The 57,394-nt window shown below is 72.5% G+C and carries 51 protein-coding genes, 1 CRISPR repeat array and 2 riboswitches (1 of these 54 cut by a window edge); of the genes, 37 read left to right on the top strand and 14 right to left on the bottom strand.

What is annotated here, in order from left to right; translation table 11 throughout:
* Both R6Y94_RS43485 and R6Y94_RS43480 read right to left on the bottom strand, forming a co-directional pair.
* Positions 1-268, bottom strand: partial view of a class I SAM-dependent methyltransferase gene (locus R6Y94_RS43485; protein WP_318403144.1) — the 5' portion only. It extends 362 nt beyond the left edge of the window; the window shows 268 of its 630 coding nt (coding positions 1-268); the start codon lies at positions 266-268; the stop codon falls past the left edge of the window.
* A 193-nt stretch (positions 269-461) separates the two neighbouring features.
* Positions 462-1,829 (bottom strand): hypothetical protein, encoded by a 1,368-nt coding sequence (locus tag R6Y94_RS43480; protein ID WP_318403143.1) that lies wholly within the window; start codon positions 1,827-1,829, stop codon positions 462-464.
* 539 nt (positions 1,830-2,368) lie between these two features.
* Between R6Y94_RS43480 and R6Y94_RS43475 the strand changes: the two genes are divergently transcribed.
* The 7 genes from R6Y94_RS43475 to R6Y94_RS43445 all read left to right on the top strand — a co-directional run bounded on the left by R6Y94_RS43475 (position 2,369) and on the right by R6Y94_RS43445 (position 8,057).
* Positions 2,369-3,190, top strand: coding sequence for a TerC family protein (locus tag R6Y94_RS43475; protein WP_318403141.1), 822 nt, complete (start codon positions 2,369-2,371; stop codon positions 3,188-3,190).
* Positions 3,191-3,365: 175 nt separating this feature from the next.
* A complete protein-coding gene (locus R6Y94_RS43470) occupies positions 3,366-3,755 on the top strand; it encodes a MerR family transcriptional regulator (protein ID WP_318403139.1) in 390 nt (129 codons plus the stop codon).
* 115 nt (positions 3,756-3,870) lie between these two features.
* The gene (locus tag R6Y94_RS43465; RefSeq protein WP_318403137.1) at positions 3,871-4,656 is read left to right on the top strand and encodes a class I SAM-dependent methyltransferase; all 786 of its coding nucleotides are present in this window, start codon (positions 3,871-3,873) and stop codon (positions 4,654-4,656) included.
* A gap of 223 nt (positions 4,657-4,879) precedes the next feature.
* The gene (locus R6Y94_RS43460; protein WP_318403136.1) at positions 4,880-5,602 is read left to right on the top strand and encodes an AraC family transcriptional regulator; all 723 of its coding nucleotides are present in this window, start codon (positions 4,880-4,882) and stop codon (positions 5,600-5,602) included.
* Between the two features lie 68 nt (positions 5,603-5,670).
* Positions 5,671-6,489, top strand: a complete 819-nt coding sequence (locus tag R6Y94_RS43455) for an alpha/beta hydrolase (RefSeq protein ID WP_318403134.1) — start codon at positions 5,671-5,673, stop codon at positions 6,487-6,489.
* A 22-nt stretch (positions 6,490-6,511) separates the two neighbouring features.
* On the top strand, positions 6,512-7,075 hold the full coding sequence (locus R6Y94_RS43450) for a dihydrofolate reductase family protein (RefSeq protein ID WP_318403133.1): 564 nt from the start codon (positions 6,512-6,514) through the stop codon (positions 7,073-7,075).
* 139 nt (positions 7,076-7,214) lie between these two features.
* On the top strand, positions 7,215-8,057 hold the full coding sequence (locus tag R6Y94_RS43445) for an aldo/keto reductase (protein ID WP_318403131.1): 843 nt from the start codon (positions 7,215-7,217) through the stop codon (positions 8,055-8,057).
* Positions 8,058-8,097: 40 nt separating this feature from the next.
* On the opposite strand, the gene R6Y94_RS43440 is transcribed toward R6Y94_RS43445, so the two are convergent.
* Positions 8,098-9,543, bottom strand: a complete 1,446-nt coding sequence (locus R6Y94_RS43440) for an amidohydrolase family protein (protein ID WP_318403129.1) — start codon at positions 9,541-9,543, stop codon at positions 8,098-8,100.
* 281 nt (positions 9,544-9,824) lie between these two features.
* Between R6Y94_RS43440 and R6Y94_RS43435 the strand changes: the two genes are divergently transcribed.
* The 4 genes from R6Y94_RS43435 to R6Y94_RS43420 are packed head-to-tail and all read left to right on the top strand — an operon-like array spanning position 9,825 to position 13,022.
* Positions 9,825-10,991 carry a CaiB/BaiF CoA-transferase family protein gene (locus tag R6Y94_RS43435; protein ID WP_318403127.1) on the top strand — a complete coding sequence of 389 codons (1,167 nt, stop codon included), beginning with the start codon at positions 9,825-9,827 and terminating at the stop codon, positions 10,989-10,991.
* Complete coding sequence (locus tag R6Y94_RS43430; RefSeq protein ID WP_318403125.1) at positions 10,973-11,770, top strand: citryl-CoA lyase; 798 nt, start codon at positions 10,973-10,975, stop codon at positions 11,768-11,770. Before R6Y94_RS43435 ends, R6Y94_RS43430 begins: the two co-directional genes overlap by 19 nt.
* A gap of 11 nt (positions 11,771-11,781) precedes the next feature.
* Entirely contained in the window at positions 11,782-12,663 is an 882-nt protein-coding gene (locus tag R6Y94_RS43425) for an extradiol ring-cleavage dioxygenase (protein ID WP_318403124.1), read from the top strand.
* Positions 12,660-13,022 (top strand): hypothetical protein, encoded by a 363-nt coding sequence (locus R6Y94_RS43420; RefSeq protein WP_318403122.1) that lies wholly within the window; start codon positions 12,660-12,662, stop codon positions 13,020-13,022. Before R6Y94_RS43425 ends, R6Y94_RS43420 begins: the two co-directional genes overlap by 4 nt.
* 28 nt (positions 13,023-13,050) lie before the next feature.
* Here the strand turns inward: R6Y94_RS43420 and R6Y94_RS43415 are convergent, their stop codons facing one another.
* Positions 13,051-13,884, bottom strand: a complete 834-nt coding sequence (locus R6Y94_RS43415) for an IclR family transcriptional regulator C-terminal domain-containing protein (RefSeq protein ID WP_318403120.1) — start codon at positions 13,882-13,884, stop codon at positions 13,051-13,053.
* 696 nt (positions 13,885-14,580) lie between these two features.
* Between R6Y94_RS43415 and R6Y94_RS43410 the strand changes: the two genes are divergently transcribed.
* The 7 genes from R6Y94_RS43410 (at position 14,581) to R6Y94_RS43380 (ending at position 23,805) form a co-directional block, all read left to right on the top strand.
* Positions 14,581-15,081: a DoxX family protein gene (locus R6Y94_RS43410; RefSeq protein WP_318403118.1), complete on the top strand. Its 501-nt coding sequence runs from the start codon at positions 14,581-14,583 to the stop codon at positions 15,079-15,081.
* 190 nt (positions 15,082-15,271) lie between these two features.
* Positions 15,272-16,951, top strand: a complete 1,680-nt coding sequence (locus R6Y94_RS43405) for an amidohydrolase (RefSeq protein ID WP_318403116.1) — start codon at positions 15,272-15,274, stop codon at positions 16,949-16,951.
* Positions 16,952-17,004: 53 nt separating this feature from the next.
* A complete protein-coding gene (locus tag R6Y94_RS43400; RefSeq protein ID WP_318403115.1) occupies positions 17,005-18,252 on the top strand; it encodes an amino acid ABC transporter substrate-binding protein in 1,248 nt (415 codons plus the stop codon).
* Between the two features lie 148 nt (positions 18,253-18,400).
* Positions 18,401-19,279: a branched-chain amino acid ABC transporter permease gene (locus tag R6Y94_RS43395; protein ID WP_318403114.1), complete on the top strand. Its 879-nt coding sequence runs from the start codon at positions 18,401-18,403 to the stop codon at positions 19,277-19,279.
* Positions 19,276-21,606: a branched-chain amino acid ABC transporter ATP-binding protein/permease gene (locus R6Y94_RS43390; RefSeq protein ID WP_318403112.1), complete on the top strand. Its 2,331-nt coding sequence runs from the start codon at positions 19,276-19,278 to the stop codon at positions 21,604-21,606. The genes R6Y94_RS43395 and R6Y94_RS43390 overlap by 4 nt, the downstream gene beginning before the upstream one ends.
* Positions 21,599-22,315 (top strand): ABC transporter ATP-binding protein, encoded by a 717-nt coding sequence (locus R6Y94_RS43385; RefSeq protein ID WP_318403110.1) that lies wholly within the window; start codon positions 21,599-21,601, stop codon positions 22,313-22,315. Before R6Y94_RS43390 ends, R6Y94_RS43385 begins: the two co-directional genes overlap by 8 nt.
* A 230-nt stretch (positions 22,316-22,545) precedes the next feature.
* A CRISPR array of direct repeats spans positions 22,546-22,878; the repeat unit is 28 nt; unit sequence CTGCTCCCCGCGCACGCGGGGGTGATCC.
* Between the two features lie 330 nt (positions 22,879-23,208).
* A complete protein-coding gene (locus tag R6Y94_RS43380; RefSeq protein WP_318403108.1) occupies positions 23,209-23,805 on the top strand; it encodes a phosphotransferase in 597 nt (198 codons plus the stop codon).
* A 195-nt stretch (positions 23,806-24,000) separates the two neighbouring features.
* On the opposite strand, the gene cobF is transcribed toward R6Y94_RS43380, so the two are convergent.
* Genes cobF through cbiE form a run of 3 tightly spaced genes read right to left on the bottom strand, consistent with a single transcriptional unit; the run spans position 24,001 to position 26,749 of the window.
* Positions 24,001-24,762, bottom strand: coding sequence for a precorrin-6A synthase (deacetylating) (gene cobF, locus R6Y94_RS43375; RefSeq protein WP_318403106.1), 762 nt, complete (start codon positions 24,760-24,762; stop codon positions 24,001-24,003).
* 11 nt (positions 24,763-24,773) lie between these two features.
* Positions 24,774-25,526, bottom strand: coding sequence for a precorrin-4 C(11)-methyltransferase (gene cobM, locus R6Y94_RS43370; RefSeq protein WP_318403104.1), 753 nt, complete (start codon positions 25,524-25,526; stop codon positions 24,774-24,776).
* Complete coding sequence (gene cbiE, locus R6Y94_RS43365; RefSeq protein ID WP_318403102.1) at positions 25,517-26,749, bottom strand: precorrin-6y C5,15-methyltransferase (decarboxylating) subunit CbiE; 1,233 nt, start codon at positions 26,747-26,749, stop codon at positions 25,517-25,519. The genes cobM and cbiE overlap by 10 nt, the downstream gene beginning before the upstream one ends.
* A gap of 461 nt (positions 26,750-27,210) precedes the next feature.
* Between cbiE and R6Y94_RS43360 the strand changes: the two genes are divergently transcribed.
* The 4 genes from R6Y94_RS43360 (at position 27,211) to R6Y94_RS43345 (ending at position 32,771) form a co-directional block, all read left to right on the top strand.
* Entirely contained in the window at positions 27,211-29,514 is a 2,304-nt protein-coding gene (locus tag R6Y94_RS43360; RefSeq protein ID WP_318403158.1) for a VWA domain-containing protein, read from the top strand.
* Entirely contained in the window at positions 29,514-30,128 is a 615-nt protein-coding gene (gene cobO, locus R6Y94_RS43355) for a cob(I)yrinic acid a,c-diamide adenosyltransferase (protein WP_318403100.1), read from the top strand. The genes R6Y94_RS43360 and cobO overlap by 1 nt, the downstream gene beginning before the upstream one ends.
* Positions 30,125-31,543: a cobyrinate a,c-diamide synthase gene (locus tag R6Y94_RS43350; RefSeq protein ID WP_318403098.1), complete on the top strand. Its 1,419-nt coding sequence runs from the start codon at positions 30,125-30,127 to the stop codon at positions 31,541-31,543. The genes cobO and R6Y94_RS43350 overlap by 4 nt, the downstream gene beginning before the upstream one ends.
* A gap of 685 nt (positions 31,544-32,228) precedes the next feature.
* On the top strand, positions 32,229-32,771 hold the full coding sequence (locus tag R6Y94_RS43345; protein WP_318403096.1) for a HEAT repeat domain-containing protein: 543 nt from the start codon (positions 32,229-32,231) through the stop codon (positions 32,769-32,771).
* 78 nt (positions 32,772-32,849) lie between these two features.
* Here the strand turns inward: R6Y94_RS43345 and R6Y94_RS43340 are convergent, their stop codons facing one another.
* On the bottom strand, positions 32,850-33,485 hold the full coding sequence (locus R6Y94_RS43340; RefSeq protein ID WP_318403094.1) for a response regulator transcription factor: 636 nt from the start codon (positions 33,483-33,485) through the stop codon (positions 32,850-32,852).
* Complete coding sequence (locus R6Y94_RS43335) at positions 33,437-34,672, bottom strand: sensor histidine kinase (RefSeq protein WP_318403092.1); 1,236 nt, start codon at positions 34,670-34,672, stop codon at positions 33,437-33,439. The genes R6Y94_RS43340 and R6Y94_RS43335 overlap by 49 nt, the downstream gene beginning before the upstream one ends.
* A gap of 180 nt (positions 34,673-34,852) precedes the next feature.
* Between R6Y94_RS43335 and R6Y94_RS43330 the strand changes: the two genes are divergently transcribed.
* Both R6Y94_RS43330 and R6Y94_RS43325 read left to right on the top strand, forming a co-directional pair.
* On the top strand, positions 34,853-35,884 hold the full coding sequence (locus R6Y94_RS43330; protein WP_318403090.1) for an acyl-CoA desaturase: 1,032 nt from the start codon (positions 34,853-34,855) through the stop codon (positions 35,882-35,884).
* A 187-nt stretch (positions 35,885-36,071) separates the two neighbouring features.
* Positions 36,072-36,500, top strand: a complete 429-nt coding sequence (locus R6Y94_RS43325) for an STAS domain-containing protein (RefSeq protein ID WP_318403088.1) — start codon at positions 36,072-36,074, stop codon at positions 36,498-36,500.
* Positions 36,501-36,571: 71 nt separating this feature from the next.
* Here the strand turns inward: R6Y94_RS43325 and cobN are convergent, their stop codons facing one another.
* The gene (gene cobN, locus R6Y94_RS43320) at positions 36,572-40,261 is read right to left on the bottom strand and encodes a cobaltochelatase subunit CobN (RefSeq protein WP_318396115.1); all 3,690 of its coding nucleotides are present in this window, start codon (positions 40,259-40,261) and stop codon (positions 36,572-36,574) included.
* A gap of 56 nt (positions 40,262-40,317) precedes the next feature.
* A riboswitch (cobalamin riboswitch) is annotated at positions 40,318-40,391 on the bottom strand.
* Positions 40,392-40,459: 68 nt separating this feature from the next.
* On the opposite strand from cobN, the gene R6Y94_RS43315 reads away from it, so the two are divergent.
* From R6Y94_RS43315 to R6Y94_RS43300, 4 genes are all read left to right on the top strand, one after another.
* Positions 40,460-41,785 carry a precorrin-3B synthase gene (locus R6Y94_RS43315; RefSeq protein WP_318396116.1) on the top strand — a complete coding sequence of 442 codons (1,326 nt, stop codon included), beginning with the start codon at positions 40,460-40,462 and terminating at the stop codon, positions 41,783-41,785.
* Positions 41,782-42,411, top strand: coding sequence for a precorrin-8X methylmutase (locus tag R6Y94_RS43310; RefSeq protein ID WP_318396117.1), 630 nt, complete (start codon positions 41,782-41,784; stop codon positions 42,409-42,411). Before R6Y94_RS43315 ends, R6Y94_RS43310 begins: the two co-directional genes overlap by 4 nt.
* Positions 42,408-44,165: a precorrin-2 C(20)-methyltransferase gene (locus R6Y94_RS43305; RefSeq protein ID WP_318396118.1), complete on the top strand. Its 1,758-nt coding sequence runs from the start codon at positions 42,408-42,410 to the stop codon at positions 44,163-44,165. Before R6Y94_RS43310 ends, R6Y94_RS43305 begins: the two co-directional genes overlap by 4 nt.
* Positions 44,166-44,293: 128 nt before the next feature.
* Positions 44,294-44,599, top strand: coding sequence for a hypothetical protein (locus tag R6Y94_RS43300; protein WP_318396119.1), 306 nt, complete (start codon positions 44,294-44,296; stop codon positions 44,597-44,599).
* Here R6Y94_RS43300 and R6Y94_RS43295 read toward each other — a convergent pair.
* Positions 44,590-45,384: a cobalt-precorrin-6A reductase gene (locus R6Y94_RS43295; RefSeq protein ID WP_318396120.1), complete on the bottom strand. Its 795-nt coding sequence runs from the start codon at positions 45,382-45,384 to the stop codon at positions 44,590-44,592. The two genes, R6Y94_RS43300 and R6Y94_RS43295, sit on opposite strands and share 10 nt — an antisense overlap.
* Before the next feature lie 331 nt (positions 45,385-45,715).
* Positions 45,716-45,794: riboswitch (cobalamin riboswitch) on the top strand.
* 56 nt (positions 45,795-45,850) lie between these two features.
* Between R6Y94_RS43295 and R6Y94_RS43290 the strand changes: the two genes are divergently transcribed.
* The 4 genes from R6Y94_RS43290 (at position 45,851) to R6Y94_RS43275 (ending at position 48,304) form a co-directional block, all read left to right on the top strand.
* Positions 45,851-46,054 (top strand): CbtB domain-containing protein, encoded by a 204-nt coding sequence (locus R6Y94_RS43290; RefSeq protein WP_318396121.1) that lies wholly within the window; start codon positions 45,851-45,853, stop codon positions 46,052-46,054.
* Between the two features lie 13 nt (positions 46,055-46,067).
* Positions 46,068-46,865 carry a CbtA family protein gene (locus R6Y94_RS43285; RefSeq protein WP_318396122.1) on the top strand — a complete coding sequence of 266 codons (798 nt, stop codon included), beginning with the start codon at positions 46,068-46,070 and terminating at the stop codon, positions 46,863-46,865.
* Positions 46,862-47,485, top strand: coding sequence for a histidine phosphatase family protein (locus R6Y94_RS43280; protein ID WP_318396123.1), 624 nt, complete (start codon positions 46,862-46,864; stop codon positions 47,483-47,485). Before R6Y94_RS43285 ends, R6Y94_RS43280 begins: the two co-directional genes overlap by 4 nt.
* A 168-nt stretch (positions 47,486-47,653) precedes the next feature.
* Positions 47,654-48,304: an NADPH-dependent F420 reductase gene (locus tag R6Y94_RS43275; protein ID WP_318396124.1), complete on the top strand. Its 651-nt coding sequence runs from the start codon at positions 47,654-47,656 to the stop codon at positions 48,302-48,304.
* A gap of 26 nt (positions 48,305-48,330) precedes the next feature.
* Here R6Y94_RS43275 and R6Y94_RS43270 read toward each other — a convergent pair whose 3' ends face one another.
* A complete protein-coding gene (locus R6Y94_RS43270) occupies positions 48,331-49,245 on the bottom strand; it encodes a sigma-70 family RNA polymerase sigma factor (protein WP_318396125.1) in 915 nt (304 codons plus the stop codon).
* 143 nt (positions 49,246-49,388) lie between these two features.
* Here R6Y94_RS43270 and R6Y94_RS43265 point away from each other — a divergent pair, with 143 nt between their 5' ends.
* From R6Y94_RS43265 to R6Y94_RS43255, 3 genes are all read left to right on the top strand, one after another.
* Entirely contained in the window at positions 49,389-49,745 is a 357-nt protein-coding gene (locus R6Y94_RS43265; protein ID WP_318396126.1) for a DoxX family protein, read from the top strand.
* A 136-nt stretch (positions 49,746-49,881) separates the two neighbouring features.
* The gene (locus R6Y94_RS43260) at positions 49,882-52,206 is read left to right on the top strand and encodes a rhamnogalacturonan lyase (protein WP_318396127.1); all 2,325 of its coding nucleotides are present in this window, start codon (positions 49,882-49,884) and stop codon (positions 52,204-52,206) included.
* A gap of 150 nt (positions 52,207-52,356) precedes the next feature.
* Complete coding sequence (locus R6Y94_RS43255; protein WP_318396128.1) at positions 52,357-53,070, top strand: hypothetical protein; 714 nt, start codon at positions 52,357-52,359, stop codon at positions 53,068-53,070.
* A gap of 256 nt (positions 53,071-53,326) precedes the next feature.
* On the opposite strand, the gene R6Y94_RS43250 is transcribed toward R6Y94_RS43255, so the two are convergent.
* Together R6Y94_RS43250 and R6Y94_RS43245 are read right to left on the bottom strand one after the other, a co-directional pair.
* Positions 53,327-54,337 carry a DUF5954 family protein gene (locus R6Y94_RS43250; protein ID WP_318396129.1) on the bottom strand — a complete coding sequence of 337 codons (1,011 nt, stop codon included), beginning with the start codon at positions 54,335-54,337 and terminating at the stop codon, positions 53,327-53,329.
* A gap of 294 nt (positions 54,338-54,631) precedes the next feature.
* Positions 54,632-55,108: an ABC transporter permease gene (locus R6Y94_RS43245; protein WP_318396130.1), complete on the bottom strand. Its 477-nt coding sequence runs from the start codon at positions 55,106-55,108 to the stop codon at positions 54,632-54,634.
* Positions 55,109-55,236: 128 nt separating this feature from the next.
* Between R6Y94_RS43245 and R6Y94_RS43240 the strand changes: the two genes are divergently transcribed.
* Positions 55,237-55,503, top strand: coding sequence for a hypothetical protein (locus R6Y94_RS43240; protein ID WP_318396131.1), 267 nt, complete (start codon positions 55,237-55,239; stop codon positions 55,501-55,503).
* Positions 55,504-55,764: 261 nt separating this feature from the next.
* Positions 55,765-56,949, top strand: coding sequence for a serine hydrolase domain-containing protein (locus R6Y94_RS43235; protein WP_318396132.1), 1,185 nt, complete (start codon positions 55,765-55,767; stop codon positions 56,947-56,949).
* Positions 56,950-57,394: the final 445 nt, after the last annotated feature.

The raw sequence follows: 57,394 nt of genomic DNA, 5'->3' as shown, positions 1-57,394 counted from the left end.
CGCCCTGGGTCTTCAACCTCGCCGAGATCATGTCGTGCCACACGTCGTCGTGCTCCACGCTGGTCAGGTGCCGCACCCGTTGCGACAGCCAGAGGGTGCTGCGGCCAGAACCGAACTCCACGCCTCGGTCGCCCGGGCGTAGCAGGGTGGACAGGATCTGCGTGGCCTGCGGAGTGAGCCAGGGCGCATCGGGATGGCTGCGACTGTAGAGCATCTCGCGCGTGCGGTCGAGGAGGTAGCGGGGGGTCCAGTGGGCAAAGCTGCGCATCTGTTCTCCAATCACCAGTACTCAAGCAGGACGGCGGACATGTCCCGCAAACTGACGCCCGACACCTCCGTGTCCCGGAGAACGCCGTGGCGGTCCGGACGGGCGACTGATAGCCGTACGCCGCGAGGAGGGCCGGACGGTCCGCGTACACCGCCTTCGACGCCGCCGTTCAGTGGAGCGCGGCCCACGGTTGTCAGCGTCTGCGGGCCGATCCGCCCGCGGAGCGGGAAGTGGGCCGGTCGAGCGATGTTGCCGAACTGCCGGCCACGGTTGGCCGGATGCGTCCAGGCGTAGGTGAGCGCCTGCCGGATGTGTCGAGCGGCAGTGTCGGGCCGGGCCATCCAATTCTCCTGTCGGTAATCAGGAACCACACGACTACGAGCACCGCGAGCCGCATGCCGGCACGTACGGTGAAGGTGAAGGTGCCCCAGGCCAGGTCGGGTAGGCCCGCGGCGACGATGACGGCGGCGGCGTACGCCAGAAGCGCGTGCCGGCCCATGAGCGGACGGGCTGAGGCCCGGGCCAGGAAGAGGTCGGCGGCCCGCACGGCGAAGCCCACGATGGGCACCATGAGCACCAGGCCGATGAGTCCGAAGTTGTAGAGCCACTCGCCCTGGAACAGTGCCGCGTCGGAGTGGCCGCTGTTCACGAGTTCGGGGTGCAGGATAGGCACCAACTCCGCACCGAAGCCCGGCGGCTTGGTCGGCCAGACGGCGCGCGGGATGAGCGAGACCACCGCTGCCCAGAAGGTGTGGCCCCAGGCGTGGGCAAGGAGACCAGCATCATTGTGATCTAGCAGAGTGCCGAAGACCTCCAACGGACTCGCCACGGACTCGAGCCCGGTGCCGGTGACCTGTACACCTGGATGGTTCGCCCGTACCGCGTCCATACGCATGTTGGCCATCATCAGCAGGATCGGTACCGAGGCGGGGATGACCAGGGCTTTCACCAGTCGGGTTCGCATTCGCCGGGCTATCACGATCAGCAGGGCGAAGCCCAGCGAACCGAGCATCAGCCGACCGTAGCTGTTGGAGGTGACCACCGAGAGCGCGAATCCTCCCGCTGCCAGCAGACAGCCGAGCAGCGGCGGCCGGCGCTCGTCGTCCAGGAGGCCGATCACGACCAGCAGGGCGCCGACGAATCCGGCGGCCTGGCTCAGGTGGCGCAGCGACCCAACAAGCTCAAGCGAGGTGACGGCGCCACCGCAGGTGACGAGGACCCCGATCCAGGTGAGCCGGCGAAGGAACGCCGGATCGACGGGACGTGGCCCGGGCGGCTCCGGCGGCGGGTCCTTCGTCCAGAACAGCAGCCAGGTGGTCACGTGGCCGAAGTAGCACAACACCAGCGCCCGCAGCAGGGATTCCCCATCGGCCTCGCCGGCGAGCAGGTACAGCCCGGCGAAGCCGACGAAGAGAGCGAACGCGAAGTTGTAGACGCCGACCGCGCTGACGGCGGTTCCACCGTGGCGCCAATAGACCCACAGCCCGAAAAGCAGGGCGGCACAGGAGAGTGCGAAAATCGCGCGGGTTTGGCCGACCGTCGGTACGTCCGAGTCGAGCAACAGGCCGAGAAGCCCGAACAGGTACCATCCGGCTCCCGCTGCCGCGACTCGGAATACCGTGCGCCTCCGGCCCGGGCTCTCGGGTGAGGGGGGTGGGCCGGCCGCCGCGATGGCGAGGGCAGGCTGCGCCCCGGGGTGGCGGAGCCCGATGTGGACGGTCACCCGGCCAGTTCTCCGTATCGGACGACCGGCAGCGCACCGTCGGTGTGTGCCGCGACCACGACGGCGTCGGTGACCGTCGGCGCCGGCGCCGTGGCCTTGATGATCACGTCGAGCATGCTGGGCATCCCTCCAACCCGGATAACGAACCAGCGAAGCACCGAGTCAGCATAGAGCGAGCTTTCCGAACGATAAGGAGAGATACGAAAAACCGCCTGAGAGTGCCTGTATTCGGAACTAGGCCGACAAAGCACCTGGTGAAGAACGGAGCGGATGCCCGCCGGATCCGTGACCGTCTCACCTTCACCGCAACGTGACGCTGTATGGTTTGCGATCTGGCTGGCGATCCAATGCTGGCGTGCCGAGATGTCGAGGGTGGTATGGAGTTCTTGGGCAGTCCCGAGCTGTGGGTCGCGTTCGCGACGCTGCTGCTGCTGGAGGTCGTGCTGGGCATCGACAACGTGGTGTTCATCTCGATCCTGGCCGGTCGGCTGCCCGAGCACCAGCAGGCGCGCGCCCGCACCATCGGCCTGTCGCTGGCCCTGGTGACCCGGCTGCTGCTGCTGGCGTCACTGTCCTGGGTGATCGGGCTGACCGCACCGCTGTTCACGGTCTTCGGGCAGGAAATCTCCGGTCGTGACCTGATCCTGTTGCTGGGCGGGTTGTTCCTGCTCGGCAAGGCCACCTATGAAATACACGAGCATCTCGAGGGTGCCGAACACGGCCGCTCAGCCCGGGCCACGTCGTCGTTCGCGGCGGTGATCGTCCAGATCCTCATCCTCGACATCGTCTTCTCCCTCGACTCCGTGATCACCGCAGTCGGCATGGTGGACCAGTTGTTCATCATGGTGGCGGCCGTCGTGGTCGCAATGGTGATCATGTTGGTGTCGGCCGGCACCGTCAGCCGGTTCGTCAACACGCATCCGACGGTCAAGATGCTGGCTCTGTCGTTCCTGCTGCTCATCGGCGCCAGCCTGATCGCCGAGGGCTTCGACCAGCACATCCCCAAGGGATACGTGTACGGCCCGATCGCGTTCTCCATCTTCGTCGAGTTCCTCAACCTGCGGGTACGGGCCCGTCAGCAGCGGAGCGCGGCGCAGCCCGTGCACCTGCACCCCACCTACGTCAAGTCACCGGAGACCGAGAACTCGACCGCCTCGGCGACTGAGGCTGGTCCCCGTAGTCGCCCGCCGACGAGCTGACCGGCGGTGGCCCCCGACCGGGGCAGGGACAGCCGTGGACGCGTCGCCTGGTCGGCGGGGCCTGGGACCGGCGTCGGATCGGCCGCGCGGATGTCGTAGGGCCGTAACACCTGCCGCTGTACAGTTTCCGCAGGATCCGGACGAGGCAGGGAGGTGGACCGTCGACGCGACCTTGTTGCGGATCGGGGAGGTCGCCGCTCAAGCCGGCGTCTCGCCGCGCACCGTCGACTTCTACACCAGTCTCGACCTCATCGCCCCCGCCGCCCGTTCCGGCGGCAACTACCGGCTCTACGACCCCGAGGTGATCGAGCGGATCACCACGATCCGTGCTCTGGAGGCGCACGGTGTGCCGTTGCAGGAGATCGCGGCGGCGTTGCGTCAACCGGTGGCCGACGACCTCGACGCCAGGCTCGACCAACTCGACAACGCCCTGCATGCCCTGCAGGCCGCCGCGCGACACAGTGACGAACACGCCCACGGCCTGCTCACCGCGATCACGACCCGCGCTCACGCCCTCATCGCGACCGCCCTCGACCTCACCGCCGGGCTACCTCCGCCCGCCTGAGTCCCGTCCACCGCACGGCGGAGCTGTCGGCAATTCGTCGGGCCGACGGGCGAGGATCCACCACACCCACCGTAAACCCGGTGAACCCCAGTGGACGGCGCACTAGCGTGGGGCGATGAACCTTGATCCGGTGATGCACAACCGGGCCGCCTGGGACCGGCAGGTCGACAAGGGCAACGAATGGTCGCGGCCGGTCTCCGCGGAGACGATCGCCAGGGCACGGGCCGGCGACTGGTCGGTCGTACTCATCGGCTATCAGCCCGTCGACCGCGCCTGGTTTCCGGCCGACCTCACCGGCGCGGACGTGCTGTGCCTGGCGTCCGGTGGCGGGCAGCAGGGTCCGACACTCGCCGCCGCCGGTGCCCGGGTCACCGTCTTCGACAACTCGCCGCGTCAGCTCGAACAGGACGACATGGTGGCCCACCGGGACGGCCTGGAGCTGCGGACCGTCCTCGGCGACATGCGTGACCTGTCGGTCTTCGCCGACTCCGCCTTCGATCTCGTCTTCAACCCCGTCTCCAACCTGTTCGTGCCCGAACTCGCCCCGGTGTGGCGGGAGTGCTTTCGGGTGTTGCGCCCGGGCGGTGCGCTGCTCTGCGGTTTCGTCAACCCCGACGTTTTCCTCTTCGACCACGAGGCGTTGGACGAGCGCGGCGAACTGGTGGTTCGCCACCGGCTCCCGTACAGCGACCTCACACACGTCCCGGCCGAGGAACGCGCGCGGTTGTGGGGTGCGGACGCACCGCTGGAGTACAGCCACACGCTGGCCGAGCAGATCGGAGGTCAGCTCGCCGCCGGCTTTGTCGTCGCTGGGTTCGCGGAGGCGCCGCACCACTCCGACGCCACCGCCGGCTGGCTGCCCGGCTACTTCGCGACCCGGGCGGTCAAGCCACCCCGATAGTTCCCCCTCCGAGGAGCAACCCTTGCCACCGGCCACCGCGCCCGGCTCGGCCGTTCGATCGTCGGCCACTGTCGGTAGCTGGACCCCGATATTGGCCATGGCCGAGCCGACGGCGAGGGCGAGGCTGATCCGGACCCTCCTGCGGCGGGCGTCGCGTGCCCGGCGCTGGCCGGGTGACTTCGAGGCGTGCGAGACTGGCGGCGCAGGCCACCGGGGGGATCGGATGCCGCTGGAGAACGAGGACCGGCCGTCGGACTCGCCGTACGTCCATCGCGTGTGGCGCAGCCAGGCATCCGGGGTCGCGCGGATGACCTCGATCGCCACCTCGAACTGGGAGCTGGTGTTCTGGGAGCGGCTCGGCAGTGTCCACGCCGCCGTACGCGGTCCGGAGACCACGGTTTCGAGCGTCGAGGTGCCGGACGGGTCGGCGTCGGTTGGGATCACGTTCGCGCACGGCACCTCGATGCCGCACCTGCCCGCGGCGCGGCTGGTCGACTCCGCTCTGGAGAGCCCGCACGCGACCGCGACCACGTTCACGCTGCGCGGCGAGGAGTGGCTCATCCCCGACTTCGAGAGTGCGGAGCAGTTCGTCGCCCGGCTGGTGCGGCAGGGCGTGGTCGTGCGGGATCCGCTCGTCGACGAGGTCGTGACCGGCGGGATGCCGGAGCTCGGCACGAGGTCGGTGCAGCGCCGCGTCGCGGCGGCGACCGGGCTCACCCAGGGCGGCATCCGGCAGATCGAGCGGGCCCGGCAGGCCGCGGTCCTGCTCGGTGAGGGCGTCGTACCGCTCGAGGTCGTCAACCGGCTCGGCTACTACGACCAGCCGCACCTCGCCCGCTCGCTCCAGCGCTTCATCGGCCGTACCGCGACCGAACTGCGCCGGCCGGACGCGGCCGCGCAGCCCCTGTCGCTTCTGTACAAGATCGGCGACCCCGCCGGTTCCTAGCCTGGATGCGAGGCGGTACCGCGCCGCCGCGGGGGCATCCCCGCACCGCTACCAGGAAGGCAATCCAGATGACCGAGAACGCCCGCGCGGCCGTGGTGTCCGCCGACGGCACCGTGATCGCGTTCAGCGCGTGGGGCAGGGGCGAGCCGCTGATCATCATCGACGGCGCGACCGCCTACCCCGCGATCAACCCGCTCGACGAGGAGATCGGCCGGCTGCTCGGCGACGAGTTCCGGACCTACGCCTACGACCGGCGCGGCCGGGGCGAGAGCACGGACACGGCGCCGTACGCGGTGTCGCGCGAGATCGAGGACCTCGCCGCGCTCATCACGGTCGCGGGGGCGCCGGCGACCGTGTTCGGCTGGTCGTCCGGCGCGGTCCTCGCGCTCGACGCGGCGGCAGCCGGACTGCCGATCAGCCGGCTCGTGCTCTTCGAGCCGCCGTTCGTGGTCGACGGCAGCCGCCCGCCGCTGCCGGCGGACTATGTGCGGCGCCTCGACGCCGCCGTCGCCGACGGTCGGCCCGGCGACGCCGCCGAGCTGTTCCTGACCGCTGCGGCAGGGCTGCCCGCCGAGGCCGTCGAGGGAATCCGGCAGAGCGACTTCTGGCCGGTCATGGAGGCGGTGGCGCCGACTATCGCCTACGACGGCCGGATCATCGGAACCACCATGTCGAGGGCGCCGCTGCCCCGCGACCGCTGGGCTGCCGTCAGCGCGCCCACGCTCGTGCTGCACGGCACCGGGACGTTCCCGTTCATCGTCACCGCCGCCCACGCGCTCACCGAACTGCTGCCGACCGCGACCCTGCGGGCCGTCGAGGGCGAGCAGCACAGCGCGCCCGCCGATGTGCTCGCCGCCGCGCTGCGCGACTTCGCGTACACCCGCTGACCGGCCGAGGAGAGGACCAGAGATGGGAAGGATCGTGGTCACCGAGTTCATCTCGCTCGACGGCGTCGTGGAGGCGCCCGGCGGGGAGGACTTCAAGTACCCGAACTGGAGCTTCGAGTTCGACCGTGGCGAGGAGGGCGAGCGGTTCAAGGTCGACGAGGCGCTCGGCGCCCAGGCGCTGCTGCTCGGCCGCCGTACCTACCAGGGGTTCGCCTCGGCCTGGCCGCAGTACGAGGGCGAACTCGCCGACAAGTACAACGGGATGCCGAAGTACCTCGTCTCGCGCACGCTCACCGACCCCACCTGGAACAACACCCGGGTCCTCTCCGGCGGGCTGGTCGACGAGGTGACCCGGCTCAAGGACGAGGTCACCGGCGACATCTCGGTCGCCGGCAGCATCCAGCTCGTCCAGGGGCTGCTCGAACACGACCTCGTCGACGCACTCCACCTGATGATGTTCCCGGTCCTGCTCGGCACCGGGCGGCGACTGTTCGGGGAGACCTCGGACAGGTCGACGTGGAAGCTGACGGACTCGATCACGGTCGGCGAGGGCGTACTCATCACGACCCTCCAGCGGGCTCGGTGACCGTCCGGCGCGCTCGCTCGTTTCGTCATCACGGGGTGGTCACCGCGTTTGGCCGGTCCCGCAGCGGGTAGCCCGGCGGCGCCGCGTGGCGATCCCGCTATCGTCAGCACGCGTTCCCCACGCTGCCGGGAGGTTCGAGATGACCGTCGCGATGCCCGCGATCACGTTGCCGTCGGGCCGGACGATGCCGGTGCTCGGTCAGGGGACGTGGTATCTGGGGGAGAGTCCGGGGAAGCGGCAGGACGAGATCGCGGCGCTGCGTACCGGGCTGGATCTCGGGATGACGATGATCGACACCGCCGAGATGTACGGCAGCGGCTCCTCGGAGGAACTGGTCGGTGCGGCGATCGCCGGGCGCCGCGACGAGATCTTCCTGGTCGACAAGGTGCTGCCGGCGAACGCGACCCGGCAGGGCACGGTGCAGGCGTGCCGCCGCAGCCTGCGCCGGCTCGGTACCGACCACATCGACCTCTACCTGCTGCACTGGCGCGGCAGCCATCCGCTGGCCGAGACGGTCGAGGCGTTCGCCGAGCTGGTGAAGGCGGGCGACATCGGGCAGTGGGGAGTGAGCAACTTCGACCTGTCGGACATGATCGACCTGATGGACGCCGGCGGTGACTCCTGCGCGGCCAACCAGATCCTCTACAACCTGACCCGGCGTGGCCCGGAGTACGACCTGCTGCCGTGGCTGCGCGAGCACGGGATTCCGGTGATGGCGTACTCGCCGATCGAGCAGGGCCGGTTGCTGGGTGATGCCCAGCTCTCCGAGGTCGCGGCCCGGCACCAGGTCACGCCGGCGCAGGTGGCGCTGGCCTGGGTGTTGCGGCGGGACTCGGTGGCGGCGATTCCCCGCTCGTCGGATTCCGGGCACACCCGGGAGAACGCCGGGGCACTGGAGCTGCGCCTCGGCGAGGAGGACCTGGCCGTACTCGACACGGTCTTCCCACCGCCGGGCGGCCCGCAGCCGCTGGAGATGCTCTAGTTTCCCCGGCGCGGTCCGGACCGGGGCGGAGCCGTCGTGCTCAGTGCTTCCACTGGGCCGAGCCGGCGTCCCAATCGGTGTACGTGTAGGGGTTGTCCCGCACCTTCGTCTCCGGGACGTCCGGGTTCATGCCCTTCGCCCAGGCGTCCTGACCCATCGACTCGACCAGGTACTCGACGGTCCGCTCCACCTCGCGCCGCGCCCGGCCGAGGTCGACGCCGACCAGCCGGTGCTGGTGCTTGACGAGCCGGCCGTCGACCAGGACGGTGTGCACGTCGCCGCGCTGCGCCTGGAAGGCCACGTGGCCGTACGGGTTGAGGATCGGGAACATCACCGGGGAGTCGTCGTTCTTGATCAGTACGATGTCCGCCTTCTTGCCCGGTGCCAGGCTGCCCACCTTGTCGTCCAGGCCGAGGGCGCGGCTGCCGCCCCGGGTGGCCCACTCGACGACCTGCTCGGCGCGCAGGTGGCAGTGCGTGACGGTGTCCTGCCGGCCGTGTGCCTCAAGGTGTTCCCGGGAGCGGTCCGCGCCCAGTGTGGTGCGCATGGCGGTGAACAGGTCGCCGCTCCACCAGACGCTGGTGTCCATGGAGAGCGAGACCGGGATGTCGTGGTGGCGCAGTTGCCAGGTGGGCGGGTAGCCCTGGCCGGCGCTCTGCTCGCTCTCCGTGGAGACCGAGACCGATCCGCCGGTGGCGGCGATCCGGTTGTACGAGTCCCGGTTCAGCGTGGCCGCGTGCACGTAGACGGTGGCCGGGGTCATGAAGCCGTTCTCGTGCATCAGCCGGATGCCGTCGTCGTTGGTGGCACCCCAGACCCCGGCGTGGGTGGTGACCGGTACACCGAGTTCGCGGGCGACCTCGAAGGCGGCCCGCTCCGGGAAGGCGGGGTCGCCGGTGACGTCGAAGGCCATCTGGAAGCCGAGCATGTCGCCCTTGCCAGCGATGCGCCGCTCGACGAAGTCGCGGAACCCCGGGCTGGTCGCCCACTCCCACGGCCCCTGCTGGATGTTCCCGTAGGCCAGGACGAAGCGGCCGGGCACCGCCTCCAGGGCGTCGACCGCGGCGTCCGCGTGCTGCGGGGTCTGCAACCCGTGCGACCAGTCGACGGTGGTGGTGACCCCGGCGTCGATCGCCTCGATGGCGGCGAGCAGGTTGCCGGCGTAGATGTCCTCGGGCCGGAAGAGTTTGCCGGATTCCAGGTAGTACCAGACGAAGTACTGGGTCAACGTCCAGTCGGCGCCGTAGCCGCGCATCGCGGTCTGCCACATGTGCCGGTGGGTGTCGATCATCCCGGGCATCACGATGCCGCCGCTGGCGTCGATCTCCAGCGCACCCTCGGGGGCGGTCAGCCCGACACCCACCTCGGCGATGCGGTCGCCGACCACCAGCACGTCGCCGCCGGCCAGCACGGTGTGCGCGTCGTCCATGGTCAGCACCAGCCCGTTGCGCAGCAGCACCGGGCGGTCGGACTCGGTCGTGGCCATCGCCAACTCCTATCGGCGGAGTGATCTACGCGGACGATCGTCCGTATAGCGGGCGCAAACAAGTGGCGCAATTATTGTCCCGGTGTTTCGCGCCTGTCAACGAGCAGTATTCCGGCTTCGTCCGGACGGGCTGAGCGGCACTGACGCTCTGGCCGGCGTAGGGTCGGAACGCCGGGCCGGTTGCCCTGTCCGGCCGCCCGGCGGCCAGTTGACAGCGATGGCGGGCGCGAACAGACTGTCTGCGACGGACAAACGTCCGCGAGACGGACGGAGGCAGGAGCATGGCGGATCAGCCGGGTACCGGTGACACGCCGGGACCGCTGGCCGGACTGGTGGTGGCGGACTTCTCCCGAATCCTCGCCGGGCCGTACGCCACGATGCTGTTGGCGGACCTCGGCGCCGACGTGATCAAGGTGGAGGGGCCGGCCGGGGACGACACCCGGACCTGGATGCCACCGGTCCGGGACGGGGTGGCCACCTACTATCTCGGGATCAACCGGAACAAGCGGTCGATCGCGCTCGACCTGCGGTCACCGGAGGACCTCGCCGTGGCCCACGCCCTCGCCGCCCGCGCCGACGTGTTGATCGAGAACTTCAAGCCCGGTGGCATGCGGCGGTTCGGTCTCGACTACGAGTCGGTGGCGGCGGAGAATCCCGGCATCGTCTACGCCTCCATCAGCGGCTTCGGCACCGGCGCCGGCGCCGCGCTGCCCGGCTACGACCTGATGGTGCAGGCGATCTCGGGGCTGATGAGCCTCACCGGCGACCCGGACGGCTCGCCGTACCGGGCCGGCATCTCGGTCTTCGACGTGATGGCCGGGATGCACGCCAACATCGGCATCCTGGCCGCGCTGCACCACCGGGCGGCCAGCGGCCGGGGCCAGCACGTCGAGGTCAACCTGCTCTCCTCGGCCCTGTCCGGGCTGGTCAACCACAGCAGCGGCTACGTCGCCGGTGGGGTGGTGCCGTACCGGATGGGCAACGCGCACCCGAGCCTCTTCCCGTACGAGCCACTGCCCACCGCCGACGGCGAGCTGATCGTCATCGCCGGCAACGACGGGCAGTTCCACAAGCTCTGCGAGGTGCTCGGCCTGCCGGAGCTGGTCGACGACCCCCGGTTCGGGCGGAACCAGGACCGCACCGCCAACCGCGAGGAACTGCGTCCGCTGCTGGTCGAGCGGCTGCGTACCCGGACCCGGGACGAGTGGTTCGCCGACCTGATCGCCGCCGGGGTGGCGTGCGCGCCGATCAACACCATCGACCGGGGTGTCGCGTTCGCCGAACAGCTCGGGCTCGACCCGGTGGTGACGGTGGGGGAGGGCGCCGACGCGGTGCCGATGGTCCGCAATCCGATCACCTTCTCCGCCACCCGTCCCCGGTACGACCTGCCCCCACCGGGGCTCGACGAGCACGGCGAGGAGATCCGCGCGTGGCTGACCAAGAACTGAGCTTCCCCACCTCGATCGGCACCTCCGACGCCGACACCATCCGGCTGCTCGGCCACGACCTGGCCACCGAGCTGATCGGTAAGGTCGGCTTCGGCGAACTCGCCTTCTGGCTGGTCGCCGGGCGCCGCCCCACCCCGGCCCAGGTACGCGTCTTCGAGGCGGTACTCGTCTCGCTCGCCGACCACGGCTTCACCCCGACCGCGATCGCTGCCCGGGTCACGTACCAGAGCGCACCCGAGGCGTTGCAGGGGGCGCTCGCCGCCGGCCTGCTCGGCGGCGGCTCCCGGTTTCTCGGGGTCACCGAGGACAGCGGCCGGTTCCTCGCCGATACCCTGGCCGAGTTGACCGAGGTGCCGACCGACGACGCCGGCTGGGACGACCTCGCCCTGGCCGCCGTCACCCGGGCCCGGGCCGAGCGCCGGCTGGTGCCCGGACTGGGACACCCGGTGCACAAGGTGCGGGACCCGCGTACCCCGGTGCTGATCGCACTCGCCGAGCGGGAGGGGCTGCGCGGCCCGCACCTGCGGCTGTTCGAGGCGATCGGCCGGGTCCATCCGCGGGTGCTCGGCCGTACCCTGCCGTTGAACGGTGCCGGGGTCTGCGGCGCCGCCCTGGCCGACCTCGGGCTGCCGCCGGAGCTGCTGCGCGGCTTCGCGCTGCTGGCCCGGGCCGCCGGGCTCCTGGGCCACCTGGCCGAGGAGCGCCGCACCAACATCGGGATGGAGATCTACCGCACCGTCGACCGCAACGCCCGCTACATACCCCCCGACCCCGCCTGAGAGGAGCCGCGATGGCCACCATCGCCGCGGTGATCGCCTCCACCCACCATCCGTTCTACTACCGGGCCAGCACCGCACAGGGCGAGGACCGGCCGCCGTTCGCGGACGAGTGGGTACGCAAGATCCTGGCCTTCCGGGAGACGCTCACCCGGGCCAACCCCGACGTGCTGGTGATGGTCGGCTCCGACCACTTCCACCAGCTCTGGCTGGACAACATGCCGCAGTTCCTGGTCGGCAAGGCCCCGTTCTACGACGCGAACTGGTACAACGAGGAACGCGAGTTCGGCCTGCCCCGGATGCTGCTGCGGGGCCAGGAGGAGTTGTCGGCACACCTGCTGCGGGAGGGCCTGGACGCCGGCTTCGACCTGGCGTTCAGCAACGAACTGCGGATCGACCACAGCATCACCTGCCCGATCATCACGCTGCGCCCCGAGGCGGACCTGCCGATCGTGCCGATCTACACCAACATCTTCGCGCCGCCGCTGCCGCAGCCGAAGCGGTTCGTGCAGCTCGGCCAGACCATCCGGGAACTGGTCGAGTCGTGGCCGAGCCACCTTCGGGTGGCCGTGATCGGCACCGGCCACCTGTCGCTGGAACTCGGCGGCCCCCGCCAGTTCGGCCCGCACGGCCCCGATCCCGAGTTCGACCGGAAGGCGGTGGAGTGGATCGCCACCGGCGACCTGGAGCGCTGCCTCGCCGAGGTGACCCTGGAGAGCCTGCACTCGCCGGGCAACGCCACCCACGGCTTCATGGACTTCATGCTGATGATGGGGGTGGCCGGGGCGGGTGCCAAGGCGGACCACGTCGACACCCTCGACCTGTTCCACACCATGGAGGCGTACTTCACCTGGTATCCGAACGGCGTACCGGGCGGAAGCGGGGTGCCGGCGTGAGCAAGTACCTGCTGAACAAGTTCCTCTACACCGTGGACCGGGATCCCGAGCTGGTCGAGCGGTACCGCGACGACCCGCGCGGCATGGTCGCCTGGTGGGAGGCCGAACGCGCCAACGCGGTGCTGAACTGCCACACCGGCGAGGCGAGCACCTGGCTGCGCTTCGACGATGCCGAGCGGGAGGCGTTGGCCAGCCACGACTACGTCAAACTCTTCGAGCTGGGCGCGCACCCGTTCCTGACCCTGACCCTGTTCATCGCGATGTTCGAGCGGGACCACGCCGAACCGCTCGGCTTCCAGAAGCAGTACGCGGTCCGGCTGGCGCACTTCGCGCTGCCGTACCCGGACATCGCCACCTGAGCCGCGGCCGCCACCGCCGGCGGTCGGGTCAGTGCCGGCCGGCGGTGGCGGCGTCGGCCGTCCCGGCCACCTCGACCTGCGGCCGGGACTGCCAGCGCGCCCAGTCCGCACTGATCGCGCTGGCCGCCCTGATCAGTTGGGGCAGGTGCTGCTCGACCAGGGCCTTGACGCTGGTCTCGGCCGAGTTGACGGTGACGTTCATCGCGGCCCGCACCGTGCCCTGGCCGTCCCGGATCGGCACGGCCACCGACCGGATGCCCGGGGCGAGTTCGTCGTCGGCGAGTGCCCAGCCCCGGGCCCGGACCTCCCGCAGCATCGCGTCCAGCGCGGTACGGCTGTGTCGGATCTTCGGCTGGACCCCGGAACGGCTGGGTTGGGCCAGTGCCGTGCCGAGCGCCTCCGGGTCGAGCGCCGCGAGCAGCACCTTGCCCTGCGAGGTCACGCTCGCCGGAAACCGGGTGCCGATCTGCACCCGCAGCGCGATGATCTTCGGCACCGCGACCCGGGCCATGTAGACGATGTCCGATCCGTCGAGCTGGGCCATCGAGCTGGACTCCCCGGTGGCGGCGACCAGGTCCTGCATGTGCGGGCGGGCGATGTCCCACAGCGAGAGCGCCCCGACGTACGCCATGCCGAGCTCCAGCACCCGTGGCGTGAGTTCGTAGCTGCCGGTGTCGGCGCGGACGTAGCCGAGTTCCTCCAGGGTGAGCAGGAAGCGTCGGGCGGTGGGTCGGGCCAGCCCGGCAGCGGCGGCGACCTCGCTGAGGGACAGTCGGGGATGGTCGGCATGGAAGACGGTGATCACCTTGAGCCCTCGGGCCAGGGCCTCGATGAAGTCCGGTCCTTCGCCACGCTGTGCCATCGTCCGCCTCTATCCGTCGTCGCCGTCTCGGTCCCGCCGCCCGGGTCACCGTGCTGGTCGGCGGGCGAGCGCCCACCAGTTCACCATGTGCCGAACGGGGTCGCCGGAAGGTGTCCCCGGCCGCGTCCGGGTCCGGGCGCCGTCGGGACCGTCCGGGTGCCGTCGGGGTCCGGGCCACCAGTCGATTCCGGACCTCTGCGTGGCCGGCCTGGTGCGACCCCTGGGTGGTGTGGCGGCCGGGCTCGTCCACTCAGACGACCGTCGGTGGCTGGCTGTCCGCACCATCTGACCGTCAAGCGAACACCAGTCCGGGCCCATGCGCAAATGTTTCCGGCTTGAGTCTTGACATCTCCCAGGCACGGGCGGAGATTGTGATGTGCGCCGCGTCCGTGTAGCGGACGGTCGTCCGCAAAACTGGATGCTAAGGGCTCAGTCCTCGGAGGAGAGAGTTATGGCGCCGTCGGCCGCAGCTACAGATCCCGCTTCCACCGGTCCCGCCCCGATCCGGCGGCCCGCCGGCCGTGCCGCCCGGTCGGCTCCCGCCGCCCGGACCGTCCGGCCGCCCTTCGTTGTCCGGACCGTCCGGCCGCCCTTCGTCGTCCGGACCGTCCGGCCGCCCTTCGTCGTCCGGACCGTTCGGCCGCCCTTCGTCGTCCGGACCGTCCGGCCGCTCGGGCCGGGTTCGGCAGGTGCGGCGTGAACCTCGGACTGCTACTGCTTCGCCTGCTCCTCGCGGCGCTGCTCTTCGGCCACGCCAGCCAGAAGCTCTTCGGCTGGTTCCGTGGTCAGGGCCCCACCGGCACCGGTGCCACCTTCCACACCTGGGGCTTCCGGCCCGGCCGACAGATGGCCCTGCTCGCCGGCCTGGCCGAGTTGGCCGGCGCGGCGCTGATCGCGCTGGGCCTGGCCACCCCGCTCGGCGCGGCGATCGTGCTCGGCACGATGGTGGTGGCCGCCTCGGTCAACCTGCCGAACGGGCTCTGGGCGCACCTCGGCGGCTACGAGGTGGCCGCCGTCTACGGCGCGCTGGCCGTCGTGCTGGCGTACACCGGGCCGGGTGCCTGGTCCCTCGACCACCTGGTCGGGCTGGACGGGTTCGCCGGCTACGGCTGGGGCACCCTCGCCCTGGCCGTCGGGCTGCTCGGCAGCGTACCGCCGTTGCTGCGGCGGCGACGGGCCCTCGCCGCCGGCGACTGACCCGCCGCCCGCGAACGTCGGCCCGCACCACCGACGCAGGCGGCACTCGCGGGCCCACCGACCTCCGCATCCTCCACCGGACCGCCGGTCCCCCCACCGGCCCGTCCGCCCGACACCGATACCGCCGCCGTGCCGGTGGCCGCCCCGACCGTGGGTAACCGGCGCCGCATCCGAGAGGTGACCCCCGCTGATGAGCAACGAGGAACGACGAGGAGTGTCCCGGCGGTCGGTGCTGCGGGGCGGCACCGCCACGGCGGTCGGCGCCGGCATGGCGGCGGGCCCGGCCGGTGCCACCGGACCCGACCGGGACCAGACGATCCGGGCCGACCTGGTGCTGCACAACGGCCGCATCCACACCATGGACCGGCGCAACCGGGTGGTCAGCGTGCTGGCCATCCGGGACGGCCGGATCGTCTACGCCGGCAACGACGCCCGGGCCGCCCGGCACGGCTTCGAGGGCCGGCCCCGCACCATCGACCTGCGCGGCCGTACGGCGGTGCCCGGCCTGATCGACTGCCACAACCACATCGTGCTGATGGGCAACCGGCCGGGTCACCACACGCCGCTGGAGAACGCCTACTCCATCGCGGACGTGCGGTCCAGTTACCGGGCCCGGGCCCGGCGGGTGCCGCGCGGCGAGTTCGTCACCACCATCGGCGGCTTCCATCCCCACCAGTTCACCGAGGTACGGCTGCCGACCCTGGCCGAACTGGACGAAGCGCTGCCGCACCACCCGGCGTACCTGTCGGTCGGCTTCGCCGGACCCTCGGTGACCAACAGCCTCGGCCGGCGGTTCTTCGAGGCGGCCGAGATCCCGGTGACGGTCGGGGCGGACGGCGCGATCGCCGGCGGTACCGAGACCGGCAAGGCGACCCTGGCGCTGCGGCGTACCCTCACCGCCGCGCAGCGTGAGCGCGGGGTGCGCGACGCGATGGCGTACGCGGCCAGCCTCGGCGTCACCACCCACCTCGACCAGGGCGCGTTCCAGGCCACCGGCACCCCGTCCGACGGTGCGGCGCACGAGGACAACCACTCGATGCACCTGCCGTTCCTCGACGTCTACGCCCAGGGCCGGGGCATCGTCCGGCTGCGCATCAACTACCTGCACCAGGACACCGACCCCGCCGTACCGGAGTTGACGGCGCGGCTGCGCCACACGTACCCGTTCTTCGGCGACGACATGGTCCGGACCGGCGCCATCGGCGAGTTCATCGCGGCCAGCTACTCCGGTGGCCCGGTCTTCCTGGAGGCCGCCCGGCGTAGCGCCCGGGCCGGCTGGCGGATCGAGGTGCACTCGCTGACCGGTACCGACTTCCAGACCCAGATCCAGGCGTTCGAGACGGTGCACGCCGAGACCCCGATCTCCGACCTGCGCTGGGTCGTTGCGCACGTCCCCCGGATCACCCCGGACTACCTCCAGCGGCTGCGGGCGATCGGCGGCGGGGTCAACCTGACCGGCTGGCAGTACCTGGCCGGCACCGGCCCGGCGGCCGGCCCGCCGTTCCGGACGATCCTCGACAGCGGCATCCCGGCCGGGATGAGTTCGGACGGCATGCAGATCGCGCCGATGAACCCGTGGATCCACGCCTACTACGCGGTGACCGGGAAGAACGCCCGCGGGCAGGTGATCAACGCGGGGCAGCAGATCAGCCGGCAGGAACTGCTCACCCTCTACACCCGGGCCAACCAGTGGTTCCTCGGCGGGCCGGACGAACACCTGCTCGGCTCGCTGGAGGTGGGCCGGCTCGGTGACGTCGTGGTGCTCGACGACGACTACTTCACCGTCCCGGTCGAGCGACTGCGGCGGCTGCGCGCGGATCTCACCGTCGTCGGGGGCGCGGTGGTGCACGACGCCGACGACCCGCACTGACCCGCAGCGCGCGCCCCGAAGACCTATCCGACAGCGACGAAAGGTACCCGACAATGCGCAGGCGCTCCCTCGCCGCCGTCGCCACCGTCCTGGCGCTCGGCGTGACGGCCACCGGATGCGGCAACGGCTCCGGCTCCGGCTCCGCCGACGACCCGATCGTGGTCGGCTCCACCCTCTCCCTGACCGGCGCGTTCGCCGCGACCGGGCAGATCCACAAGATCGCCGGTGAGGCGTACGTCGCGCGGCTGAACGCCGCCGGTGGACTGCTCGGCCGCCAGGTCGAGTGGAAGGTGGTCGACGACCAGTCCGACCAGTCCAAGGTCAGCCAGCTCTACGAGCGGCTGATCAGCCAGGACCGGGTCGACCTGATCATCGGCCCGTACGCCACCCCGAACATCCTCTCCGCGATGGCGGTCGCCCAGCGGCACGGGTACGTGATGCCGCAGCACACCGCCGTGCTCGCGCCCCAGCTCACGTACGAGTGCCAGTTCCCGGCCTGGTCGATCGGCCCCACCCCGAACCGGTTCATCCCGACCCAGCTCTTCGACGCGCTGGCCGGTCAACCCGGGCCGCCGAAGACCGTCGCCGTGCTGACCAGCCAGAGCGGATCGGCCGCCTTCGTCTCCGACGGCTACGGCGCGGACAAGTCCGGCGCGCTGAGCATCGCCCGGGAGCGTGGCCTGGACGTGGTGGTCGACGTGCACTACCCGCCGACGACCACCGACTGGGCGCCGATCGCCACCCAGGTCCGGGACGCCGACCCCGACCTGGTGATCAACAACGGGCTCGGCGTGGACGCGGTGAACATCCTCCAGGCGATGGCGCAGCTCAACTACCGGCCGAAGCGGATGTTCAGCCTCTTCCCGGCGCCCGGACCCCTGCTCGACCTCGGCGAGGTCTCCGAGGGGGTGCTGTCGGTGTCGATGTTCGAGCCGAACAAGCCGACCCTGGACCGGCTCGGCCCGGCGGCCACCGAGATCGTGAACGACTTCACCGCGCGGGCCAAGGCGGCCGGGCTGCCGTACACGGTCTTCGAGACCCAGGCCGCCGCCTCGTGGAACGCCTGGGAGATCCTGGCCGCCGCGGTCAGGGACACCGGCGGGACCGACCACAAGAAGATGTGCGACTCGCTGCACGGCAAGGGTGCCGACACCACGTTCAGCGGGCACCTCGCCTTCGACCCGAAGGCGCAGAACTTCTGGCCGACCACCCAGGCCATCAAGCAGATCCAGCAGGGTGACTGGGTCACGGTGTGGCCGGCCGACCGGGCCGCCGCGCCGCTCGCCCCCGCCCGCCGCTGACCGCGCGTCCGGGCCCCGGCGCCCCCGTCCGGGCCCGGACGCGCCCCATCCGTCACGCGCCCATTCCTGACCGCCGATCCCTGACCGCCCGTCGCGCCGCTCGGCCCCGCCGCCCGGTGGCCCCGCCGACCCGACCAGACCCGAGGCGATGCCCCGTATGAACGTCCTCCAGGCCGCCCTCACCGGAGCGCTGATCGGTGGCCTCTACGCCCTGATGGCCACCGGCCTCTCCGTCACCTGGGGGGTGCTGCGCGTCATCAACCTGGCCCACTTCGGCCTGATCCTGATCGGCGCGTACCTCACCTTCCAGATCGCCACCTCGTGGCGGCTCGACCCGATCCTGACGCTGGTGGTGACGGTGCCGCTGATGTTCGTGGCCGGCGCCGCGATCCAGTGGCTCTTCGACCGGCTCCGGCTGAGCGAGTTCAACTCGCTGCTGGTCAGCTTCGGGCTGCTGAACATCACCATCCAGGTGGTCAGCAACGTCTGGAGCGCCGACTTCCAGCGGATGCCGGCCGAGGTCAACCCGTACGCCACCGGCTCGGTCACCCTCGGCCGGCTGGTCTTCCCGGTCACCACCCTGCTGGCGTTCGGCCTCGCCCTGGCGGTGGTGGTCGGCGCGCACCTGGTGCTGCGGCGTACCTTCGCCGGCCGGGCCATGCGGGCGATCGCCCAGGACCGGGCGGTCGCCGGCGCCTTCGGAGTCGACCACCGACGGCTCAGCGTCCTGCTCGGCGGCGTGGTCGGCGCCACGGCGGCGCTGGCCGGCATGGTCTTCGCACTCTCCAACGCGCTCACCCCGGAGACCGCGTACGAGTGGTTCGGCACCGTCTTCGCGGTGGTGATCCTCGGCGGGATCGGCGAGGTGGTCGGCACCTTCGCCTCCGGCATCCTCGTCGGGGTGCTCTCCGGCGTCGTCTCCGCGGTCTGGTCCCCGGCCGCCGCGCCGTTCGTACTCTTCTCGGCGATCATCCTGGCTCTGCTGCTGCGCCCGCAGGGACTCTTCGCGGCCGGAGGTGTCCGGTGATCCGCCGGGGTGGGGTCGGGCTGCTGGTGGCGTTCCTGGTGCTGGCCGCCCTCGGCGCCTCCGCCGACCAACTCGGGATCGGGTCGTTCTACCTGGTGCTGCTCGGCTCGATCTGCTTCTGGATCGCCCAGGCGACCAGTTGGAACCTGCTCAGTGGATACAGCGGCTACTTCAGTTTCGGCCAGGCCGCGTACGTCGGGGTCGGCGCCTACACCACCGCCGTGCTCAGCGGGCGGCACAACGTCGACTTCTTTCTCACCCTGCCGCTCGCGGCGGTGTTTTCCGGACTGCTCGCCCTCGGGGTCGGCGCGGTGGCGTTCCGGCTGGGCTCGCTGCGGGGGGAGATCTTCGCGCTGCTGACCCTCGCCGTGCCGTTCATCCTGGCCGCATTCGCCCGGATCAACCGGTCGATCGACGGGGGACAGGGGACGAGCGTCCCGGTTCCCGAGCTGCCGGGGCCGGTCAGCTCCTTCCAGCAGTTCCAGTTCCTGCTGGCACTGCTGATCGCGACCATCGCGGTGGCGGTGGCCTATCTGGTCCAGCACACCCGGTCGGGTTCCGCGCTCGCGGCGATCCGGGACGCCGAGGACGTCGCCGAGGTGACCGGGGTGGCGACGTTCCGCTACAAGATGCTGGCGATGCTGCTCAGCGGGGTGATCGGCGGGGTTGCGGGCAGCGTCTACGCGCTGCAGATCGGGTTCGTGACCGTGGAGAGCGTCTTCGGGCTGACCATCCCGCTCTTCGTGATCGTGATGGGGGTGCTGGGCGGCCGGAGTCACTGGCTCGGTCCGGTGATCGGCGCGGTGCTGATCGTCACCCTCCAGGACCGGCTCTCCTCGTACGGCCTGGACGCGTACAACATGATCATTCTCGGTGGCATCCTCGCCCTGCTGGTCGCGCTCGCCCCCGACGGCCTGTACGCGCGGCTGCGAGCCCGGCCGCTGGTCGCGCTCGGCACCCTGGTCGGGGTGAGCGGCGCCCTGGCGGTGCTCCGCGTCTGGGGCGAACTGCTGGACTGGCTGGTCGTCGGGATGCTCGCCGCCAGCCTGGTCGCCATCGTGCTCGGCTCGCCCCGGCTCTCCGCCCGACTGGGCCTGCGCCCACCCGGCCACCGGTCCCGGACGGCGACCCCGACCGCTCCGACCGATGCCGCTGCGGCCGACACTGCTCCGGACGATGTGGCTGTGCCCGGTGGGGCTGCGGCGGGCGCCGCTCCGGCCGACGCGACCACGGCCGAGATTGCGGCCGAGACTGCGCCGATCGACGACGCGGCGCCGGACAGGGCACGGATCGACGACGTCTTGACGGAGCAGGCACGGATCGACGCCGCCGCGCCGGACGGGGTTCGGATCGACGACGTCTCGACGGAGGGGGCTGGGACCGACGGCGTCTCGACGGACGCCGGCGTGACCTCGGCGGGTGCCGGCGCGGCCTCGGCGGGTGCCGGCGCGGCCTCGGCGGGTGCCGGCGCGGCCTCGGCGGGTGCCGGCGCGACGGAGACCGCGCCGGTCCAGGCCGCCGCGACCCACCTTCCCACCGTCCTGGAGACCCGTACGGTCCCGATCCAGGACACCGGTTCGCGAGGGGGCGGGTCCGGTGCGGTGCTGGTCGAATGCCGTGGGGTGGCCAGGTACTTCGGCGGGGTGCACGCGCTGGAGGAGGTGACCCTGGACATCCGGGAGGGCGAACTGGTCGGTCTCGTCGGGCCCAACGGCTCCGGCAAGACCACGCTGGTCAACGTGCTCTCCGGCACGATCCGGCCGACCCGGGGCACGATCCGGATCGGCGGGCAGGACATCACCCGGCTGGCGCCGCACCGGATCGCCCACGTCGGGATGGCCCGGACCTACCAGATCCCCCGCCCGTTCGACTCGATGACCGTCCGGGACAACGTGGCGATGGCCATCATGTTCGGGCGTACGCCGATGTCACTGCGCCGGGCCCGGCCGATCGCCGAGCGGCATCTCGGCACGGTCGCGCTGGCGCATCTGGCCGACGCGTACCCGAGCAGCCTCAACCTGCACCAGCGGCAACTGCTGGAGATGGCCCGGGCGGTCGCCGCCAATCCCCGGGTGCTGCTGCTGGACGAGGCGCTGGCCGGACTGAACCCGGCCGAGGTGGACAACGCGGTACGGGTGGTCCGGCGCATTCACGACAGCGGGATCACGATCGTGATCGTCGAGCACCTGCTGCGGGTACTCAACCAGCTCGCGACCCGGCTCGTGGTGCTCGACCGGGGTAGCTGCCTGGCCGACGGCGATCCGCAGACCGTGCTGAACGATCCGGCCGTGGTCCGCGCCTACCTGGGGAGGCAAGCCCATGTCTGAGCCGCTGCTGCGAGTCCGCGACCTCGAGGTGCGGTACGGCGACGCGCAGGCGCTCTGGGACGTCGCGCTCGACGTGCGGCAGGGCGAGACGGTCTGCGTCGTCGGTCCCAACGGCGCCGGGAAGTCCACTCTGGTCAACGCGGTCGCCGGGATCCATCCGGCGCACCGGGGGGAGATCAGCGTCGGGGGTACCGACATCACGCGGCTGCGTGGCCACCGGGTCTGCGCGCACGGGGTGGCGGTCGTCCCGGAGGGGCGGCGGATCTTTCCCCGGATGTCGGTGCTGGACAACCTCATGCTCGGCGCGTACCGGCGGGGTGCCCGCCGGGAGTACCGGGTCACCCTGGCCGAGGTCTACGAGATCTTTCCCCGGCTCGCCGAACGGGCGGGTCAGGTTGCTGGCAGTCTGAGTGGGGGAGAGCAGCAGATGCTGGCGATCGGTCGGGCGCTGATGGCCCGGCCGCGTCTGCTGCTGCTCGACGAGCCGTCGCTGGGGCTCGCGCCGGTCCGGGTCGACGAGGTGTACGACGCCATCGTGCGGATCAACGCGGGCGGGGTGAGCGTGCTCGTGGTGGAGCAGGACGTGCAGCGGGCCCTCGACGTGGCCAGCCGGGCGTACCTGCTCGGCGAGGGGCGGGTGGTGTTGAGCGGCCCGGCCGACGAGTTGCGGGACAGCGCCGAGGTGCGGCGCAGCGTACTCGGTTTGTGAGTGGGGTGGACTGTGGCGCTTGGATGGGATCGTGTGGGCGGGTGACGGCAGGGGCGGTGTTGGCGAGGGACGTTTTGCCATCGAGCTACACCATGCTTGCTGTGTACGCTGCTTGCAGCCCTTGAATCAGCCCGGTATCACCCCTGATCCATAATGGCGGAGGCATGATCTTGCGAACAGAAGTGAAGAAAATCAGTGTACTTGATCTCTAGCGCCGCAGGTCAAGAAGTCTGCTCCCCGCGCACGCGGGGGTGATCCCGGCACGACGGACTATGGCCTGTGGCAAATCAACTGCTCCCCGCGCACGCGGGGGTGATCCCGGCTCGATAGCCATCCGGCCGGGCGGCCGGATCTGCTCCCCGCGCACGCGGGGGTGATCCTCAACGGGTTGTCATCGTCCGGCGCTTCCGCCCCTGCTCCCCGCGCACGCGGGGGTGATCCCATCCTGCTACCCGCGTGGACGGGAGCGCTCCCCTGCTCCCCGCGCACGCGGGGGTGATCCCGCCCACGGCGGATCGGCGACGATCAGGTCGATCTGCTCCCCGCGTACGCGGGGCTGACCCCGAGACGCACCACTGGGTGACCGGCAACAAGGGCTGCTCCCCGCGCGCAAGCGGGGATGATCCCCGGCCGAACTCGCCCAGACCGGGCTCGCCCGGCTCGGAGTGCCGGAAACCCGGTACCGGAACCGGTCGGAGTCCGGTACACACGGAGGATGACCGAGGTGGCGCTGCCCGGCGGTCACACCACGGATGCCGTACTGATCGGTGACGTCGTATACAAGCCGGCCTCGCCTTGGACGCCGACGGTGCACGCCTTGTTGCGCTACCTGGAGGATGCCGGTTTCGACGGCGCTCCACGGGCGCTCGGCTTCGACGCGCAGGGCCCGCGAGATGCTCAGCTACCTGCGCGGCGACACCGTCGGCGACAGCACGCCGTGGCCCGACTGGGTGTTCGCGGACTCGACCCTGGTCCAGGTCGGCCAATGGCTGCGACGGCTTCACGACGTCACGGTGGGTTTCGGTCCACCGGCGGACCAGAGGTGGTTCATCGGCGACGCGGTGCGGCCGGGGCTGGTGGTGGGGCATCAGGATGCGGCGCCGTACAACGCGGTGGTGGACGGCGGCCGTCTGGTCGGTTTCTGCGACTGGGGTGCGGCCGGTCCGTCGACGCGGGAGTTCGACATGGCGCTGTCGGCGCTCTGGTGGGTGCCGTTCTGCCCGCCGGACGCGGTCGCGCTGTTGGGCTTCGATGCCTCCGAGGACCGGTCCCGCCGCCTCCACCTCCTACTCGACGCCTACGGCTACGACGCGGACCGGCGGGAGTTCGGCGCCGTGGTCGTGCACCGCGCCCGGCGGCAGGCTGCCGCCATCCGCCGGATGGCCGACGGCGGGGATCCGGCCGCGACCCGGTTGCTGTTCGTCGCGGACTACTTCGAGTCGGCCGCCGCCGACGTCGAGGCGCTGCCGAACGAGTTCTGGGCGCACTGACCCAAAGCGGCATCCGCCGTGCCGAGCCTTACACACCAACCGGGTCTCCCCAACGATGGTGTTCGTGCGGCCTCTCCGTCGACTGGCGGTGCACCCTTTCATCCACCCGCCGTCCTGCCCGGTCATCGTGCTTTCGGCCGCGGCTTCGCGACCACGTCCCGGGACCGTCGACGCCAGGCGCAGGCCGTGGCGTGGTCAGCGCGTCCGGCGGCGCAGCAGGTACGTGTCCATGATCCAGCCCTTGCGCTCCCGCGCGGCCCGGCGTACCTCGACGATCCGTGGCCCGGCCTCGGCGAGCGGGCCGGCGACCAGGATCTCGTCGGCGGTACCGAGGTAGGCACCCCAGTAGATTTCCACGTCCGGCTCGGTGACCCGGGTGAACGTGCAGTGCGCGTCGAGCATCACCACCAGGTCGTCCACTCCGGGCGGCCAGCCCTGGGCCAGCAACCGGCCGGTGGTGACCTGGAACGGCCGGCCGACCCGGTTCAGCCCGATCCGGTGCCGGGCGGCCAGTGTGGAAACGCTGCTCACCCCGGGAATCACCGTGTAGTCGAACTCGACCGTCCCGTCGGCCAGCATCTCCTCGATGACGCCGAGCGTGCTGTCGTAGAGTGCCGGATCGCCCCAGACCAGGAAGGCGGCGCAGCCGTCGGCCGGTACCTCGTCCCGGACCAGCACCCGCAGCAGTTCGGCCCGGCGGCGGCGCCACTCGTCCACCGCGTCCACGTAGGCCGGCGCGGTCCGGTCCCGGTCCGGGTCCCGCAGCTCCACCACCCGGTGGCCGGGCTTCGTCGGGTGCCGGCGCAGGATTTCCTGGCGCAGCCCGAGCAGGTCCTGCTTCGCGGCACCCTTGTCCAGGACGAAGAAGACGTCGACCTCGGCGATCGCCCGGACCGCCTCCAGGGTCAACTGGTCGGGGTCACCCGCCCCGATGCCGATGACGAGGATCTTCCGCACGATCGGCCGTCCTAGCGTTTCGCCGACCGCTCACGGCCGGCGGAGTAGAGGTATGAGTCCGGGAAGCCTTCGGCGGCCAGCACCCGGCCGACGATGATCACGGCGGTCCGGCGTACCCGGGCCTGTTCGACCTGGTCGGCGATGTCGGCCAGGGTGCCGCGCAGCACCAGCTCGTCGGGGCGGCTGGCCCGAGCGACCACCGCGACCGGGCAGTCGGCGCCGTAGTGCGGAACGAGCTGCTCGACCAGCTCCGGGGTCCGGCCGACGGCCAGGTGCAGCACCAGGGTTGCCCGGCTGGCGCCGAGTACCGCCAGGTCCTCACTGTCCGGCATCGCCGTCGACCGGGCGCGGGCCCGGGTCAGGATGACCGTCTGCCCGACCGTCGGCACGGTCAGCTCCCGGCCCAGCGTCGCGGCGGCGGCCGCGAAGGCCGGCACGCCGGGCACGATCTCGTACGGCACGCCTGCCTCGTCGAGCCGGCGCAACTGCTCGGCCACCGCACTGTAGATCGACGGGTCGCCGGAGCAGAGCCGGGCCACCTCCCGGCCGGCCCGGTGCGCGTCGACCATCCGGGCCACGATCTCGTCCAGGGTGAGGTCGGCGGTGTCCACCAGTTCCGTGTCCGGTGCACACGACTCGAGCAGCTCCGCCGGGACCAGGCTGCCGGCGTAGAGGCAGAGCTGGGCGCGGGCCAGCACTCGCTGCCCGCGTAACGTGATCAGGTCGGCGGCGCCCGGTCCGGCACCGATGAAGGTCACCGGCACGGCTTGACCACCGCCCACTGCACCAGGGCCCGGGCCGGCTTCCACGCCGTGAAGCCGCCGAGCGGCGCGGCCCGCTCCACGCCGAGCCGGGTCAGGTCGCCGCCGAGTCGCTCGGCACGAATGGTCAACTCGCGTTCCCCCTCGATCGTCACCGCGTGCGCGACCAGCCGGCCGCCCGGGGCGAGCGCCGCCCAGCACGCGTCCAAGACACCCTCGGCGGCCAGCCCGCCGCCGACGAAGACGGCGTCCGGGGTCGGCAGCCCGGCCAGCACCGCCGGTGCCCGGCCGACCACCACCTCCAGCTCCGGCACTCCGAGCATCGACGCGTTGCCGGCGATCCGCTCGGCCCGGTCCGCCCTGGCCTCGACCGCCACCGCCCGGCAGGTCGGCTCGGCCCGCAGCCACTCGATGCCGATGCTGCCCGAGCCCGCGCCGACGTCCCAGAGCAGTTCGTCGGGAGCCGGGGCGAGCCGGGCCAGCGCCAGCGCCCTCGCCTCCCGTTTCGTCAACGCCCCGTCGTGGGCGTACGCCTCGTCCGGCAGGCCCGGCATCGTCGAGCGGAGTATGGCGTCCGGCCCGGCCGTGGCGTGCACCGCGACGACGTTCAACGGATCGCCCGACGGATGCGGCCAGCCCTGGGCGGTCCCGTCGAGCCGCTGCTCGTGCCCGGTCCCCAGCGATGCCAGCACGGTCAGCGGGCTTGCCCCGTAGCCGGCCTCGGTGAGCAGGCCGGCCAGCGCCGACGGTGCCGACGCGTCCGCGCTGAGCAGCAGGATCCGCCGGCCGGGGGCGAGCACCCGGCGTACCCGGGCCAGGTCGCGGCCGACCGCGCTGACCACGCTGACCCGCTCGACGGGCCAGCCGAGCCGGGCACAGGCCAGGCTGATCGAGGACGGGTGCGGGAGTATCTGCACCCGGTCGGGGCCGACCAGTTCGACGATCCGCGCCCCGATCCCGAACCACATCGGATCGCCGCTGGCCAGCACGGCGAGCCGGCGGTCGGCGTACGCGTCGAGCAGGCCGGGCAGCGCCGGCAGCAGCGGGCTCGGCCAGCTCACCCGGTGCGCCGGCAGTTCCGCAGGGAGCAGGTCGAGCTGCCGTCCGCCGCCGAGCACGACCTCGGCCGTCCGTAACGCCCGCCGGCCGGCCTCGCCGAGCCCGGCCCAACCCTCCGCGCCGATGCCGACCACGGTCAGCCCAGGTCTGGCACTCGTCGCGGTCACGAGCCGGAACGTTAGCCGACCCGCCGGCGCCGATGCCCCGCCGGGTGAGCCGCGTCATCGCAGGGCGACCAGGTCGGTGCCGATGGCCACGATCCGGGGTCGATCCGGGGTCGAGGCGGTCGGCGTGCCCTGCGCCCCGCTGCCGCCGATGCGCGTTCGGGCGGGCCACGTCGTCCTGGACCTGCCTGCGCACCGCACCGCCGCCGATGCCCGGTCGGGCCGGCTGTGTCATCATCGGCGGCGACGGTGCGGCGAGGAACGCCGGTGGGTCGGTCCAGCAGGGCCGGCGACTCCGGGGCGGTCCCGCCACTGTGACCGGCCGACGGCCGGGAGCCAGACACTCGCCCCCGTCCCGGGTCGACCCTCCGGGCGGCCCGGTACCGGACCGGTCGCGGGCGTGGACACCCGCGAGGCAGGAGGTTGGCCCCGTGCGGTCGTACCCGTTCTCCGCCGTCGTCGGAATGGACGACATGGCACTCGCGCTCACCCTCAGCGCCGTCTCGCCGGCCATCGGCGGAGTGCTGATCCGGGGCGAGAAGGGGACCGCGAAGTCCACCGTCGTCCGGGCGCTGACCGCACTGCTGCCACCGGTGACCGTCGTTACCGGCTGCCGGTTCTCCTGCGACCCGGCCACACCCGACCCGGACTGCCCGGACGGGCCGCACGATCCGGACGGGCCGCACGATCCGGACGGGCCGCACGATCCGGTGGCGCCGTCGGCGACCCGGCCGGCCCGGCTCGTCGAGCTGCCGGTCGGCGCGACCGAGGACCGGGTACTCGGCGCCCTGCACCTGGAACGGGCACTCCGCGACGGCGTCACCGCGTACGAGCCGGGGCTGCTCGCCTCGGCACACCGTGGACTGCTCTACGTCGACGAGGTCAACCTGCTGCACGACCACCTGGTCGACGTGCTGCTGGACGCGGCGGCGATGGGTCGGGCCACCGTGGAACGGGAGGGCGTCTCGATCGCGCACGCCGCCCGGTTCGTCCTGGTCGGCACGATGAACCCGGAGGAGGGCGAACTCCGCCCGCAACTGCTGGACCGGTTCGGCCTGACCGTCGAGGTGGCGGCCAGCCGCGACCCGGCGGTACGTGCCGAGGTGACCCGCCGGCGGCTCGGCTACGAGGCCGACCCGGACGGGTTCGCCGGCCGGTACGCGGCGGCGGACGCCGAGCGCGCCGCCCGGATCGCGCAGGCCCGTCGACTGCTCCCCGAGGTACGGCTCGACGACGACACCCTGCACCGGATCGCCATGGTCTGCGCCTCGTTCGAGGTCGACGGAATGCGTGCCGACCTGGTGACCGCGCGGACCGCGATGGCGCATGCGGCCTGGTGCGGGCGTACCACGGTCGCCGGGGTGGACGTGCGGGTCGCCGCCCGGCTGGCGCTCCCGCACCGCCGTCGGCGCGACCCGTTCGACCCGCCCGGCATCGAACAGGAGCGGCTCGACCAGGCGCTCGCCGGGGCCGGCCTCGACCAGCCCGCCGAGCCGCCTCCGGACGGTGGCCCGCCGCCACAGGGGCCCGGCCCGGACGAGCCCGACCCGGGTGGCCCGGGCGGTGCGCCGCCACCCGACGACACCGGCCCGGCACCGGGGACTCCACCGGCCACCGGTCCCGCCGCCGAAACCGACGCCCCGCCGGACGGTGCAGGCAACGGCAACGGCGACGGCGGCAACGGTGACGGCGGCGGACCGGAGCGGCCGGACCGGGTCAGGGTGCCGGCCGCGCCGCACGGCTCGGCGGAACCGGACGGGTCGGGTACCGGGGCGACCGGCGGGAGCCGGACGCTGGCCGCCGAGCGGCCGTACCGGGCCCGGCTGCTGGTCGTACCGGGCGTCGGGGCGGGCGTCGCCGGGCGCCGGTCACCGGCGGTCACCACCGTCGGGCAGACGATCCGAACCACGCCGTCCAGGGTGTACGCGGGCAACCGGCCGCATCTGGTCGCCACGCTCCGGGCGGCCGCACCGCACCAGCGGGCGCGCGGCCGGCGCGGCATCGAGCTGGAGTTGCGGCCGCAGGACGTCCGGGTGCCGATCCGGCAGGGTCGGGAGGGGAACCTGATCCTGTTCTGTGTCGACGCCTCCGGCTCGATGGCGGCGCGGCAGCGGATGCGGGAGGTGAAGACCGCCGTACTGTCGCTGCTGCTCGACGCCTATCAGCGGCGGGACAAGGTTGGCCTGGTCACCTTCCGGGGCGGCGGTGCCGAACTCGCGCTGCCGCCGACGTCCAGTGTGGACGTCGCCGCCACCCGGCTCGCCGAGCTGCCGACCGGAGGCCGTACTCCGCTGGCCGAGGGGCTGCTGCGGGCCGGTGCCGTGCTGCGGGTGGAGCGGATCCGGGACCCGCGCCGCCGCCCGCTGCTGGTGGTGCTGACCGACGGGCGGGCCACCGCCGGCCCGGACGCGGTACCCCGCTCCCGGTACGCCGCCCGGCTGCTCGCCGGCAGCGGCGTCCGCTCGGTGGTGGTCGACTGCGAGGCGGGACGGATCCGGCTCGGGCTGGCCGCCGAACTGGCCGGGGCACTCGGTGCCGAACACCTGCCGCTGGAACAGGTCGCCGCCGGCACCCTGACCGGCGCGGTGCGCAGCCGCACAGACATCCGTACCCGTAGCGGAGCCGGCGCCGAATTCGCGCCCGGCGGGACCGGCCGGAGCGGCTCCGGGCCGCGCGCCGGATCGGCCCGGGAAAGCTCCGGATCGGCCCGGGAAGGCTCCGGATCGGCCCGGGAAAGCTCCGGAGCCGGCCGGGGGAGGGCCGCCTGATGCCGCAGGGACAGCCGGAGTCGGTACCCGCCGACGGGCTGACCACCCGGCAGCGCCGCAACCGGCCGCTGCTGATGGTGCACACCGGCGCGATGAAGGGCAAGTCCACGGCGGCGTTCGGGCTGGCCATGCGGGGCTGGCACCAGGGCTGGTCGATCGCGGTCTTCCAGTTCGTCAAGTCGGCCCGCTGGCGGGTCGGCGAGGAGTCCGCGCTGCTCGCGCTCGGCCGGCTGCACGAGCAGACCGGCGAGGGCGGCCCGGTCGAGTGGCACAAGATGGGCGCCGGCTGGAGCTGGAGCCGCCGGTCCGGCACCGAGGCCGACCACGCCGCCGATGCCCTGGAAGGCTGGCACGAGATCCGGCGCCGGATCGCCGAGCAGCGGCACCGGCTCTACGTGCTCGACGAGTTCACGTACCCGATGAAGTGGGGCTGGGTGGACGTCGACGAGGTGGTCGACACCCTGCGGAACCGGCCCGGCCACCAGCACGTGGTCATCACCGGCCGGGACGCCGACGCCCGGCTGGTCGAGGCCGCCGACCTGGTGGTCGAGATGACCAAGGTGAAGCACCCGATGGACACCGGCCAGAAGGGGCAGCGGGGGATCGAGTGGTGACCCGGCTGCCCCGGGTGGTGATCGCGGCGCCCGCCTCCGGGCAGGGCAAGACCACGGTGGCGACCGGGCTGATGGCGGCGCTGCGCGAGCGGGGCCTGGCGGTCAGCGGCCACAAGGTCGGCCCCGACTACATCGACCCCGGCTACCACGCGGTGGCGACCGGCCGGCCGGGTCGCAACCTCGACCCGCATCTGCAGGGCGAGGAGCGGATCGTCCCGCTGCTACGCCACGGCGCGGCGGTGCCGGTGCCGGCCGACGTCGCGGTGCTCGAAGGCGTGATGGGGCTGCACGACGGCGCCATCGGGCGGGAGGGGTTCGCCTCCACCGCGCACGTCGCCCGGCTGACCCGCAGCCCGGTGCTGCTGGTGGTCGACGTCTCCGGCGCCTCCCGCAGCATCGGCGCGCTGGTGCACGGTTTCGCCTCCTACGATCCGGAGCTGACCATCGCCGGCGTGATCCTGAACAAGGTCGGCTCACCGACCCACGAGGCGGAGGTGCGGCAGGCGGTCGCCCGGACCGGGGTACCGGTGCTCGGGGCGCTGCGCCGGGACGCGTCCCTGGACACCCCGAGCCGGCATCTCGGACTCGTGCCGGCCACCGAACGCGGGGCCGCGGCCCGGCGTACCGTCGACGCGCTCGCCGGGCAGCTCGCCCGGGCGGTGGACCTGGACGCGGTGCTCGCCGTCGCCCGCCAGGCACCGGAGCTGCCCGCCGGGTGCTGGCGACCGGACGAGGAGGTGCCCCGGCTGGCCCCGGTGACGGTCGCGGTCGCCGGTGGCTCGGCGTTCACCTTCCGGTACGCCGAGACCGACGAACTCCTCGCGGCTGCCGGCGTCCGGGTCGTACCCGTCGATCCGCTGCGCGACGAGGCGTTGCCGCCGGACTGCGCGGGCCTCTACCTCGGCGGCGGCTTCCCCGAGGTCTATGCGGCCGAACTCTCCGCCAACGCCCGACTGCGCGGCGCGGTCGCCCGGGCGGCCCGGGCCGGGATGCCGGTGGTCGCCGAGTGCGCCGGGCTGCTCTACCTGTGCCGGGACCTCGACGAGCACCCGATGACCGGGGTGCTGGACGCTTCGGCCCGGATGACCGGCCGGCTCACCCTCGGCTACCGGGAGGCGGTCGCGACCGGCACCAGCCTGCTGACCGACCCGGGAACGGCGGTGACCGGGCACGAGTTCCACCGTACTCAGGTGGAGTACGGTGCCGGTCGGGTGCCGGCGTGGCGGTTCCGGCCCCGGCCGTCCCGCCCGCACGGGCTCGACGCGGCCGTCGAGGAGGGCGTGGTCGACCGCAACCTGCACGCCTCCTACCTGCACGTCCACTGGGCCGGGCATCCGACGCTGGCCGCCCGGTTCGGCACGGCGGCGGCCCGGTACGCCGGAGCACCGGTGCCGGTGTGGCCGGCGGCCCGGTAGGCCCGGAACACGCCCCGACCCACCCCTGGCTGATCTGCTCAGAAGGATTGTTGATCAGCGCGGCGCCCCGGCTGACAACGCCTATCGTTCGTGCCCTTTCCGAATGCCATCCTGTGGGGTGCGACAGAAGGCTGGCGATGAATTCCAGCGGGAATTTCCCTCGGCTATTGACCGATTCGGCGGACGGCTCGACGTGGCGGCCGCCTGACGGTGGCACGCGACCCATCGCTGACGCGGAGTATGGTCGTAGATGTGGCGAAGTCGGGTGGTTGGTGGTTGTCCATGAGGCGGCGCCCGATCCGAAACCTCGTCTGGGCGGTCTCCCGGTTCGGCCAGCGTCCTGAACACCCGGCCCAGCGGTCTGCGCGGGCACTCCTGGCGGACCAGGGTGACATGACTCCAACCCAGACCGCTCGTCATTTGCGCGAGGTGGCGCAGTGGATGGAGCAGGCGGCCGAGAAGACGGCCGCCAGGGCACGCGCCATCGAGGCCAAGTACGGCGAGGTGTTCCGGACCGCCTACACGATCTCCGGCGAGTACTACCAGCCGTACCTGGACTACCGGGCAGCGCCCGAGGAGATCGCCACCGCCCTCCGGCTGCGCAGCCGGGCCCTTGCCCTGGCTCGTACCTACGACCGCCGGGCCAGGAGGCAGGCGCGGTTGGGAGACCGGGCCGACCTGGCCGGTGCTGCACGAGCGCGGCGACACCGCCGGCTTGCTGAAGGCGCTGGGCCACCGCAACCAGGACACCCGGCTGCGCGCCCTCTGGTTTCTCGCCGACCTGCGACATCCCGATGCCGTGCAGCCGTTGATCGGCCTGCTCGGCGATCCCGCGCTGACCGAGCAGGCGGCCAGGGCGCTCGGCCACATCGGCGACCCACGTGCCGTGGAACCGCTGATGCCCCTTGCCCAGCAGACACGCGGTGCCGGCGATACCGCCGTCATCGCGCTCGGGAACATCGGTGATCTGCGAGCGACCGACGTCCTGCTCAAGCGCCTGGCCAACCCCGCCGACCTCACCCTCGACACGGTCGCCGGAGCGCTTGGAAGGCTCGGCGACCCGCGGGCGGTGGAACCCATGCGCGCCATCCTGAGCCGCCTCCGAGTCACCACGCCGGAGAACGACGTAGGCAGACGCCTCCAGGCACTCTTCTGCAAATCCATCGAGGACGCGATCGATGAGATCGTCCGCGCGAACGGCCCCCGAGTCGGTGACGATCCTTCCTGAGAAGATCCCTACCGGAGCCTGCCGCGATGCCTGCCGGGCCGGAGTCGTGCCGGGTGCCCGGTGTCCGCTTCCCTGAGTTCAGGCATTGAGGTATGTGAGGACGGCGAGGACTCGGCGGTTGTCGTCGTCGGAGGGCGGCATATCTAGTTTGGTGAGGATGTTGTTGATGTGCTTGCTCACGGCTTTCTCGGTGATGCGGAGCTTGGCCGCGATCGCGGCGTTGGAGCGGCCTTCGGCCATCACGCCGAGCACCTCGCGTTCTCGGGCGGTGAGTACCGCGAGTGGCTCCCGGCGGGCGAGCAGTTGCGAGATCACTTCAGGATCCATGGCGGTGCCGCCGTCGGCGACCCGGCGGACGGCGGCGACGAACTCGCCGACGTCCGACACGCGATCCTTGAGCAGGTAGCCGACACCGCCGTGCGGGGTGCTGAGCAGTTCGCGGGCGTAGAGGGGCTCGACGTGCTGGGAGAGCATGAGGACCGACAGGCCGGGGATCTGGGCGCGGGCCGCGATCGCGGCTTGCAGACCTTCGTCGGTGAATGTCGGGGGAAGGCGGACGTCGATGACCGCCACCTGTGGCTTGTGTGTGATCAGGGCGGGCAGCAGCGCCGGGCCGCTGTCGACCGCTGCGACGACGTCGAAGTCGAAGGCCTGCAGGAGGCGGGTCAGTCCGTCACGGAGGAGGGCATGGTCCTCGGCGATGACAATGCGCACGGCAGCTCCATGGTGATGACGGTGGGTCCCCCGGGCGGGCTCGACAGCGTGATCGTGCCATCGAACGCGGCGAGGCGGCGTTCGATGCCGCGCAGACCGGTGCCGGAGGCGGGGTCTGCACCTCCTGTGCCGTCGTCCGTGACGACCATCGTCAGTACTCCGTCGGTATGCCGTAACGACACCGATCCGGTGCGCGCGCGGCTGTGCCGGATCATATTGGTCAGCGTCTCGGCGACGGCGAAATACGCCGCGGACTCCACGGGTGTGTCGGGCCGGCCAGGAAGGGCGGCGTCGACCGTGATCGGTATCGGCAGGCTGAGCACCAACGCCCGGACCGCGCCGTCGAGGCCGCGTTCGGCGAGCACCGGCGGGTGAATGCCGCGGACCAGGTGCCGCAGCTCGACGAGCGCCGTGCCGCTGGACTCACGTGCTTCGGCGAGCAGTTCGTGCGCCGCCACCGGATTCCGGTCGATCAATTCGTCGGCCAGACCGATCATCATGCCCAGCGAGACGAGGCGGGCCTGGACGCCGTCGTGCAGGTCGCGTTCGATGCGGCGCAGCTCCGCCGCCTGGGCATCCACGGTGTCCGCCCGGGTCACCGTCAGCTGGGTGACGCGCAGCCGGAGTTCGGCAGCCCTGGTCGGCGCGAGGAAGAGCCGGGCGAAGTACGCGTCGACGCGGCCCAGCCACGGCGCGGCCCACAGGCCGCCGGCGAGGATGACGGCGCCTTGCGGCAGGCAGAGCAGCCCGTCGCTGAACGTGTCGATGGACCAGATGGCGCCGTAGCCGTACCAGCCGGTGCCGAGCCAGATCCACAGCGGCGTCAGCGTCAGGCCCGCGAGCCCGTACAGCGGCACGACCGCACGGATCGTCCCGAGCGTGAACCCGACGATCGCGCCGGGCGCGAGCCAGGCAAGATCGCGCCAGGTGGCCGGGTCCGTCACGATCCACCGGAAGCGCTGCCAGCCACCGGCCACGGCCCCGTCCGGAGGCGGGTGGTACGGGCGTGTCACCAGGACACCGGTCCGTGAGGCACGTCTGCGCTCAAGATCGGCACGCATCCGGACCAGCGTCATCGTCCAGGGCACCAGCGCCAGACCGAGGAACGGCACCGGCGTCAGGGCCAGCACGACAACGGACACGGCGAGCAGCGGTACGTTGGTGAACGCCAGACCGATCCCGGCCATGCCGGACAGCACGGAGCGGGCACCGCTCCGGGCCCACCGGCCCAACCCTTCGCCAGTCCCGGCCGCGTTCACAGGTCATATTGTGCCCGCGGACCCACGGCTCAATCGTGGTGCTAGCACCTCCGCGTTGGAGGACGTAGCGCTCCTGACGACGCGGCATCGAGCGGGTTTGATAGAAACATGACGATCACCATGACGCCGTCGCGGGCAACGACCGGCAGCGACTTCGCCGTCCTGTCCCGGCGGATCAGCGGCGAAGGGCTGATGCAGCGCCGACCCGCCTACTACGTTGTCCGACTGACTGTCGTCACGCTCATGTTCCTCGGCGGTTGGACCGCGTTCTTCGTCATCGGCTCATCCTGGTGGCAGTTGGTGACGGCCGCGTTCCTCGCCGTCACGTTCACCCAGGTTGCGCTCGTGGCGCATGATCTGGCACATCGCCAGGTGTTCCGTACCAAACGCCCCGGGGAATTCGCCGGACGGCTGGCCGGAAACCTCGGGGTCGGGATGAGCTACGGCTGGTGGATGGAGAAGCACACCCGTCACCACAACAATCCGAACCATGACGACCTCGACCCGGACGTCGCGCCCGAGGTGCTCATCTGGGCCACGAAGTCGGCCCTCGGCCGGCGCGGGCTGAAGGGCTTCATCACCCGGCATCAGGCTGCGCTGTTCTTCCCGCTCCTCACCCTGCTCGCCGCCGACCTGAAGGTGTCCAGCATCAAGGCGTTGCGCAGCGGCACCGTGAAGCGCCCCGGCCTGGAAACCACGCTGCTGATCCTGCACGCCGTCGGCTACCTCTCGGCACTGCTGATCGTTCTCTCGCCGCTGCAGGCCCTCGCCTTCCTGCTGGTACACCAAGCGCTGTTCGGCGTCTACCTCGGCATGACGTTCGCACCCAACCACAAGGGCATGCCGCACCCGACCGGTGACGAGGACTACCTGCGTAAGCAGGTGCTGACCTCCCGCAACGTCCGCGGCGGCTGGCTGACCGACGCGGCGCTGGGCGGCTTGAACTACCAGATCGAGCACCACCTCTTCCCCGGCATGCCGACCCCCAACCTGCGCAAGGCCCAGCCGATCGTGCAGGCGTACTGCGCCGAGATCGGCGTCGCCTACGAACAGACCAGCCTCATCACCTCCTACCGGCAAGCCCTGCAATACCTGCACCAGGTGGGCGCACCGGCCCGCGCCGAACACGCGGCACGCTGAGTCAGGATTGCGTGTAGCCTTCGGGGTAGCCGCGCCGCACGGACGTGCGCAGCTTGTCGAGCCTGCAACGGCCACAGTACGACTGGGGCGTTGCTTCCCGGCCTAGGGTCCAGCCCTCGCCCGCCCGTCAAGCGATTCATGTCTGCAGTTGAGCTGGAGGAGCACGATGGCTCCCAATCTTTCGCCTGTGACCGCGCTCGCGCCCCTACCCATCGACACAAGTCATCCGCAGCCAGCGACGGCCCGGCTCGGCGTGACCGGAGAGATCGACCTGGCAACCGCGCCGGCGCTCCGCGACAAGCTGCTCACCCTGTTGCGGGATCAGACTCCCGCAGTCCTCGTCGTGGACCTCGCCGGGGTTGCGTTCCTGGACTGCGCCGGCATCGGCGCGCTCGTCGGCGTGCGCAACGCCGCTGGCGAGGCCGGATGCGAGCTGCGAGTCACCGATCCGCAACCCTTCGTTCGCCGCGTCTTGGAGGTGACCGGGCTGCTCGGCATCTTCACCGCCCCCATCGAGCAACCGCAGCGCCTTCGCCCAAGATCGACATATCCGTCCGGGACGAGGCCCACCCCTGCGATCCCGGCGGAGCCACCCAGCGTGGTGGTTGCCGCCTGACCGCAACCCGCTACCTGGGCATCCGATTCCGTCCCGCCAGCGCAAGCGCAAGGTGAAGAACGGTCAAGGACTCACCCGGAGCCCTCCAGGTCGCCCTCGACGCGGAGGTACGTCTCCCGCAGCGCCGCCATCGTCGCCGGGTCCGGTTTCGCCCACAGCCCCCGGTCGGCCGCCTCGGAGAGCCGTTCGATGATGTTCCGCAGCGCCCACGGGTTGGACCGGCGCAGGAACTCCTGGTTCTCGGCGTCGAGGGCGTACGTCCGCGCCAGGTCCTCGTACATCCAGTCGGCGACGACCCCGGCGGTGGCGTCGTACCCGAAGAGGTAGTCGACGGTGGCGGCCAGCTCGAACGCGCCCTTGTAGCCGTGCCGGCGCATCGCCGCCAGCCAGCGCGGATTCACCACCCGGGCCCGGAACACCCGGGCGGTCTCCTCGGTCAGCGACCGGGTCCGCACCGCGTCCGGAGTCGTGCTGTCCCCGATGTACGCCCGGGGCGCCTGCCCGGTCAGAGCCCGCACCGTGGCGATCATCCCGCCGTGGTACTGGAAGTAGTCGTCGGAGTCGGCGATGTCGTGTTCCCGGGTGTCGGTGTTCTTCGCCGCCACCGCGATCCGCCGGTACGCGTCCTCCATCTCCTCCCGGGCCGGCCGCCCGTCCAGCCCGCGCCCGTAGGCGAAGCCGCCCCAGACCGTGTAGACCTCGGCCAGGTCGGCGTCGTCCCGCCAGTTTCCGCTGTCGATCAGCGGCAGCAGTCCGGCGCCGTACGCGCCCGGCTTGGAGCCGAAGATCCGGCTCGTCGCGCGCCGCTCGTCGCCGTGCCGGGCGGCGTCGGCCCGGACGTGTGCGCGCAGGAAGTTCTGCTCGTCCGGCTCGTCGAGCGCGGCCACCGCCCGGATCGCGTCGTCGAGCAGCAGCAGCACGTGCGGGAACGCGTCCCGGAAGAAGCCGCTGATCCGCACGGTCACGTCGATGCGCGGCCGGCCCAGCTCGGCCAGCGGCACGATCTCGAAGCCGTTGACCCGGCGGGACGCCTCGTCCCAGGTCGGTGTCACGCCGATCAGGGCCAGTACCTCGGCCACGTCGTCCCCGGCGGTCCGCATCGCCGAGGTACCCCAGGCGGAGAGCCCGACCGAGCGCGGCCACTCGCCGGTGTCCCGCCGGTACCGCTCCACCAGTGAGGTCGCCATCGCCTGCCCGGTGGCGTACGCCAACCGGCTCGGGATCGCCTTCGGGTCCACCGTGTAGAAGTTCCGGCCGGTCGGCAGCACGTTGACCAGTCCGCGCAGCGGAGACCCGCTCGGCCCGGCCGGCACGTACCCGCCGTCGAGGGCGTGCAGCAGGTGGGTCAGTTCGTCCGTGGTCCGGGCCAGCCGGGGTACCACCTCGGTGGCGGCGAACTCCAGCACCGGGCGTACCGCCGAGGCGCGCGGATCGTCGTCGCCCAGCACGTCGTGCAGCACGGCCGGTACCGCGTCGACCGCCCAGTTCCGCGCCTCCATCGCCTCGAGCAGGGCCCGGGCCACCGCCTCGACCCGGTCGACCTCGGCGGTGCCCTGCTGGTCGCCGCCTTCGGTCAGGCCGAGCGCGGCCCGGAGCCCGTCCACGGCGCCGGCCTGCCCGCCCCAGACCTGCCGGGCGCGCAGGATCGCCAGCACCAGGTTGACCCGGGCCTCGCCGGTCGGCGGCTCGCCGAGCACGTGCAGGCCGTCCCGGATCTGCGCGTCCTTCACCTCGCAGAGCCAGCCGTCCACGTGCAGCAGGAACTCGTCGAACTCGGCGTCGTGCGGGCGCTGCTCCAGACCCAGGTCGTGGTCGAGCCGGGCGGCCTGGATCAGCGTCCAGATCTGTCCCCGGATCGCCGGCAGCTTGGCCGGGTCCATCGCGGCGATGTTGGCGTACTCGTCGAGGAGCTGCTCCAGTCGGGCGATGTCGCCGTAGCTCTCCGCCCGGGCCATCGGCGGCACCAGGTGGTCGACGATCACCGCGTGCGCCCGCCGCTTGGCCTGCGCTCCCTCGCCGGGATCGTTGACCAGGAACGGATAGACCAGCGGCAGTGAGCCGAGTACCGCGTCCGGGCCGCAGGAGGCGGAGAGCCCGACGGTCTTGCCGGGCAGCCACTCCAGCGAGCCGTGCTTGCCCAGGTGCACCACGGCGTCCGCGCCGAACTCCTCGTCCAGCCACCGGTACGCGGTCAGGTAGTGGTGCGTCGGCGGCAGGTCGGGGTCGTGGTAGATGGCGACCGGGTTCTCGCCGAAGCCACGCGGCGGCTGGATCATCAGCACCACGTTGCCGGCCCGCAGGCAGGCGAGCACGATCTCGCCGTCCGGGTCCCGGGAGGTGTCGACGTAGAGCTGCCCGGGCGGCGGCCCCCAGTGCGTGACCATCGCCTCGCGCAGCTCCGCCGGCAGTGCGTCGAACCAGCGACGGTAGCGGGCCAGCGGGATCCGTACCGGGTTGGTGGCGAGCTGCTCCTCGGTCAGGAACTCCTGGTCCTGGCCACCGGCCGCGATCAACGCGTGGATCAGCCGGTCACCGTCGGGCAGCCCGGTGTCGGGGGAGCCGGCGTCGGATCCGGTCTCGCCGGCGGTCGCCGGGACGAGTCCGGGTAGCGCGTCCGGGCCGTCGACCGGGCCGACGTCGTAGCCGAGGTCCCGCATCGTCCGGAGCAGGCGTACCGCGCTGGCCGGGGTGTCCAGCCCGACCGCGTTGCCGACCCGGGCGTGCTTGGTCGGATAGGCCGACAGCACCAGGGCGATCCGGCGCTGTTCGGCGGAGGCGTGCCGGAGTCGGGCCAGCCGGACGGCGGTGCCGGCGACCCGGGCGGCCCGCTCCGGGTCCGCCACGTAGCGCGGCAGCCCGTCGGTGTCGGTCTCCTTGAACGAGAACGGCACGGTGATCAGCCGCCCGTCGAACTCCGGCACCGCGACCTGGGTCGCCGCGTCCAGCGGGGAGAGGCCGTCGTCACTGTCCGACCAGGACGCCCGGGTGGAGGTGAGGCAGAGCGCCTGGAGGATCGGCACGTCCAGCGCGGCCAGCGCGCCGACGTCCCAGGCCTCTTCGATGCCGCCGGCGGCGGCGTCCGCCGGGCGGGTGCCACCGGCCGCCAGCACCGTGACCAGCAGCGCGTCGGCCGCACCGAGCGTCGCCAGCAGCTCCGGTTCCGGGGTACGCAGGCTGGCGCAGAAGACCGGCAGCGCCCGGCCGCCCGCCTCCTCGACGGCCTCGGCCAGCGCGTCGACGAAGCCGGTGTTCCCGCTGAGCTGGTGCGCCCGGTAGTAGAGGATGCCGACCACCGGCCCGGTCGCCTCGCGGGCCGGGCGGGACCGGACGCCCCAGTTCGGCTGCGCGACCGGCGGGGCGAAGCCGTGCCCGGTCAGCAGTACCGTGTCGGAGAGGAAGGCGTGCAGTTCGCGCAGGTTCTCCGGCCCGCCCTGGGCCAGGTAGGCGTGCGCCTGCGCGGCGGTGCCGGCCGGCACCGTGGACCGGGCCATCAGGTCGGCGTCCGGGGTCTGCTCGCCGCCGAGCGCCACCACCGGCCGGGTGCCGGCGCGCAGTGTGGCCAGCCCGTCGGCCCAGATCCGGGCGCCGCCGAGAATCCGCACCACCACCAGGTCGACGCCGTCGACCAGGTCGGTCAGCTCGGCGAGGTCGATCCGGGCCGGGTTCGCCAGCCGGTACGCCGCGCCGCTGGCGCGAGCGGAGAGCAGGTCGGTGTCCGAAGTGGACAAGAGCAGGATGGTGGCAGCGTCCGCCGCAGGCATGGGTGGCTCCTCCCCGGGTCCGCGCCCGTGGTCGTGGTCCGTGTCACGGTGGTCCGGAGTGTCTGGCTCCCGACCCGTACGCAGGTCGGTGACAGTGGCGGGACCGCCCCGGACTCGCACCGGGTTCCTCCGGGTCCACCGCGTGATGCATTTCTCGCCGCCGGCCGGCGCCGAGGACCACGACTCTACGATGAGCCCGTGTCCGCCCTCGCCACCCCGTCCCCCCGGCCGCCGGAGGACCGCTGTCCCGGTGCGCTGCGGGCCCACCAGGCCGCCGACGGGCTGCTGGTGCGGGTACGGCTGCCCGGCGGTCAACTGCGCCCCGCCCAACTGCGCGTCCTCGCCGACCTCGCCCGGGACGAGTCCGACGGCGCGCTGGAACTGACCTCCCGGGGCAACCTCCAACTCCGCCGCCTCGCCGACGACGCCGCGGTACGCCGGGTCGCCGATCGGATCGCCGAGGTGGGGCTGCTGCCCACCGCCACCCACGAGCGGGTGCGCAACCTGCTGGCCTCCCCGCTGAGCGGGCGGGACCGGGCCGGGCGGCTCGACGTACGCCCGCTGGTGCGGGACCTGGACGCAGCGCTGCGCGGCGCCGCCGACCTGGCGTCGCTCAGCGGCCGGTTCCTGTTCGCCCTCGACGACGGCCGGCACGACGTCGCCGCCCTCGGCGCCGACCTGTGCTGGACCGGCGGCTCGCAGACCCTCTGGCTGGCCGGCACCGACACCGGGCTGCGGGCCGGCCCGGACGAGGTCGTCGAGTTGCTGGTCGCCGCCGCCCGTGCCTTCCTGCGGGTCCGGGGTGAGCGCCGGGACCTGTGGCGGCTGGCGGACCTGCCGGCTGGGCCGGCCCGGGTCACCGCCGCGCTCGGCCGTCCCACCTCCCCGGTCACGGCCCCGCCCGGGGCGTCCGGTGCCGCTCCGGCACCGCTGGCCTCTGCGGTCGCGTTCCCGTCCGGGGCGTCCGGTGGCACTTCTGCCGCGCTGGCCTCTGCGGGCGCAGCCCCGCCCAGGACGTCCGGTGCCGCGCCGGCACCAGTGGTGGGCGCCCGTCCGGACGGTGTGGTGGTGGCCGGGGTCCGGCTCGGCCGGTTGACCGCCGACCAGGCGCACCTGCTGGCCGACCTCGCCGGCAGGGACGAGATCATCGTCACCCCGTGGCGCAGCCTGGTGCTCGACACCGGTGGACCCGATATCGTCGGCCGGCTGGCCACGGCCGGGCTGCTGGTCGACCCGGCCTCGCCCTGGCTCGGCGTGACGGCCTGCACCGGCCGGCCCGGCTGCGCCAGTGCCCTCGCCGATGTGCGGGGGGACGTCACCGAGGCGCTGGCCGACGCCGGTCCGGCGGGCGGGACGGCGCTTCCGGTGCACGTGGTCGGCTGCGAGCGCCGCTGCGGCCGACCCGCCGGACCGGCCGTACTGGCGGTCGCCACCGGCACCGGATACCGGATCGAGGCGGGCGGTACCAGCCGACCGGGCACCCCGGCGGCCGCCCTGGCCGTACGGGCAGAAAGGCAGAAGTGAGCTACGAGTACATCCGCGACGGCGCGGAGATCTACCGTCGGTCGTTCGCGACCATCCGGGCCGAGGCCGACCTCTCCGCGCTGCCGCCGGAGATCGCGCCGATGGTGGTCCGGATGATCCACGCCAGCGGCAGCGTCGACCTGGTCGACGACGTCGAGGTCGCACCCGACCTGGTCCGCGCCGGTCGGGCCGCGCTGCGGGCCGGTGCGCCGATTCTCTGCGACGCGGTGATGGTCGCCGCCGGCATCACCCGGGCCCGGCTGCCCCGCGACAACGAGGTGCTCTGCACGCTGCGCGACCCCGAGGTGCCCGAGCTGGCCCGCCGGCTCGGCACCACCCGCAGCGCGGCCGCCCTCGAACTGTGGCGGGACCGGCTCGACGGCGCTGTGGTGGCGATCGGCAACGCCCCCACCGCGCTGTTCCGGCTGCTGGAGATGATCGACGAGGGGGCCGCCCGGCCGGCGGCGATCGTCGGCGTACCGGTGGGGTTCATCGGGGCGGCCGAGTCGAAGCAGGCGCTGGCCGCGCACGACGCCGGCATTCCGTACCTGGTGGTGCACGGTCGGCGCGGCGGCAGTGCCATCACCGCCGCCGCCGTCAACGCGATCGCGAGCGAGGTCGAATGAGCGCGACCGAGCCTGGCGGTGGATCGGCGGGGCCGGCGCGGGTCGGCGCTGGTGGCGAGCGGGCGGCCGGCGAGGTCGGCGGGGGTGGGTCGGCTGCGGCTGGCGAGGTCGGTGACGGTGGATCGGCTGCGGTCGGTGGCGGTGGATCCGCTGCGGTCGGCAAGGCCGGCGGTGGATCGGCAGGGGACGGTGGCCGGCGGCCGGGCACGCTGCGTGGCGTCGGCGTCGGGCCGGGCGATCCCGAACTGGTGACGGTGAAGGCGGCCCGGCTGATCGGCGCCGCCGACGTGGTCGCCTACTACTCGGCCCGGCACGGCCGCAGCATCGCCCGGTCCATTGCCGAGCCCTACTTCCGGGACGGCCAACTGACCGAGCCGCTGGTCTATCCGGTCACCACCGAGACCACCGACCATCCGGGCGGCTACGAGGCGGCGATCACCGAGTTCTACGACGCCAGCGCCGAGCGGCTGGCAGCGCACCTGTCGGCCGGTCGGGACGTGGTGGTGATCTGCGCGGGCGACCCGATGTTCTACGGCTCCTACATGTACCTGCACGAACGGCTGGCGCACCGGTTTCCCGCCGAGGTCGTACCCGGGGTGACCTCGATCAGCGCCGCCACCGCCGTACTGGGCAGGCCGCTGGTCGAGCGGGACGAGGTGCTCACCGTGCTGCCCGGTACGCTGCCGGCCGACGAGTTGACCCGCCGGCTGGCCGACACGGACGCTGCCGCGGTACTCAAACTGGGACGGACGTTTCCGCAGGTACGGGCGGCGTTTGCCGATGCCGGACGGCTGGCCGACGCCTGGTACGTCGAACGGGCCACCACCGCCACCGGCCGGGAACTGCCGCTGGTCGAGGTCGACCCGGACGGGGTGCCGTACTTCTCCCTCGCCGTGCTGACCAGTCCCACCGGGGACGCGGTCGCGGCCGGCGTCGGCGTGGCGGCGTCGACCGCCCCGACGGCGGCGACCGAGGGCGGGGCGGCTGCCGAGGGCGGGGTGACGGCCGGCGGGGTGACGGTGGTCGGCCTCGGCCCCGCCGGCAGCGGCTGGCTCACCCCGGAGACCGGCCAGGCGCTGCGCGAGGCGGAACACCTGGTCGGCTACGGCCCGTACGTCGACCGGGTGCCGCACCGTCCCGGACAGCACCGGCACACCTCCGGCAACCAGGTCGAGATCGACCGGGCCCGGCACGCCCTGGAACTCGCCCTGGCCGGCGCCCGGGTGACGGTGGTCTCCTCCGGCGACCCGGGGATCTTCGCGATGGCCACGGCGGTGCTGGAGGTCGCCACCACCGACGGGCGGTTCGGCGCCGTGCCGGTACGGGTGCTGCCCGGGCTGACCGCGGCGCAGGCGGCGGCGAGCCGGATCGGCGCCCCGCTCGGCCACGACTTCGCGGTGCTCTCCCTCTCGGACCGGTTGAAGCCCTGGACCGTGATCGAGCAGCGGTTGGCCGGCGCGGCCGCCGCCGACCTGGTGCTGGCGCTCTACAACCCGGCCTCGGCCAGCCGCCGGTGGCAGGTCGAGGCGGCCCAGAAGGTGCTGCTCCGGCACCGGAGCGCGGACACGCCGGTGGTGATCGCCCGGGACGTGGGCCGGCCGGGGGAGCGGATCACCGTGGTCCCGCTGGCCGAACTCGATCCATCCGATGTGGACATGCGCTGCCTGCTGATCGTCGGCTCGTCCACCACCCGGACCGACCGGCGGGCGGACGGTTCGACCGTGGTCTGGACGCCCCGCACCTATCCCGGCTGACGCCGTCGGCGGACCGCCCAGGCGCACGCCGGTTCGGCCCGGCCGCCGAGCTGAAGCCGGCGTGAAGCCGCGCTGTCCGAACATTCAGTGGACCGCCCGAGGCGGGCGGTGCTGAGACAGGGGGACAGATGAGGATGTTCTGGAGGGCCGCGATGACCCTCGCGGCCACCGGCGCGCTGCTCGCCGGTGGACTCGGGTCCGGCGGAGCGGCCGTGGCCGCCGAGCGGACCGGCGTGGCCGGGCCGGTGGTCTCGGCGACCGCCGACGAGTGGGAGGGGCCGATTGACCAATGGACGACCTTCCCGTTCGAGGAGGGCTGGGAGATCTGCAACCGGACGGGACAGATCGGCGTGGCCTTCGGGGCGTACAAGGCGTACCAGTGTCGGGACAACGGCTGGTGGACGAGCTACCTGTACGTCCAGTACTACCCGTGAGCCGCTGACGATGCGCCGGGCGGTCCGCCGATCGCCCGGCGCGGCAGCGCCGTCTCCAGCCAGGCCAGCGCCGCGGGCACCTCGGTGACCGTCGCCGGCAGGGCGATCGGCGCCGGCCGCTCCACCAGCACCACGGGCAGCCCCAGCTCGCGGGCGGCGGCCAGCTTCGCCATCGTGTACGTCCCGCCGCTGTCCTTGCTGACCAGCACCTCGATCCGGTGCGCCGTCAGCAGTTCGCGCTCCGACGCCACCTGGTAAGGGCCCCGGTCGCGCAGCAGGGTGACGTTGTCCGGCAACGGGACCGTCGGCTCGTCGACCACCCGGACCAGCAGCCAGGTGCCGGTCAGGTGCAGGAAGGCGCCCAGTCCCTGCCGGCCGGTGGTGACGAAGGCCCGCCGGCCCAGCCGGGGCAGCAGCTCGGCGGCGGCGGCGAGATCGGGCACCCGGTGCCACCGGTCCCCGGGACCCGCCGTCCAGCCAGGACGCTCCAACCGCAGGTACGGCACCCCGGTCGTCTCGGCCGCCCGGACGGCCGACGACCTGATCCGCGCCGCGTACGGGTGTGTGGCGTCGACGAGTACGTCGACCCGGTGCTCGGCCAGCCAGCGGGCGAGGCCGGCCGGTCCACCGAACCCGCCGATCCGTACCTCGCCGTCCGGCAGCCGGGGATCGGCGACCCGGCCGGCCAGCGAGGAGACCACCACGGTGTCGGGGCGCCCGACCAGTGCGGCGGCCAGCTCCCGCGCCTCGGCGGTGCCGCCGAGCAGCAGCACCCGGGTCGTCACGGCGCGACGGTAACGGCCGGCTCCGGCCGGGACAACCGGGCGGTCGCCGGGTGGTGACCTCCGACACCCGAGCGGCCGGTCGCCGGCCTGCCGATCGCCGGCACCGGCCTGCCGCCTGCCGGTCGCTGGCCTGCCGCCTGCCGCCCGCCGGTTGAGACTCCGTGCCGGTCGTCGGAGCAGGCTCCGTGCCGGTCGCCGGAGCGGGTCCCCCGGTCGGCGGATCCGGCGGTGCGGCGTACGGCCGGGTCCGGCCCCGCTGCCCGGCCGGTGTCCCGGTTGACCGGCGGGTACCGCCCGGCTACGGTCGACTGGCCATCTGCGGCGGTACGAGGGAAGCCGGTGAGAGTCCGGCGCGGTCGCGCCACTGTGAGCGGTCCCGACCCCGGTCGGGGGCCCGCGAGCCAGGACGCTCGGTCGTCGCAGCCTGTCGACGGGGACGCGTCATCCCCGAGGAGGTCTCACACGCATGTCCAGCCCTGTCCCGGCCCGTCCGCTCAGTCACCCGGTGGTCTCCGCCCGGCTACTGTGGACGGCCCTCGCCGTCGTGGCCGTGCTCGCCCTGCTGACCTACCTGGTCGCGTTCGACCAGGGGGCCGTCTCGCGCAGCGGCATGTACCTGCACGAGCTGATGCACGACGGCCGGCACCTGCTCGGCGTCCCCTGCCACTGATCGACTTCCCGCCGTGCCGACGTTCCTGTCCGTACTGCTGCGTGGCCTGCTCGCAGGCCTGGTCGCCGGTCTGATCGCCGGGACCTTCGCCTACCTCGTCGGCGAGCCGCGGATCGATGCCGCGATCGCGATCGAGGAACGGGCGACCCACTCCGCACCCGAGGTCGGGGCCGACCACCACGCCGAGGAGTTGGTCGGGCGCGACGGTCAGCGCGCCGGACTGTTCCTGGCCACCGGGCTGTTCGGCGCCGCGATGGGCGGCCTGCTCGCCACCGGGTACGTCCTGCTGCGCCGTCGACTCCGCAGTTCCGACGACGGCCGGGCGGCGCTGCTGCTGGCCGGCGCGGCGCTGCTCGGCGCGGTCGTCGTACCGTTCGGCAAGTATCCGGCGAACCCGCCGGCGGTCGGCAACCCGGACACCATCGACCAGCGGACCGGCAGTTACCTGCTGCTGGTGCTGCTCGGCCTGGTGGCCGTCTGGGCCGCGGCCCTGGCGCACCGCTCGATATCCCCGCACGCCTCGGACGCGCTGCGGGCCGCTGCGGCGGTCGGCGCGTTCCTGCTGGTCACGGCGGTCGCCTACACCGTGCTGCCGTCGTTCGCGGAGGTGCCGGGCGACTTCCCGGCGACCCTGCTGTGGGAGTTCCGGCTCGCCTCCCTGGGCACCCAGGTGGTGCTCTGGACCGGGATCGGCCTGCTCTTCGCCGTGCTGCTCGGCTGGCGGGGCCGGGACCGGCCGCCGTCCGTCGACAGTGGACCAGAGCGGTCCGCCGGTCCGCCGGCCGGTGCCGAGGCCCCGGCCGGACGGTGAGCCCGACCAGGCTGCACCTGGTCGCGCACGCCCACACCGCCGCGCTGCGGCGGGCGGTGTTCGGCGGTGGCGACGACAGCCTGGACCCCGCCGGCCTGGCGGCGGCCCGCGCGCTGGCCCGCACCGGGCCGGGTCGGCGCGGGCCGTTCGGCCAGATCGACGCCTGCCTCAGTACTCCCGCCGAGGCGGGCCGGCAGACCGCGTACGCGCTCGGCCTGCGGCCCACCGCCGTGTCCGCGCTGGCCGACTGCGACTACGGCCGGTGGACCGGACTGCCGCTGGCCGAGGTCGGCGCCCGGGAGCCCGACGCTTTGCGGGACTGGCTCGGCGCGCCGGACGCCGCCCCGCACGGCGGCGAGTCCGTCGAGGCGCTGCTCGACCGGGTTGACCGATGGCTGACCGGGCAGCGTGACCGGGGTGGGCGGATCGTCGCCGTCACCCATCCGGTGGTGATCCGGGCCGCGCTGGTCCGGGCGCTGCGACTGCCGGCTGCCACCTTCTGGCGGCTGGATGTGGCGCCGCTGGCGGTGGTCCGGCTGACCGGGCGCGGACCGGGCTGGCAGCTCCGGCTCGGCGCTCCGCCCCACGGCGCCGAGGCTGACGGCGCCGACCCGGAATAGCCGGCAGGCCGACCTGGTTCCCCAGGTATACTTGACGCGTCAACGAGATGGGGGGACGGTCGTGCGGGCACAGCGGTGCGGCCTGACCCGTCGGCGCGCCCCCGCCGTGCTGCTGCTACTGCGGCAGCGCCCCCGTCCGGTGCCCGTCGGCGCGGGGGCTCCGCGATCATGAGCGGATCGTCGCTGCCCCGGATCGCCGTGCTCGGCGCCGGACACGTCGGCCCGGTGATCGCCCGGGTCGGGCTCGCCGCCGGCCATCGGGTCACGATCGCCGCCTCCGGCGACCCGGAGAAGATCGCGCTGATCACCCAGATCCTGGTGCCGGGCGCCGAGCCCCGCTGGGCCGCCGACGCCGTACGGGACGCCGACCTCGTGGTGCTGGCGATCCCGCTGCACCGGTTTCCGGCCTTCGACCCGGGAATGGTCGCCGGCAAGCTCGTCGTCGACACGATGAACTACTGGCCGCCGACCGACGGCGTGCAGGAGATGTTCGAAGATCCCCGGTACGGCAGCAGCGAGATCGTGGCCCGTCGGCTCGACCGGTCGACGGTGGTGAAGACCTTCAACCACGCCGGCTACCACCAGATCGAGGAGGAACGCCGGCCGGCGGGTGACCCGGACCGGCGTGCGCTCGGCGTGGCCGGCGACGACAAGGCGGCGACGGGTCTGGTGGCCGAGGTCGTCGAGCGCATCGGTTACGACGCCGTACCGCTGGACAGCCTCGCCGCCGGGCGCCTGCTCGAACCCGGCGGCCCCGTTTTCGGTGCCTCGCTGCGCCGCCCCGAGTTCGAAACGGCCGTCCGCGGCGTACTCCGATAGCGCGACCCGCAACGGCCCGGTCGGGACTACCAGGTGTGTTCCCGCGCCCGGCCGGCACCGCCGGCCACCGCGATGCTGAGTGCGTCGAGCCGGTCCCGGTCGCCGATCACCTCGATGGTGCGGATCCGCCCCGTTTCGACGGTGAGCCGCAGCGCGGCCATCAGCCGACCGCGCGGGGCGATCACGATCCCCGGGGTGCCGTCGACCCAGGCGGTGCCGCCCATCCGGGCCCGGGCGGCGAAGTGCCGGGTCTCCTCGGCCACCGCCCGCGCCCCGCGCAGTTCGGTCGGCATTCCGGCGGGCAGCAGCGCCGGATCGGCCCGGCGTACGACGTCGGGTGCCAGCAGGTCGAGCAGGGTCTCCAGGTCACCGCCCCGGGACGCGGCGAGGAAGGCCGCCACGAGCGGAAGATGCCGGGCGGCGAGCCGCCGTTGTCGCGGGGCGGGGGCGTGCACCCGCTCCCGGGCCCGACTCGCGAGCTTCTTCGCCGCCACCGGTGAGCGGTCCAGCACCCGACCCACCTCCTCGAACGGTACCGAGAAGAGGTCGTGCAGCACGAAGGCGATCCGCTGCGCCGGCGAGAGCCGGTCCAGCACGACCAGCAGGGCCAGCCCGACCGACTCGGCGAGCAGCACCTCCTGCTCCGCCGTCCGGGCCGGGGAGGCCGCCGGGATCGCGTCCGGCAACTCCGGGTCGGGGAGGGCGACCTCGGCCCGGCGGCGCCGAGCCCGCAGCATGTCCAGGCACTCCCGGGCGGTGACCGTGGTCAGCCAGCCGGTCAGGTTGCGCACCTCACGCAGGTCGGCCTGACTGGCCTTCAGCCACGCCTGCTGCACGGCGTCCTCCGCGTCGGGCAGCGAACCGAGCAGGCGGTAGGCGACCGCCCGCAGGTGCTCCCGGTCGCGGGCGAACCGGTCGGCGAGGGATTGGTCGGCGCTCACGGGTCACCTTCTCCAGGCGTCAGACGTCATGGGGGTGACCAGCCCGAGACGACCGTACCCGTGCGAGCCGAGGAGACCGACCCTGTGAGAGTACCGATGATGCCCCGTGTCATCCGCCCCGGCCGCCCGGCCGGAGGTGCGCGGTGCTGACCGCGTACGTCGTGGTGGCCGTCCTGACCATTGTGGTCTGCGTCTGGAGCGCCGCCGCCGACCTGGCCCGGACCGAGTTCGTGCTCGCCAACTCCGCCGAGGTGGGCGTACCGCCGTCCTGGCTGCCGCCGCTCGCCGCACTCAAGGCCGCCGGAGCGGCCGGCCTGCTCCTCGGCCTGCTCGGGGTGCCGGTGGTCGGGCTCGCCGCCGCGATCGGCCTGGTGCTCTTCTTCGTCGGAGCGGTCACCGTGCACCTGCGGGCCCGGGTCTTCCGCACGCTGGGCTACGCCGGCGGCTTCCTGGCGCTCGCCGTCGCCTGCCTGGTGCTGGAGGTCGCCGTCGCGCGCTGACCGTGCCGCCGCCCGGGACGGGCGACCACCTTGACAAGCCTGCCAGGCATCCAGAATTCTCAGTGGATTGTATCGTTTCAGCCCGGTCGCAGATCGTCCCACCCGGTGGATCGGGCCGTACCCACATTGGAGACCCATGAGATTTCGAACCAGGCGAGGCCGGGCGTTCGCCGTACTGTCGCGGGCACTCGTCGCCGGCCTCTCGGTGACCGCGTTGCTGGTCGGCAGTCCGACGGCGGTCTCCGCCCAGCCAGGCGGCGGCGCCGGAAAGCACGGACCCCGCCTCGAACGCCTCGACCGCGGGCTCGTCGCGGTCGCCACCGCCGACGGGGTGTTCCTGAGCTGGCGGCTGCTCGGCGCCGAGGCGACCGGACGGGGACGCACCGGCCTGACCGGCGCCGACTTCGCCGTCTACCGGGACGGGCGACGGATCGGCGCCGTCACCGACAGCACCAACTATCTCGACCGGGCCGGCACCGCCACCGCCGCCTACCAGGTCGCGGCGGTGGTCCGGGGCCGGACCGGCGCCCGGGGCGCACCGGTGACGGCGTGGGCCGACGGCCACCGCGACCTGCCGCTGCGCAAGCCGGCCGACGGGGTGACCCCGACCGGTGAGGCGTACACCTACTCGGCGTCCGACCTGAGCGTCGGCGACGTCGACGGCGACGGGCGGTACGAGTACGTCGTCAAGTGGGACCCGTCGAACTCCAAGGACGTCTCCCAGGTCGGCTACACCGGCGAGGTCTACCTCGACACCTACGAACTCGACGGCACCCTGCTGCACCGGGTCTCGCTCGGCGTCAACATCCGGGCCGGGGCGCACTACACGCAGTTCCTGGTCTACGACTTCGACGGCGACAACCGCGCCGAGATGATGCTCAAGACCGCCCCCGGCACCAAGGTCACCCGGTACGACCGGCACGGCGGGATCGTCTCCGAGCGGTACGTCACGATGCCCCGCGAGGACGTCCGGGCCGGCTACGCGCACACCGACGACTACCGGCTGAGCCCGGAGAAGTACCGGCAGAAGCTCGTCGACCTCTTCCTCGGCTGGCACCGGCACCCGGAGGTGCGGGCCGGAAACTGGCCGGCAACCCTGGAACAGGCCTTCGGCATCGCCCCGACGTACGCCTACCCGCTGTCCCGGGCCGACGCCGAGGCGCTGGTCGAGCACTTCGTCGACGTCTACGCACCGGCCCGGAGCACCCGCAACGCGCTGCGGGCGTTCCAGGGCTTCATCGTGGACGGGCCGGAATACCTGACCGTCTTCGACGGGGCGACCGGCCGCGAGTTGCAGACCGTCCACTACAAGCCCGGCCGGCACGACGACGGGCTGATGTGGGGCGACTACGCAATGAGCCGGATCGAGCCGGGCAACCGGGTCGACCGGTTCCTCGCCGGGGTCGCCTACCTGGACGGCCGGCACCCGTCGGCGATCTTCGCCCGGGGCTACTACACCCGCGCCACGTTGGTCGCCTACCGCTGGGACGGCCGGCGACTGCGCGAGGACTGGTACGTGGACAGCGGCTGGGTGCCGATGGCCAACCCGTTCAACGACGGCCCGCACGGCCGGGAGGGCACCGACCCGGAATACGGCACCCTGACCACCCAGGGTGCGCACTCGCTGTCCGTCGCCGACGTGGACGCCGACGGAAAGCAGGAGGTCGTCTACGGCGGCGCCACCATCGACCACGACGGCAGCCTGCTCTACAGCTCCTACGGCGTCCTGCCCCCGGGCAGCGCCAACCCGGGTGCGCGGGCGAAGGTCGGGCACGGCGACGCGATGCACGTCACCGACATCGATCCGGCCCGCCCCGGACTGGAGATCTTCATGGTGCACGAGGGTGCGACCGGTGCGCCGTACGGCTACGCGCTGCGGGACGCCCGCACCGGCGAGGTGATCTACGGCGGCTACACCGGTGTGGACACCGGACGTGGCATGGTCGGCGACGTCGTCCCCGCCGAGCCGGGCCTGGAGACCTGGGCGACGGTCGTCGGCGGCCAGCCGGACGGGCCGGGGCTGCGTACCGCCGACGGGGACCTGCTCGGCACCGTGATCCCCGGCACCAACCAGAGCATCCGGTGGGCGGCGGACATGACCACCCAGATCGTCAACGGCGCGGGGGAGGTGACCCCGAGCATCGACGACTGGCAGCGGGGCCGGCTGCTCACCGCCGAGGGCACCCGGACCAACAACGGGACGAAGGGCAACCCGGGACTGGTCGCCGACGTCCTCGGCGACTGGCGCGAGGAGTTGCTGACCCGCACCGTGGACAGTTCGGCGATCCGGATCTACCTGAGTACCGAGCTGACCGACCGCAAGCTCTACACGCTGATGCACGATCCGCAGTACCGGGTCGAGGTGGCCCGGCAGCAGACGACCTACAACCAGCCGTCGTACCCGAGCTTCTATCTCGGCTCGGACATCAACTGGTCCCGGGTGCCGCTGCCCGGACGCTGAGCGGCGGCCGTTCACCGGCCGGCCCGGGGACGGGACCCGGCGCTCCACCCGGAGCGCCGGGTCCCGTCGTTTCCGACAAACCCGGACCACCGACGGGGCCGGGAACCAGGTGGCGGGGGCGCGGCTCGTCCCCGGTGGAGGTGGTCAACGATGCGTACCCGTCGCCTGCTCGCCGCCGTCGCCGCGACCCTGGTCGGGCTGGCCGGCACCCTGCTGCTCGTCCCGACACCCGCCCGGGCCGGCAACTGGGCGGTCACCGTGCTGGACCCGCTGCCGGACCGGCTGGAACCGGGCCGGGGCTACACCGTCGGGCTCTGGGTGCTCCAGCACGGTTTCCACCCCTACGAGGGTGATCTCGGCCGGGTGGCGCTGCGGCTGGTGGACGGGAAGGGCACGTCGGTGTCGTTCGCAGCGTCGGCGCTGCCGGAGCCGGCGCACTACGCCGCGGCCGTCGCGGTACCGCACGCCGGTGCCTGGACGGTGACCGCCGTACAGGGCCGGTTCGCGGACTACCGGATCGGTACCCTCACCGTGCCCGGCGGGATGGCGGTGCTCGGCGTGCCAGCGCCGCTGCAACCGGGCCAGACCGAGAAGTACTGGCCCGGCGCGATCCGGCCGCCGACGGTTCCGGTCGACCCCGACCGGGACCCGTTCGCGGCGGTCGCCGCCCCGGCACCGGCCGACGACCGCAGTGCCGCCGCCGGGCCGGCCGGGTCCCGGCCCGCCCCGGAACCGGCGACGAGCACGCCCCGGCGTGCGCTGCTGGTCGCCGGCACGCTGCTGGTCGCGGCGGCCGTCGGGCTCGGGCTCGTCGTCGGGTACCGGCGGCGGCCCCGGCGCGCCGACCGACCCAGCACCGTCTGAGGGGGATCGGCGGCTTCGGGCTGCCCCTGGTCCCGTCGCTGCCGTCCGGCCTCTTCCTCGGCGTAGAGCCGCGTCGCGCAGGTGTGGCCCGACCGTGACAGCGTGCGGAGTGCCGGAGCTGGCCTTCGGCGGAATCCGCCAGGCCGTGCCGGCCGGCGGCAGGTCGATCGCGGTGATCCGCGACCAGCACGGCCCGACTGGCCGCGTCCGCCGGCCGCCGACACGGTGGCCCCGATCCACACCTTCCCGCGGCTGCTCACTCCGGGTCGGGTAGCAGCCCCTGCTCACGTAGTTGCTGGCAGTGCAGCTCCGGCGGCGGTTCCGGATCCCAGTCCGAGGGTCGGGGGCCCTCCGGGCCGTCCGGGCCGACCCGGACGAACCGCTCCACCCGGGTCACCCGGCAGCGGACGCCCCGGATCTCGAACTCGTCCGTACGGGGAGCCTCGAACTCCTCCATTGCCCGGGTGTACGCGGCCCGGATCTCCTCCAGCGACGCGTCTTCGTGCGGCACGATGTCACTGAACCGGAAGGCCGCCGAGTCGCGGGCGGCCTGCGGCGTCGGGTACGTGGCGAACGACCGGGGTTGCCAGCTCCCGTGCACGTACTCGCCGATGGTGAAGCCGACCGGCAGCAGCACCACGTTCGGATGGGTGGCCAGCGCCCGGCGGGAGTCGGCCCGGACGTCGTCCGGGACGATGCCGGCCTTGTAGTACGCGGGGACCATCTCGATCCGCAGCAGGCCGTCGGCGAGACCGGTGCTCGCGGCCGGGTCGATGACGAAGCCCTCCTCCTGGCACCGCACGTCGCGCGTCTTGCCCGGCGGGTACGGATCCGGGTCGGTGGGCCGGGGTGGTTCGGGTCCGTCCGGCCCCATCCGGATGAACGGCTGGGCGCGGATGATCCGGTATCGGCGGCCGTACACGGTGAGGTCGTCGACCACCTCCCAGTCGAGCAGCCGGATCGCCTCCTGGTATTCCCGCCGCTCGGCCGCGTGCCCGGAGGTCTCCGGTGTCTCGCTCAGCAAGCGCCGGAAGTACGAGCCGAGGGCGTCCCGGCTGCCCTGTGGCTGGTCGCCGCTGAGGCTGAGGATCCGCCACCGGCCCGCCACCTCCTCGGCGTAGCCGAAGACCGGTGCGCCCCACATCAGCTTCGGATAGGCGAGCGACCGGCGCCGGGCGTCGTCCTCGGAGACCGCCGACACCGGATCGTTCCGTTGCGCTATCCGGATCAGCAGATGATCCGGCACCTGCCTACCGTGATGGGTCATGCACGCAGTGTGCCCCGGTCGTATTCGATGCGCAGCCCTCCGCGCTGCCGCAATGTTGGTACAGATGCTGGCGGGGACGCGTGGGAGCGTCGGCCGCCGACACAGCGAGCGGAGGGCCCGCACGTGCGGGCCCTCCGCGGCTCCTCGTCAGTCCCCAGCGTCCACGCGAGAATCTACGTGGCTCGATGTGACGGCCGCCGCCGACCTGGCGGCGGCCACCGTTCGACACCGGCTACCCACCGGCGGCGCCCCTGGTGATCCGGCCCGCCGGCCCGCGCCCGTCCCGGCTGCCCTCTACGGTGTGCCGATCGCCGTCAGTACGTCGGTGCGGGCGGCGTTGTGGGCCGGCCACTCCGCCGCCAGCACACCGGCGACGGCCATGGCCAGGAGCAGCCCGCCGATCGAAGGCCAGGGGAGGGCGGTCTCGCGGATCGGCTGACCGAGCACGGCATGCTGGAACATCGCGCCGATCATCGCACCGACCCCGATCCCGAGCACACCGCCCACCACGGCGATCAGCACCGACTCGATCCGGACCATCGCCCGGACCTTCCGCCGCCGCATCCCGATGGCCCGGAGCAGGCCGACCTCGCGGGTGCGTTCCAGGACCGACAGCGCAAGAGTGTTGACGATGCCGAGCAGGGCGATGAGCATCGACAGGCCGAGCAACGCGGTCGACATCCAGACGAGCCCGGACAGCTGGCTGGCCTCCTCGCGGATGTACCGGTCCGCGGTGTAGAGGATCACGTCCGGCCGGTCCCCGATCGACAACCGGACCACGTCGCCCGGCGACCAACCGCGCTGCGCCGCCAGCGACTCTGCCGCGAACGCACCGTCGAAGCCGATGAACCGACCAACGACGAATCGACCGGTCGAAGCCGATCGAAGGGGGCGAGCTGATGGGCTCGGACGCGTGGACGATGCTGCTGGTGCTCGGCATCTTCACCCTGGCGACCACCGTGGTGGTCGTGGTCATCTGGCAGGCGTTCGCCACCTGGCCGGCCAGGGCGACCCTGGCCCGGGAACGGGAGTACCGCGCGCTGGCCGAAACGGCCGTTGCCACCCAGGAGAAGACGGAACGCCGTCTCGAAGAGGTAACCGGCCAGTTGGCCGAGATCCGCGACCGCGTCACCGCCCTCGAACGACTGCTCCGCGAGGTGGAATAGCCCGATGCCCCGTGCCGCCGTTGGCTGGGCCGGGCATCCGGATCACGGCCGCCGGCGTCCGGAGTCGCGGTGACCATGTCGACGGCCAGTCGAGTAACGAGATTCCCAACGATGACTATCGTCCTAGGATGCTTTAGGGAGAGTGGGCTCGACCACCTCCCCGGGCCGGCCGGGGGAGATCCCCTCCGGGCAAACACCGATGTGGCGGTATCGACCGACTTCATAGGCTCGGGCCAGGTGGTCGAGGGGGAGGAGACCGACATGTCCAAGAAGCTCAGTCGAGGCGCCCGGTGTCTGGTGGTCATCGCTGCGGTGGCCGCGATGCTCGGCGTCGCCGTGGCGCCGACGGCGTCCGCTTCGGCGTCCGTCGACAGTGCACGATGGCTGCGGACCGGCGTGGCGGACCTGCACGCCCTCGGCGTCACCGGCGTGCAGGGTCTGGCCCGGGACGGCGTACGCGACAGCTATGCCCGGGCGGGGACCCGCGACCTGACCACGGGTGCGCCGGTACCCCGGGACGGGTACTTCCGGATGGGGAGCAACACCAAGACCTTTGCCGCCGTACTCGTTCTGCAACTCGTCGGCGAGGGCCGGCTCCGGCTCGACGACACCGTCGAGCGCTGGCTGCCCGGCGTGGTGGCAGGCAACGGCAACGACGGCCGGCGGATCACCGTCCGGCAGCTCCTACAGCACACCAGCGGGCTCTACAACTACACCCGCGACCTGCCGGGTCTCTCCTCCGCCGAGGGGTACGCCCGGCACCGGTTCGACCACTACGAGCCTGAGGAACTGGTCGCGCTGGCCATGGCGCACCCGCCGATGTTCGCCCCCGGCACGAGCTGGGACTACTCGAACACCAACTACATTCTGGCCGGGATGCTGATCGAGCGGGTGACCGGCCGGAGCTGGGCGGCCGAACTGCGGGACCGCATCCTGCGGCCGCTGCGGCTGACCGAGACGTCCACGCCGGGGGACCGGGCGCACCTGCCCGGGCCGCACGCCAGGGGCTACCAGCAGTGGGAGCCGGGCGGGCCGCTGGACGACACCACCCTGTTCAACACCACCATGGCCTACACGGCCGGCGACCTGGTCAGCACCCCGTCCGACCTGGTCCGCTTCTGGCAGGCGCTGCAACAGGGCCGGCTGCTCGCCCCGGCGCAGTTGGTCGAGATGCGGCGTACCGTGCTCGCCGAGACCTTCCAGGACTTCCTGCCGGGCGCCCGCTACGGGCTCGGCATCATGTGGGCGCCGAACACCTGCGGCGGCTACTGGAGCCACGGCGGCGACGTGCCCGGGATGAGCACCGTCAACGGTGTCACCACCGACGGCCGGCGGGCGATCGTGCTCTCCCTGACGACCCAGTTGGCCGGGGACGAGGCGGCACTGCCCGTACTGCGCCGCGCGGACGAGATCGTGGCGGACGCGCTCTGCGGCAGCGCGGGGTAGCCGCGCCGCGACACCGCCGGTAGCCGGCGTGCCCACCCGCCCCGTGACCACCGGTCACGGGGCGGGTTGCCGCGTGTCCGGCCGGGCGTCGGTCCGCCGAGGTGGCATCGATCGGGGTGGAAGCGTTGACGAGCCAGTAGCACGCCGGTAACCTTTGGCCAACCTCCTGCAAAAACAGAACAGATCCCTGCTCTGTTCTCCACTCTCAAGCGGAACTTCTGTACAGGCTGCTCCTCCCGCTGGTGGTGCACCTCGGTCCGGAGAGGCCGGTGATGCGATCGGCATACCCCGCACCGGTCTGACCCGCTCCGGTGACCGCGCTGGTCACCCGTCCCGGGTCCGACCGACCGGCACCACTTCCACCGCGCTGACCCCGGCAACCGATCCGGCCGCCCACCGCTCCCCGCACGGCCGGTCTGCCGCCTACCCCCGCCGCCGCGACCGT

It is taken from the genome of Plantactinospora sp. KLBMP9567 (assembly GCF_033446045.1).
Lineage (GTDB): Bacteria > Actinomycetota > Actinomycetes > Mycobacteriales > Micromonosporaceae > Plantactinospora.
The sequence above is the reverse complement of the archived record's forward strand: the minus strand, read 5'-3'. Positions and strand labels throughout refer to the sequence as shown.

Coding starts and splice junctions, on each gene's coding strand:
- R6Y94_RS43475 (WP_318403141.1), top strand. CDS start 2,369: ATGGAGTTCTTGGGCAGTCCCGAGCTGTGGGTCGCGTTCGCGACGCTG.
- R6Y94_RS43465 (WP_318403137.1), top strand. CDS start 3,871: ATGAACCTTGATCCGGTGATGCACAACCGGGCCGCCTGGGACCGGCAG.
- R6Y94_RS43460 (WP_318403136.1), top strand. CDS start 4,880: ATGCCGCTGGAGAACGAGGACCGGCCGTCGGACTCGCCGTACGTCCAT.
- R6Y94_RS43455 (WP_318403134.1), top strand. CDS start 5,671: ATGACCGAGAACGCCCGCGCGGCCGTGGTGTCCGCCGACGGCACCGTG.
- R6Y94_RS43450 (WP_318403133.1), top strand. CDS start 6,512: ATGGGAAGGATCGTGGTCACCGAGTTCATCTCGCTCGACGGCGTCGTG.
- R6Y94_RS43445 (WP_318403131.1), top strand. CDS start 7,215: ATGACCGTCGCGATGCCCGCGATCACGTTGCCGTCGGGCCGGACGATG.
- R6Y94_RS43440 (WP_318403129.1), bottom strand. CDS start 9,543: ATGGCCACGACCGAGTCCGACCGCCCGGTGCTGCTGCGCAACGGGCTG.
- R6Y94_RS43435 (WP_318403127.1), top strand. CDS start 9,825: ATGGCGGATCAGCCGGGTACCGGTGACACGCCGGGACCGCTGGCCGGA.
- R6Y94_RS43425 (WP_318403124.1), top strand. CDS start 11,782: ATGGCCACCATCGCCGCGGTGATCGCCTCCACCCACCATCCGTTCTAC.
- R6Y94_RS43415 (WP_318403120.1), bottom strand. CDS start 13,884: ATGGCACAGCGTGGCGAAGGACCGGACTTCATCGAGGCCCTGGCCCGA.
- R6Y94_RS43405 (WP_318403116.1), top strand. CDS start 15,272: ATGAGCAACGAGGAACGACGAGGAGTGTCCCGGCGGTCGGTGCTGCGG.
- R6Y94_RS43400 (WP_318403115.1), top strand. CDS start 17,005: ATGCGCAGGCGCTCCCTCGCCGCCGTCGCCACCGTCCTGGCGCTCGGC.
- R6Y94_RS43395 (WP_318403114.1), top strand. CDS start 18,401: ATGCCCCGTATGAACGTCCTCCAGGCCGCCCTCACCGGAGCGCTGATC.
- R6Y94_RS43385 (WP_318403110.1), top strand. CDS start 21,599: ATGTCTGAGCCGCTGCTGCGAGTCCGCGACCTCGAGGTGCGGTACGGC.
- R6Y94_RS43380 (WP_318403108.1), top strand. CDS start 23,209: ATGCTCAGCTACCTGCGCGGCGACACCGTCGGCGACAGCACGCCGTGG.
- R6Y94_RS43360 (WP_318403158.1), top strand. CDS start 27,211: ATGGACGACATGGCACTCGCGCTCACCCTCAGCGCCGTCTCGCCGGCC.
- cobO (WP_318403100.1), top strand. CDS start 29,514: ATGCCGCAGGGACAGCCGGAGTCGGTACCCGCCGACGGGCTGACCACC.
- R6Y94_RS43335 (WP_318403092.1), bottom strand. CDS start 34,672: ATGGCCGGGATCGGTCTGGCGTTCACCAACGTACCGCTGCTCGCCGTG.
- R6Y94_RS43330 (WP_318403090.1), top strand. CDS start 34,853: ATGACGATCACCATGACGCCGTCGCGGGCAACGACCGGCAGCGACTTC.
- cobN (WP_318396115.1), bottom strand. CDS start 40,261: ATGCCTGCGGCGGACGCTGCCACCATCCTGCTCTTGTCCACTTCGGAC.
- R6Y94_RS43305 (WP_318396118.1), top strand. CDS start 42,408: ATGAGCGCGACCGAGCCTGGCGGTGGATCGGCGGGGCCGGCGCGGGTC.
- R6Y94_RS43300 (WP_318396119.1), top strand. CDS start 44,294: ATGAGGATGTTCTGGAGGGCCGCGATGACCCTCGCGGCCACCGGCGCG.
- R6Y94_RS43290 (WP_318396121.1), top strand. CDS start 45,851: ATGTCCAGCCCTGTCCCGGCCCGTCCGCTCAGTCACCCGGTGGTCTCC.
- R6Y94_RS43275 (WP_318396124.1), top strand. CDS start 47,654: ATGAGCGGATCGTCGCTGCCCCGGATCGCCGTGCTCGGCGCCGGACAC.
- R6Y94_RS43260 (WP_318396127.1), top strand. CDS start 49,882: ATGAGATTTCGAACCAGGCGAGGCCGGGCGTTCGCCGTACTGTCGCGG.
- R6Y94_RS43255 (WP_318396128.1), top strand. CDS start 52,357: ATGCGTACCCGTCGCCTGCTCGCCGCCGTCGCCGCGACCCTGGTCGGG.
- R6Y94_RS43250 (WP_318396129.1), bottom strand. CDS start 54,337: ATGACCCATCACGGTAGGCAGGTGCCGGATCATCTGCTGATCCGGATA.
- R6Y94_RS43240 (WP_318396131.1), top strand. CDS start 55,237: ATGGGCTCGGACGCGTGGACGATGCTGCTGGTGCTCGGCATCTTCACC.
- R6Y94_RS43235 (WP_318396132.1), top strand. CDS start 55,765: ATGTCCAAGAAGCTCAGTCGAGGCGCCCGGTGTCTGGTGGTCATCGCT.